The organism is Mycobacteriales bacterium, from assembly GCA_035504215.1.
Classification (GTDB): domain Bacteria; phylum Actinomycetota; class Actinomycetes; order JAFAQI01; family JAFAQI01; genus DATAUK01.
The window spans coordinates 1-51,598 of the sequence record DATJSI010000128.1 but is presented as its reverse complement, the minus strand read 5'-3'; the positions used below and the strand labels follow the sequence as shown (position 1 = coordinate 51,598).

Genomic DNA, 51,598 nt, shown 5'->3' with positions numbered 1-51,598 from the left:
GGGCATGCCGATGAGCCAGAAGGTCGACCCGGACCTGATCACCAGCGGGCCGTATCGCTGGATCCGCAACCCGATCTACTCCGGCATCCTGCTCGCGTTGCTCGGCTCCGCGATAGCCGTGAGCCTCGAGTGGCTCATCGTCGTCGTACCGATCGGTGCCTACTTCGTCTACAGCGCGGTCATGGAGCAGAAGTACATGACCGAGCGGTTCCCGGACACCTACCCGGCCTATCGCGACCGGACGAAGATGCTGATCCCGTACGTGTTCTGAGGCGTCGACGGCGTGGGCGGCGGGTCAGCTGATCGCGCCTAACGTGGTCGGATGGACTCACGAAGGGTTCGGGTCGGCGTGCAGGTCGCGCAGTACGGGATGTCCTGGGAGACGTTGCGCGCGGCGGCGTTGCAAGCCGAGGACATGGGCGCCGACCTCCTCGTGAACTGGGACCACTTCTTCGGTCCGGGCCCGGACTCGGAGGCTGCGCACTTCGAATGCTGGACCACGTTGGCGGCCTGGGCGCAGACCACGTCGCGCATCGAGATCGGTCCGCTGGTTACCAGCGTCGGCTATCGCAACCCTGATCTCGTCGCGGATATGGCGCGCACGATCGATCACATCTCGGGCGGCCGGTTCCTGCTGGGTGTCGGTGCGGGGTTCAAGGCCCGGGACTACGTCGAGTACGGGTTCGAGTTCGGCACCGTCGGCAGCAGGATCTCGATGCTTGCTGACCATCTCGCCCGGATCCGTGCACGCCTCGCCCGGCTCGAGCCTCCGCCGGTACGACGGATCCCGCTGCTGGTCGGCGGGTCCGGCGAGCAGAAGACGCTGCGGATCGTCGCCGAGTACGCGGATATCTGGCACACCTTCGCCGAGGGCGAGGACTTTGCCCGCAAGTCGCGGGTCCTCGACGGCTACTGCGGCGACATCGGCCGCGACCCAGCCGAGATCGAGCGGTCGGTCCTGGTTGCCGGCGATCCTCGAGACCGGGCAGACCAGTTGCGCGAGCTCGGCGCGACGCTGTTCATCGTCAAAGTAGAGGAGCGCCCGCAGCCCGACCTCGGCACCGCGAAGCCGTGGCTCGAGTGGCGAGATCGGGTGAACGCCGGCTAGCCGCGCGGCGGAAGCGGGAAGAAACCGCTGGTACGCCGCATGTATTCGGCGTACCCGGGTTTGGTCCTGGCCATCTGCTTTTCCAGTAGCGGCTTCCCGGTCTTGAACGACAGGAACCACGACATCAGCAGTGGTGAGCCGATGGTCAGCGCGCCGATCCAGTGCTCGGCGGCGACGAGATAGAGGCCGGCCCACACGGTGGCGTCACCGAAGTAGTTCGGATGGCGGGTGTAGCGCCACAGACCTCGGTCCATCACCTCACCGCGCCGGGACGGATCCCGCCGGAACGCGGCCATCTGCGCGTCGCCGACCGCCTCGAAGAACAGCCCGACCAACCAGGCGACGACGCCGACGACGGCAAGCCACGACCAGCCGGTTCGGATGTACATCGCTGCTTGCACGGGCAGAGAGACGAACCACGCGACCACCGCCTGGAGCAGGAAGACGATGCCGAGAGCACGCAGTGCCCGATGCGGACCGGTTCCGAGCATTGCCTCGTAGCGCGGATCCTCGCCCTTGCCATGGCTGCGAACCCCGATGTACGCCGACAGCCGTAACCCCCAGACCGCGACCAGGGCCAGCACCAGCGCGCGTCGCCAGCCCGGCACCGAGTGACCGGCGGACCAACCGAACCCGACGATCGCAACGATGACGAACGCCATGCCCCACACGACGTCGACGATGTTGAACCGGCCGACGACCAGGGCAACCAGCCACGCGCCGACGAACACGACCAGCAGGACCGCGAAGCTGATAGCCAACCCGGTCAGGAACGGGTGGACGGCGAAGGAGCTCACGCTCGAGTGCTGTCCGAGGCGGCGTCGTCGTACGTCCCGCGCACCGAGTGGGGCTCCCAGCCGAGCCTGGTCGCGGGCATCGCAGAGCGGCCGCCGACAGTGGTCTTGACCGAGAGGATCTGGTCGACCCCCATCCGGTTCTCGGCGAAGGTGATCGCGCCGCCGACCAGGTACAACCGCCACACCCTCGCCTGCTCGAGCCCGACCAGCTCGACCACCTCATCCCACCGCCGCTCGAACTCCTCGTGCCAGGCCTCGACGGTGCGGACGTAGTGCTCGCGCAGCGCGTGGACGTCGCGGATCTCGAAGCCGGCCGAGTGAATCAGCGCGAGGAGCTCGGGCAGCGGCCGCATGTACATGTCCGGCGCGATGTATCTCTCGATGAACGGCCCGCCGCCGGGATGGTTCGGCGCGTGCGACATCTGCTGCACGACCAACCGCCCCTCGTCGCGAAGCAGCGCGTGCAGTCGCGCGAGGAAGGCCGGGTAGTTGGCCTGGCCGACGTGCTCGCCCATCTCGATCGTCGTCACTGCGTCGTACGGGCCGTCCGCGATGTCCCGGTAGTCCTGCAACCGCAGGTCGACCAGATGCTCGAGGCCCTCGGCCACGATCCGTGCCTGCCCGAATGCGTGCTGCTCGCGCGAGATCGTCACGCCCGTGACGTGCGCGCCGTACTCCTTGGCGGCGTGGATCGACAGCGCTCCCCAGCCGCACCCAACGTCGAGCAGCCGAACGCCGGGCCGCAGGTCGAGCTTGCGGCAGATCAGGTCGAGCTTGTCCCGCTGCGCGTCGGACACCGTGTACGACGGGTCGTCGCTCGTCCAGTAGCCGCACGAGTAGGCGAGGTGGTCGTCGTCGAGCAGCAGCGAGTACAGCGCGTTCGACAGGTCGTAGTGATGGCTGATCGACGTGGCGTCGCGGCCGCGGCTGTGGAGCCGCCCGCGCGGCCGGGCTTCCGAGGCGGGCGGCGGAAGCGGGCGCCCGATGACGCCGAGCGAAGCCACTGCACGCAGCGCCCGGGCGACCGTCGACGGCCGCAAATCGGCGCGAAGGTTGCGTTCGCGTACAGCGGCCCAGATCCGCCGGTAGGCGTCGGCCAGGTCGCCGTCGACGTCGAGCTCGCCGGTCACGTAGGCGCGGGCCAGCCCGATCTCGCCGGGCGCCCACAACAGCCGGCGCAGCGCCGACGGCGAGTTCAGCACGACGGTCGGAGCCGCGGCGTCCCCGGCGCTGATCATGCTGCCGTCCCAACCGCGCAGGTGCACGGGCAGGCTGCCGCCGAACAGCGGGGTGACCACCGGTTCGAGGGCGGCGGCGACCGTGCTCATGGTCGCTCTCGGGCAAGGGTGAGCTGCGCGACGTTCAGGTAGCCGGCCCGAAAACCCGCCTCGCAGTAGGCGAGGTAGAACGTCCACATCCGGCGGAACGTCGGGTCGAACCCGAGCTGGTCGACGCGGTCGGCCGCCGCAGTGAACCGCTCCCGCCACTGCCGAAGCGTGTCGGCGTACGACGACCGCATGTGCAGCCGGTCGACGACCTGCAGGGAGGTGTGCTGCGCACAGACCTCGTCGATGACTCGCTCCGAGAGCAGCAGGCCGCCCGGGAAGATGTACTTGTGGATCCAGGTCCACGAGGACCGGCTGGCCATCAGCCGCTCGTGCGGCATGAGGATCGCCTGCAGCCCGATCCGGCCGCCCGGTCCCAGCCGGTCGTCGAGAGTGCGGAAGAACGTCGGCCACCAGCGCTCGCCGACCGCCTCGATCATCTCGACGCTCACGATGGCGTCGAAGCGGCCGACCACGTCGCGGTAGTCCTGAATGCGGATGTCGACCCGGTCGGACAGCCCGGCGGCACTCACCCGTTGCCGGGCCAGCGCGGCCTGCTCTTCCGACAGCGTCAACGACGTGACGTGCGCACCGCGCTGCGCGGCACGGAGCGCGAGCTCGCCCCATCCGGTGCCGATCTCGAGCACCGTGCGGTCCGGGCCGACCGCTGCCACGTCGAGGATCCGGTCGATCTTCCGCCGCTGGCCGGTAGCGAGGTCCTCGCCGGGCCGCTCGAGCAGCGCCGACGAGTAGGTCATGGTCTCGTCGAGAAAGGTCGCGAACAGCTCGTTCGACAGGTCGTAGTGGCGAGCAATGTTGCGCCGCGCACCACGACGGTCGTTGTCCTCGTTCGGGGGGAACTGCTTGTCGTACCAGCGGCGCAGCCACTGCAAGGGCGGCGGCACGAGGGTGGCGAGGTTGCGCGCCATGGGGGTCAGCACCGCGACGAGGTCGTCACAATCCCAGTCGGCTGCCATGTAGGACTCACCGAAGCCGATCAGCCCGTCGCGGCCGAGTCGGCTGAAGAAGCGAGCGGAGTCGGCCACCCGAAGCGTCGGTGCGCCCGGACGGCCCCACGCCGTACCGTCCTCGAGCACGACCCGGATGCCGGTCCGGCCGGCGACGCGGTGCAGCAACGCTCGCGCGATCGCGGCGCGCAAGGGCGCCGGCGTCGGCGGCAGCATCGCCGGCCAGCGCCGGTAGTCGATCGCAAGCGGGCCGGCCACCTCTTGTACGGCGGTCATGACGACGCCTCCCGTGCGATCCGAGCCGGGCGCGGCTCGACCCGCAACCCCCGGAGGTACAGGCGGACGCCCTGCCAGCGGATCAGTGCGCTCACCCACAGTGACGTTACTGCGGTGGCCAGTCCGGCCGCGACCAGACCGGTCGACGGCCGTCGACTCCCGCGCAGGCTGGCAACGAACGGTGGCATGCCGTCGCGCTCCAGCGTCACGCTCACCGACACGCGTGCGCCCGGATCGGAGACGACGATCCGATAGTGACCGTCGACCCGGTTGAACGGTGACACGTACATCTGCTTCTCGATCCGCTCGTCGACTCGTCCGTCCGGTCCCGGTCGCAGTACGTACGCGTGCCGGTCGCCGTAGGTGTTGTGTACCTCGGCGACCACGGCCTGAAGCACGCCGGAGCGGTCGTAGCACCAGTGCAGGCTCAGCGGGTTGAACACGTGGCCGAGCGCGCGGGCGTTCGCCAGCATCAGGACCCGGCCACCGTCGAGGCCCAAGCCGTGCGCCGCGAGCAGCTCCCCGATGTTGTCGCGGATCCGCGTGGTCGACGATCCGATGTGATCGCCGGCGTCGAACCGCGCCAGCCAGCGCAGGCCGGACGGCAGGGTCGGCAGCTCGTCGAGGTCGACCAACCAGGTCCGGGTCCGGTAGCGGAACCGGTTGCGAAGGGGCGTCTGCCGCGAGTGGCTGATCACCGCGTCGTACGTCGTCGCCTTCACTGCCGCTCCCACTCGACGCCGAACGAGCGTGCGGCCTCGACACCGGACCGGCAGCCGTCCTCGTGGAAGCCCCAGCCCTGGTAGGCGCCGGCGTACGCGATCCGGCCGTCGTTCAACGCGGCGAGGCCGGACTGCGCCGTGACCGCCTCGACGTCGAAGATCGGGTGCTCGTAGTCCATCTCCCGCACGATCCGCTCCGGCGCGATCAGGCCGGTCGAGTTCAGGCTGACGAGGTACGGCGTCGTGGTGGCCAGCCGCTGCAGCCGGTTCATGTCATAGCTGACCATGACGTCGGCGCTCGCTGTGTCACAAGCCCGCATCAGGTAGTTCCACGATGCTCTGGCTCGAGCGCTGCGCGGTAGCACGTGCTCGTCGGTGTGCAGGGCGGTCCGGTTGCGCGTGTAACGGAAGCTGCCGAGCACTCGCCGCTCATCAGGGGTGGGCGTCGCAAGCAGGTGGAGCGCTGTGTCGGCGTGGGTTGCGACGACGACCCGATCGAACTGCTCGACGCCGCCGTCGCTGTCGCGGACGGACATGCCGTCGGCATTGCGCTGCACGACGCGCACCGGAGTGCCGAGCCGCACTGCGCTCAGCTCCTTTGCTGCCTTCTCGACATAGCTGCGCGAGCCACCGACCACGGTGCGCCACTGGGGCGAGCCGCTGATGCTGAGCATCCCGTGGTTGGCAAGGAAGGAGAACAGATAGCGCGCTGGATACCCGAGCGCCTGTTGCTGCGACGTCGACCACACGCAGGCGACCAGCGGGACGATGAAGTGCCGGCCGAAGTACGCCGTGAACTGCCCGCGGGAGAGAAACTCGCCGAGCGTCACGTCGTCGCGGCCGGAGTCGAGCAACCGTCGTGCCGAGCGGTGGAAGCGCTTCACCGCGGTCAGCATCCGCAGATACTCGACCCGGGTCAGCGAGCGCCCCTGGGCGAACAGCCCGGAGAGCCCTTTTGCACCGGCGTACTCGAGGCCGCAGCCGTCGCAACGCACGGACATGCTCATCTCGGTCGGCCGGGTCTCGACGCCGAGCTCGCCGAACAGCCGGAGCAGGTGTGGGTAGGTCCGCGCGTTGTGCACGATGAAGCCGGTGTCGACGGCCGCGATCCCGGCGTCCGGCGTGAGGATGTCGTGAGTGTGGGCGTGGCCGCCGAGCCGGTCGTCGGCCTCGTAGAGCGAGACGTCGTAGTGGCGTTGGAGCAGGTAGGCCGAGGTCAGGCCGGCCACACCGCTGCCGATGACGGCCACCCGGTCTCTGCCCGGCCGGGAGGAGCCACCCTGGGACGTGCGGAGCCGTCCGGACGTCACGACACGAATCCTTCCTCGAAGCGGGCCCTCGAGGATTGTTCGTTCAGCTCGCCGGGATCGGATCAGGTGCGCTGATGTGGAACCGGCGCAGGAACAGCAGCGAGAGCAGCACGGGAATGCCGATAGTCGGCCACATTGCCGCATAACCGTGCGTGGCCGACAGGAACGACGCATTTGCGACGGCAGCGCCGACGAGGACCGGACCGAGCACGACGCCGACCCCACGAGAGAAGTCGACCAGGCCGGCGGCCGCGCCCTGACCGGCTTCCGGCGCGAGGGTGAAGGCCAGCGCCTGCGGGAGGGTCATGAGCATCGCCCCGGCCAGCGCGCCGATCGGTAGGAGGATCGTCAGCGGCGTCGCCGTGGTGGGGAGCACTGCCAAGCACAGGGTGGTGCCGTAGACCGCCGCGGAACCCATCATTACCGGCACCATGCCGAACCGGTCGGCCAGGCGGCTGGCGATCGGCGCTCCGACCACGTAGGCGACCGCCACCAGCGCGATGAACGCGGATGCCACTGACGTCGACTTCCCGAGCCCGTGCACGATGTAGAGGACGATGAACGTCTTCAGGCCGGCAAAGCTGAACTCCCACAACATGTTTGCCACCGCGAACGCCTGCATCGTGCGGTTGTGCATGAACAGGTCCCGCGCCGAGCCGAGGAGCTCGGCCTCGTCCTCGTCCTCATCCTCATCCTCCAGGTCGCCTTCATCGAGGCCGGTCTCGCGCTGCAGGCGGATCACCGGCTTCAGCGCAAGCGTCGCGAGCGCGAGCGCGATCGCGCCGAGCACGAAGGGAAGCGGCTTCCACACGGTCAGCAGCAGGCCACCGGAGATCAATGCGACTCCCAGGCCGGCGCCTCGCTGCACCGCCTGCGCGGACTGTGCCCGCGCGAAGAGCCGGCGCGGCAGCACGTCGGCGTAGATCGCACGGTAGGGCGGGTAATAGAGGTAGTAGCCGACGAAGAACAGCAGGATCGCGACACCCGCGAGCTGGTACGTCGGCACGAACGGCAGTAGCACGAGACCGGCCGCCGCGAGCGGCGCTCCGATGATCACGAACGGCAACCGGCGGCCGATTCTGGTCGGGGAGTTGATCCGGTCGGACAGTGCTCCGGAGACCAGCGGAACCCACAGGGCGAACGCGCCTTCACCGCCGATCAGAGCACCGACCTTCGCCCGTGAATGGGTGAGCGCGAGCAGTGGCAGCGGACCGTAGGTCGTGAGGATCGTGATGCCGAACGCGAGACCGAAGGTCGGCAGGCCCAGGACGAGCAACAACGGTCGCGCCTCGGTGGCTGTTGTGTACCGGCCGGGCAGCTCGAGGCGGAACCTGCGGAGGCGTTCGAATCGTCCGGGTGGGGAGACGAACTGCATCGCGGTGGGGGAGGCCGGTTGGCAGTCGGCCGGCTCCGGCGCGGGCTCGGACGCCGACGGTCCCGGTGTCAGCTTGCGGATGCGGTCCCTCGCGACACGATCAGACTGTGCGACTCGCAGACCAGCTCGCCGTCGGTGGTCGAGATGTCGGTGCGGGTCTTCATCAGCTCGTTGGTGCCAGCGTCTCGGATCGACTCGATCGTCGTCGTGGTCGTGAGGACGTCGCCGGGGTGCACCGGCCGGTGGTGGACGAAGCGCTGCTCGCCATGGACCACGAGTGAGTAGTCGAGCCCGAGCTCGGAATCATTGATCGGGCCGCCGCCCGGGATGCTCGCGCCGACGGTGATGAGGAAGGTCGGCGGGGCGATCACGTCGCGGTAGCCGAGCGCCTGTGCGGCCTCCGGATCCGTGTACACCGGCTGCGGGTCCCCGATCGCCGCCGCAAAGCGGCGAATGTGCTCGCGTGAGACCTCGAACGTGCCGCCGCCGTCGTACGAGCGACCGACCAGATCGCGGTTCAAGGGCACGACATCCTCCGCAGCTGTGCCGGTATCAGTCGACGCTAGCAGCGGTGAGCAGACGAACCCGATCATGACCGGCGCGTTGCCACAACCGCAGTCGCATCGAGATCCGCCGACCGGACGACCGACGATGTGAGGCCCGCGCCCGCCATGATCGCCGCCGCTGCCGCGACCTGAACCTCCGCGACTTCGATCAGCAGTCGCCCGGCCGGCGTCAGCCATTCCGCGGCTTCGCCAACGACCCGCCGGTGCAGATCGAGCCCGTCCGCCCCGCCGTCGAGTGCGATGCGCGCCTCGTGCTCGCGCGCCTCGCTCGGCATCAGCCCGATCTCGGCCGAGGGTACGTACGGTGCGTTGACGGCAAGGATGTCGATCCGCCCTCGCAGGGTTGCCGGCAAAGCAGCGAACAGGTCGCCCGCGAGCACAGTGCCGAGCGGGCCGACATTGCGGCGCGCGCAGCGCACCGCTGCAGGGTCGATGTCCACCGCGTAGAGCTCCGGTCGGTCGAGCCGCGCGGCGATCGTGATGCCCACCGCGCCGGTGCCGCAACACAGGTCGACCACAACCGCGTTCGGTGGGGCGTTCAGGACGGCGAGGTGGACCAGCAGCTCGGTACGCCGTCGGGGCACGAACACGCTGGGGTCGACCGCGATCCGGCGGCCGGCGAACTGCGCCCAGCCGAGGACGTGTTCGAGCGGAGCGCCGGCGACCCGGGCCGCCACCATCCGTTCGACCTCGGCCGGCGCCGAGGTCTCGGCAAGGATCAGCGCGGCCTCGTCCTCCGCGTACACACAACCGGCGCGGCGCAGGCGGGCGACGATCTCGGCGCGGTCAGCCATCGGTCGCGATCCGTGGTGCGCTAGCCGGGCCGGCGGTGCACGCTGACGGCATAGCCGCCGCTCTCGTACGGCGTGCGGTCCCAGGTCGCGAACCTCTCGACGAGCTCCAGACCGGCCGCCGCGCACCAGCGGTCGTAGTCGGGCAGCCCGAACGGCGCCTCCGCAAGCGGCAGGTGAGCCGGGTCCAGGCCGAATCCCGCCACCAGGAGGCCGCCGGGCGCCAGCCGGTCGGCAAGCAAGCCCACGACTTCGGCCTCGGTGCCGGGTGCGAGCAGCGGCATCACGTTTCCTGCCGTCACCACCAGGTCGAAGTGCTCCGCGAGCTGATCGACGTCGAGCAGGTCGGCGAGCACCCAGCGGACGTCGGTCGACGTCTCGCGCGCCTGCGCCAGCATCGCCGGGTCACTATCGATGCCGACACACCGGAAGCCGAGCTCGGCGAGCTTGAGCGCAACCCGACCGGTGCCGCATCCAGCGTCGAGAACCAACCCGCCCGCGCGAGCCAGCGATGCCACGAACCGCGCCTCGCCGTGCAGATCGGCACCGGCCGCGGCGAGTGCGGCGAACCGCGCGTTGAAGGCCTCGACGCCCTGCCCTCCGGTCGCCGTTGCCCATCGGCTCTCGTTCATCCGCCCTGACCCATCGCGGCTAGCCTCCCGCGTGCGCATCGAACGCTTCGAGCCGGGGCTGCGCCCAGTCGTGTTGTTGTGGCGGCCACGACCGGCCGGCGCTGGACCGCCGCTCCGAAAGGTGATAGTAATTAGATATCACTTTTGAGAGGACACGACGATGAGCAACCAAGAGCCCGTGCCGCCGGTGGATGCCAGCCCGGTCGGGCACGGCGGAGCAAGGGTCACCATCTCCGAGCATCCGGCGCTGGCGATCAACGGTTGGTGGGGCGTGCTGTTCCTGGCGGTATGCGTCGTCCTCGCGATCCTGCTGGCGCAGACCGGCGCGCCAGGAACGGCAGCGATCCCGGTGGTGCTCGCCGGGCTCGTGATCGGCTCGCTGGTCATCGTGCCACCGGGCCACACGTCGGTGATCCAGTTCTTCGGCACCTACATCGGGACGGTCCGCAAGCCCGGCTTCCGGTGGGTTCTGCCCCTGACCAACCGCAAGGGAATCAGCGTCCGGGTACGCAACTTCGAGACCAACCACCTGAAAGTCAACGACGCCGACGGCAACCCGGTCGAGATCGCCGCGATCGTCGTCTGGCAGGTCGCAGACACGGCCAAGGCGAACTACGCCGTCGACAACTACCTCGACTTCATCCGGGTGCAGGCCGAGTCGGCGCTGCGGCACGTCGCGACCAGCCATCCCTACGACAACTCGAACGAGGGCGGCACCTCGCTTCGGGGATCGACCGACGTGGTGGCAGGGGAGCTGGCACAAGAGGTGGCGCAACGGGTGGCGCTGGCCGGGCTCGAGATCGTCGAGGTTCGCATCAGCCACCTCGCCTACTCCGCCGAGATCGCGCAGGCGATGTTGCGCCGGCAGCAGGCCAATGCCGTGGTGGCAGCGCGCTCGCGGATCGTCGAAGGCGCCGTGGGCATGGTCCGGATGGCGCTCGAGGAGCTCGACGACCAGGGCATCGTGGACCTGGATGAGGAGCGCAAAGCCGCGATGGTCAGCAACCTGATGGTCGTGTTGTGCGGCGACCAGCCGGCATCGCCCATCGTCAACACCGGCACGCTCTATTCGTGACCAGCCCGTCGTGACTCGCGAGCGCAAGCAAGTACTCCTGCGGATCGATCCGCAGGTGCACGACGCGCTGGCCCGATGGGCGGATGACGAGCTGCGCAGCGTCAACGCGCAGATCGAGATCCTGCTCCGCAATGCGCTGGCCGACGCCGGTCGGATGCCGAAGAAGGCGGCGCCGCTTCCCCGGCGTGGCCGGCCCCCCGGCAGCTGAGCGGGACGGTCCCTCAGGCCTCGGCCGGAAGCACGTCGACGTGCGCGAGTTCGCGATCGGCGTACTCGGCGCGGATCCGCAGGTCGAAGTAGAGGTACGTCGTCGTGATCGCGACGAGTGGCGACAGGGCCGCATCGACGATGGCGGAGACGATGTAGACGACCGCGAACGATGCACTCGTCGCGAACAGCAGCAGCACTCCGACCAGTCGACGTCTTCCGGTTGGTAGGGCTCGCCGCGCACGCATGGCCCGCTCGCGTCGACCAGCCGGACTACCGGTGCGTAGCGACGGACTTCGACGTGCCACCGAGACTTCCTGGTGACGACGTGCAGGGTGTACTTCGTGTGCCTGGCCGGTTGCGCACAGCCCGCCGACGGGCGGCGATACGGTCAGAGCATGACCAGGCCGCCGGTAGCAGGCTGATCGCGTCGCGGTGAGGGCGCGGATGGCCGAGATGATGCTCAAGGGCAAGCTGCTGGTCGCCGCGCCCACGATGCTCGAGCCGACGTTCGCGCGCACCGTGATCAGCGTCCTCGAACATGGCGACGACGGTGCGCTCGGAGTGGTCATCAACCGTCCGGGCGCTGCGTCGTTGACCGAGGTGGTTCCACCGGTGGCGGAGATCGCCAGCCGGCCCGCCGTGCTGTTCGCGGGCGGGCCGGTCGAGCCGCAGGCTGCGATTGCGCTCGGGTTCGTGACCGATCACACCTCAGCGCAGTGGTGGCGGCCCGTGGTGCCGCCGATCGTCACCGTGGACCTCGACGTCGATCCGGAGATCCTGGCCGGCTCGTTGCGCGAGCTGCGGGTCTTCGCGGGTTATGCCGGTTGGTCGTCGGGGCAGCTAGAGGGAGAGATCGCCGCCGGCGCGTGGTACGTCGTCGACGGGCTCCCGCTCGACGCGTTCGATGCCGCCCCGGGCCGGCTGTGGTCGGCCGTGTTACGACGGCAGCCGTGGCCGCTGTCCGCGGTGGCAAGCTGCCCGCTCGACCCGACGATGAACTGAAAGCCACCACCGACCACAGCCAGAGGAGGCCGATCGTGCCGGTTGCACCGAGCGGGGAACAGATCGAGATCCGCTTCGGCGAGCAACGCGCCGTTGTCGTCACTGTCGGCGGCGGCCTGCGGGAGTACACCGTCGGAGGTGCCGCCGTGCTCGACGGGTACGCCGTCGACGCGATGGCTGACGGGGCGCGCTGCCAGACCCTGGTCCCGTGGCCGAATCGCGTACAGGACGGGAAGTGGACCTGGCACGGGGACGACCGGCAGCTCGCGCTGACCGAGCCCGAGCAGCACAACGCGATCCACGGCTTGGTCCGGTGGTCGGTCTGGCGGGTCGACCGGCACGACGAGGCGAGCGCCACCGTGGTGTGTACGTCGTACCCCCAGCCCGGCTACGCCTGGCCGATCGAGGTGCGCAACACCTGGACGCTCGGACCCGATGGGCTCGAGGCCGAGACGACGATCGTCAACCTCGGCGACTCACCGGCGCCCGTGGCCTGCGGGTTCCACCCCTACCTGACCGTCGGCACCGCGACCGTCGACGACGCGATCCTCACCATCCCCGGCAAGACCCGGATCCTCACCGGCGCCCAGCAGATACCGACCGGGCGAGAGTCCGTCGAGGGGACCGACTACGACTTCCGCTCGCCGCGCCGGATCGGCGACCTCGAGATCGACCACACCTATACGGACCTGCAGCGCGACGCCGACGGACGAGCCCGGCTGCGGCTGGCCGCTCCTGATGGTTCCCGGCAGGTCACGGCGTGGATCGACGAGGCGTTTGGCTACCTCGAGATCTACACCGGGCACACGCTGCCCGACCCGGCCCGCCGTCGCCAGGGGCTCGGTGTCGAACCCATGTCGGTGCCGCCCAGTGCCCTGGTCACCGGCGAGTCGCTCGTCGAATTGGGTCCGGAGGAGTCGTGGCAGGGACATTGGGGAATCAACCCGACCTAAACCCGCGAGAGCCTCTAACGGAGTGGGACCGGAAGCGACGGGATGAATCGCCGTACGATACCGGCCGTGCCGCACGAGGTTCGCCTGCCGCCACATCCGGCGAGCGTTGGCCGGGCCCGCCGTTTCGTGCTCGACGAGCTGAGGACGATGGGCATCGCCGACCCGAATGCCGCGGCCGAGCTCGTGGTGAGCGAGCTGGTCACGAACGCGGTGATGCACGCGGGTACGCCGATCACGGTCCGGGTCGAGCGGTGGGGTGCCGGCGCGCGGGTCGAGGTCGCCGACGGCAGCCACTCGATGCCTGGGTTGCGAGCGGTGTCGGTTGCGTCCAGCTCCGGTCGGGGGCTGACGCTGGTGGAGCATTTTGCCACGGCCTGGGGAGCGGACCGTACCGACGACGGCAAGGTCGTCTGGTTCCTCGTCGGCGACCCGGCGAAGGCGGCCGGCTGAACCCTGCCTCGAGGCAGGCAGACTGAACCCGTGGTGCTGAGCCGGGTCGGTGCGCTCGTGTCGGAAGCGGCCGGCGCCGCGCTCGCAACCGGACGGGTCGCGGTGCGCGTGGGGATCGGGCAGCCCCTGGTCCGCCCGGATCGGCTGCTGGGGATGGCCGGCGCACTGCGGCACTGGGGGATGAGTCCCGGTGCGGTCTGCGCGGTCAATGCGGCACGCGACCCGGGGCGCGTCGCGGTGATCGACGACCGGGAGCGGGTTACCTGGGCCGACCTCGACCGGCGCAGCACGGCGGTGGCGACTGCGCTGGCCGATCGCGGTGTCGTCGCCGGCGACGCGGTGGCGTTGCTGGCCAGGAACTCCGCCGCTTTCGTGGTCGCGCAGGCCGCGATCAGCAAGCTCGGCGCCGACATCCTCTACGCGAACACCGGGTTCGCGGCGCCGCAGCTCGGCGAGGTGCTGCAGCGCGAAGGCACGGTTGCCGTCGTCGCCGACGACGAGTTCGACCCGCTCCTCGACGAAGCGGTGCCCGACCTGCCCAGGTTGACGGCATGGGTCGAGGACGGCTCCGCACCCGACCTGAGCTTCGCCGCGGTCGACGCGACAACCGATCCGCCCGCGCTGCCCTCGCCCGGACGTGACAGCCGGCACGTCATCCTGACCAGTGGCACGACCGGCGCGCCACGCGGCGCGGCGCGCTCGGTGCCGGCGCCGCTCGCGGCCGTGGCCGCCGCGGTCTCGTTGCTCGATGCGATCCCGTATCGCCCCCGTCGCACCACCCTGCTGGCTGCGCCCGCCTTTCACGCCTGGGGACTGGGCAACCTGGTGGTCGCCTCGTTGCTGTCGTCGACGATCGTGATGAGCCGCCGTTTCGACCCCGCGCACACGCTCGACCTGGTGGCCGAGCACGGCGTCGACACTCTCGTCGGCGTACCGGTGATGTGCGAGCGGCTCCTCGACGTCGACCCAGCTCCCGCGACGCCCTCGCTGCGGGTCGCGGCGGTCTCCGGCTCCGCGCTTGCACCGACTTTGCCGGCGCGCTTCATGGATCGGTTCGGCGACGTCCTCTACAACCTGTACGGCTCGACGGAGGTGGCGTTCGTCAGCGTTGCCGGCCCGCACGACCTGCGGGTCGCGCCGACCAGTGCCGGCCGGGTGCTGCGCGGCGTCCGCGTCGCGCTGGTCGACGATGACGAGCAGCCGGTTGCTCCTGGGGAAGTCGGTCGCATCTTCGCCGGAAGCGGCCTGTCCTTCGAGGGCTACACCAGCGGCGAGGACAAGGTGCGGATCGGGTCGCTGGCGTCGATCGGCGACCTCGGCCATTTCGGATCGGACGGCCGGCTGTACGTCGAAGGCCGCGACGACGACATGGTGATCTCGGGTGGCGAGAACGTCTATCCGGCGGAGGTGGAGGAGCTGCTCCATCACCATCCGGCGGTCGCGGACGTCGCGGTCGTCGGGGTGACGGACGAGCGGTTCGGCCAGGCCCTGGTCGCCCACGTCGTTCGCCGTCGTGATGCCGACGTGCGGGCCGAGGAGCTCCGCCGGTACGTCCGCACGCACCTCGCGAACTACAAGGTTCCGCGCGAGGTTGTCTTTCACGACCGGCTGCCGAGAAACGAGACCGGAAAGGTCATCAAGCGCGAGCTGGCGCGCGGCTAAGCGGCGTGGTGGACCTCGCCGACCAGGGTGATCCCGGCATCGCGTAGCTGCGCCAGCGCGGCCTCGACCGTCCGTTCGGCCACGCCGGCGGTGTAGTCGAGCAGCACGGTGGTGGCGAAGCCTTCCCGGACTGCGTCGAGCGCGGTTGCCCGAACGCAGTGGTCGGTGGCGATGCCGACGATGTCGACCCGATCGACGTCACGCGCGCGCAACCAGTCCGCCAGCGACTCGCCGGCCCCATCGACGCCTTCGAAGCCGCTGTAGGCCGCTGCCCACTCGCCCTTGTCGAAGACCGCGTCGACCCGTTGGGGATCGAGGTTGGGGTGGAACTCCGCGCCCGGCGTGCCGATCTCGCAGTGCCGTGGCCAGGAGTCGACGAAGTCCGGAGTGCCCGAGAAGTGCCCGTCGGGATCACGGTGCGCGTCCCGGGTGGCGGCGACGACGGGGTAGTCGGTCTGCGCGAGCAGCGCGCTGATGCTGGCTGCGACCGCCGCTCCGCCCGCCACCGGGAGCGAGCCGCCTTCGCAGAAGTCGTTCTGTACGTCGACCACGATCAACGCCGTGACCACTGCCGCGCCTCCTCCATGAGGGTGTCGATCGCTGGCTCGCCGGGTGAGAGCTTCATCGCGTGTTCGGGTAGCTCGGCGATCGATGCCGCGCACCGCTCGCGCGCCGCGCTGAGGCGCACGTCCGCGACCGCCTCGCCGTCCCTGACCGCCGCGCACTGCAGCGGTCGACCGTGGCGCCCGCCCGCCATCGGGAGCGTTTTGACGAGCTCGGCGACTGCGATGCCGTTGTCGAGCTGCCGGGCCGCGTACTTGCGACCGCCATGGGTGGCCTTGCCGAGCGAGCGTTTCTCGACCGGGGTCCACTCACCGTCGTCGCGCCGGCGTGCGACCAGCTTGTAGACGAAGCCGGCGGTCGGGTTGCCGCTGCCCGTCACCAGCGAGGTGCCTACGCCGTACCCGTCGATCGGCGCCGAGGCCAGACCGGCGATCGCGTACTCGTCGAGGTCGCCGGTCACCACGATCCGCGTCTGGCCGGCTCCGAGCTCGTCGAGCAGTGTCCTCGCCATCCGGGCCTGGGTCGGCAGGTCGCCCGAGTCGAGCCGGATCGCTCCGAGGGTCGGCCCGGCGACCTCGATCGCGGTCCGGATCCCTTGAATCACGTCGTAGGTGTCGACCAGCAGGGTCGTGCCGCGCCCGAGCGCGTCGACCTGCGCCTGGAACGCCGTCCGCTCGTCGTCGTGCACCATCGTGAAGGCGTGCGCGGCGGTGCCGGCGGTCGGGATTCCCCAGCGCTGACCGGCCGCGAGGTTGGATGTCGTGGCAAAACCGGCGATGTAGGCCGCCCGGGCCGCCGCGACCGCCGCGATCTCATGAGTCCGCCGCGAGCCCATCTCGATACATGGCCGGCCACAGGCGGCGCCGATCATGCGGGCTGCCGCCGTGGCGACCGCGCTGTCGTGGTTGAGGATCGACAGCACGATCGTCTCGAGCACGACGCACTCGGCGAAGCCGCCTTCGACGGTGAGGACCGGCGAGCCGGGAAAGTAGACCTCGCCCTCGGCGTACGCGTCGATCGAGCCACCGAACCGGAACTCCGCCAGCCAGTCCCGGGTGCGGTCGTCGATGACCCGGCTTTCGGCCAGGTAGGCAAGCGAGTCCTGGTCGAAGCGGAACCGGGACAGGTCGTCGAGAAGACGGCCGAGCCCGGCGACCACCGCATAGCGGCGGCGTCCCGGAAGCGAGCGCGCAAAGACCTCGAACACGCAGCGCCGGTCGGCCTGGCCGCTGCGCAGCGCAGCGTCGACCATCGTCAGCTCGTACCGGTCGGTGAGCAGCGCGGAGGTGTTCACACGTGCACCTCATCAGGTGCCCGATCGCCGGCGTGCGGGAGGGGCTTCTGGATGCCGCGGGTGAGGGTCAGGATCACCCCGACGACGACCGCGCAGGTCGCGATGCCGGTGCGGATCGTGAACGGCTCGTCAAGGATCAGCGAGCCGAGAATGACGGCGACGACCGGGTTCACGAACGCGTACGTCGTGACGAGCGAGAGCTGGGCATTGCGGAGCAGCCAGACGTAGGCGCTGTAGGCGACCAGCGACCCGATGACCGTGAGGTAGGCGAACGCGAGCCACGCGTGGGCGGTGAGCTCGTCGGTGTGGAACTGCGCGAACTCGCCGAGCGCGGCGGCCGTGATGAGGCAGGCGATCCCGCCGCACAGCATCTCCATGCCGGTCGTGACCAGCGGACGGCGTGGCGTGGGGGCGTTGGTGGACCACACCGTTCCTGCCGCCCAGGAGAGGGCGGCGATGACGAGGATCAGGATGCCCGCTCCACTCGCGCGCCCGCTTCCGGTGCCGATGACCATCGCGCCGACGCCGGTGAAACCGAGGACGAGGCCGACGAAGTGCCGCCCGGTCATGCGCTCCCGGCCGATTGCTGCCGCGATCAACGCCGCCCAGATCGGGATGGTCGAGATCATGACTGCAGTGATGCCCGAGGGAACCTTGCGCTCGGCCAGCGTGACCAGGCCGTTGCCGCCGAACGGCAGCGCGATCCCGATGACGGCCGCGGCGTACCACTGCCGCCAACCCAATGGGTCGGGGGCGCCGTCTGCGGCCGGTCGCCGGGCCGTTGCCGCGATCATGACCACCCCGGCGAGCGTGAACCGGACACCGGCGAGCAGCAGGGGCGGCACGCCCTCGCCGTGGGTCGGATGGACGGCGACGCGGATCGCGAGGTAGGTCGAGCCCCAGATCAGGTAGATCGCGACGAGCGCAGCCCAGACCTTGCCCTGGTTGGAACTGCGCCCCATTTCTCGTGCAACTCCCTGCTTCGACGTAGATGTTCCCCTACCGCCGATCCGAGCGCGGTGCCACCATTGAGCCATGACTGCGCCCGCGATCGAGCGCACCCACAGCCCTGTCCCCGAGGATGACGTCGACGTCGAGCGTCCCTGGGTCGCGATCGTCTGGAACGATCCGATCAACCTGATGACCTACGTGACCTGGGTGTTCCAGAAGCTGTTCGGCTACAGCAAGGAGAAGGCGACCAAGCTCATGCTGGACGTCCACACCAAGGGCCGTGCGGTCGTCAGCTCCGGCAGCCGCGAGCAGGTCGAGCACGACGTCGAACGGCTGCACGCCGCGGGGCTGTGGGCCACCGTGGCGCAGGACTGACGGGTGAGCTCGGTCCGGCGTCGCGGCCGGCGGGTACGAATCAGCCTGACCCTCGACGAGATCGCCATCCTGCTCGACCTGTTCGGCCAGATCATCGTGCTGCTCGGCCACGGGGATCACCCCGGTGAGCACGCCGACGGCACGATGCCGGAGCCGGGAGAACGCGACGACGCGGACATCGATACCGAGCTGCTCGAGCGGCTGCTCGACACGCCGGCCGAAATCGAGCCACCGACCGACCCGGTGCTGCGCCGGCTGCTGCCGGACGGCTACCGCAACGACGACAACGCCGCCGGTGAGTTCCGCCGGCTCACCGAGGGCAGCCTGCGGGCGACCAAGCGCTCCGCCGTGCAGCGGGTGGTCGACGACCTCACGGCGGCCGTCGCCGGTAGCGACCACGACGGCGAGGTCCAGCTCGAGCTCAAGGCGACCGACGCGGAGGAGTGGCTGCCGGCGTTCACCGATCTGCGACTCGCCCTCGGCACCCGAATCGGAGTGACCGAGGACGTTGCCGACGAGCTGGCCACGGTGCCGCCGGGCACGGCCCGGCACGCAGAGCTCGAGACGTATGACTGGATCACGTGGCTGCAGAACGCGATCGTGCTCGCCGTACTGCGCTGAGCGGGTTGGGACGTCGTAGCCTCGCCACGTGCTTCGGATCAGCCGGGACCTGCACGACCAGATCGTCGAGCACGCCCGCCGCGACCATCCCGACGAGGCGTGCGGGGTGCTCGCCGGCCCGGCCGGGAGCGACCGGCCGGCGCGATTCGTCCCGATGATGAACGCCGAGCGCTCGCCGACCTTCTACCGCTTCGACTCCATGGAGCAGCTGCGGGTGTGGCGTGGCATGGACGAGCGCGACGAGGAGCCGGTGGTGATCTACCACTCCCACACCGCGACCGAGGCCCGGCCGTCGCGCACGGACATCAGCCTGGCGAGCGAGCCGACCGCGCACTACGTGCTGGTGTCCACGCGGGCGCCGGACGAGACCGAGTTCCGCAGCTTCCGGATCATCGACGGCGAGGTCACCGAGGAGCCGGTCGAGATCGTCGGCTGAGACCGTGCAGGGGCGGAATCGCCAGCCGGCGGACGGCGTTTGCGAAAATATGACTATGGCGATCGAAGTAGGCATCCCGACGATCCTGCGCACCTACACCGGCGGCGAGAAAGCCGTGGAGGGGTCCGGGCAGACGCTGGCTGACCTCTTCGTCGACCTCGACTCGCGCTACACCGGGCTGCGCGACCGCCTGGTGGGCACGGACGGCACACTCAACCGCTTCGTCAACGTGTACCTGAACGACGAGGACGTCCGCTTCCTCGGCGGTCCCGAGACGCCGCTGGCCGACGGCGACGTCGTCACGATCCTGCCTGCGGTCGCCGGCGGCTGATGTTGTCCTGATGGCTCGGTTCGACTCGCTCCTCGACTCCCTCGGCGGCACCCCGCTGGTCGGGCTGCCGCAACTCTCGCCGTCGCGCGAGGTCAGGCTGTGGGGCAAGCTCGAGGACCGCAACCCGACCGGCTCCGTGAAGGACCGTCCGGCGATTGCCATGGTCGAGCTGGCGGAGACCGCTGGTCGGCTCACGCCCGGCTGCACCGTGCTCGAGCCGACCAGCGGCAACACCGGAATCTCGCTCGCGATGGTCTGCAAGCTCAAGGGGTACCGGCTGATCTGCGTGATGCCCGAGAACACCTCGGTCGAGCGCCGGCAGCTGCTCGAGATGTACGGCGCGCAGATCATCACGTCGCCGGCCGCAGGCGGCTCAAACGAGGCGGTCGCGGTCGCGAAGAAGCTCGCCGCCGAGCATCCGGACTGGGTGATGCTCTACCAGTACGGCAACCCGGCCAACTCGCAGGCGCACTACGACACGACCGGCCCGGAGATCCTCGCCGACTGCCCGGAGATCACGCACTTCGTGGCGGGGCTTGGAACGACCGGCACCTTGATGGGGTGCGGCCGGTTCCTGCGCGAGCACGTGCCGGGCATCCGCATCGTCGCCGCCGAGCCGCGGTACGGCGAGCTCGTCTACGGCCTGCGCAACATCGACGAGGGCTTCGTGCCGGAGCTTTACGACCCCGACGTGCTCGACTCGCGTTTCTCGGTCGGCCCGGCAGACGCGTTGCGGCGCACCCGCCAGCTGATCGAGGAAGAAGGCATCTTCGCGGGGATCTCGACCGGCGCGATCCTGCACGCGGCGCTCGCCCAGGCCGACCGCGCCGTGAAGGCCGGCGAACGCGCGGACATCGTCTTCATCGTCGCCGACGGCGGCTGGAAGTACCTCAGCACCGGCGCCTACGACGGCACCATTGAGCAGGCCACCGAGAAGATCGAGGGCCAGCTCTGGGCCTGAGCCGGCAAATTGTCTTATTTCAGGTTTGCGGACTATTTGGCTAATTCGCTCCGCGCGCTCTACCGATACGCCTATTGCCAAAAGTATTGCCAGCTCTTGACCATTCCTGTTCGGCCGTGCTGGAATCCGTGTCGATTATTCCCAGACGGGCCAGGAGGTGGGTCGTGCGGCAATCATTTGGTTTGCGGGTCAGGCGGGCGTTAGGAAAATCCCTTGCGGCGGGAATATGCGTGGCTGCGGTGCTGGGTAGCGGCGCGGTTGCCGCTGCCTCGACGATCGGGCCGGGTGGGGGTGGTTGCAGCTGGACTGTTGCATCGGGCGGCTCGAACGACACCCAGGGTTGGGTCAAGATCAGCGAAAATACGTGTGGATATAAGTTCCGAGTTGCGATCAACTGCTACCAGTTCATCGAGGGGTCTAATGCGGAGCAAGGCAACTTCTTTGGCCCCGCAGTAAGCACCGGCACGAGCAAGGAGACCTGCGGCTGGGGCAATTTCTATGCACTGAGCTGGCAGATCAACCGTGAGTCGGGCGCCGGCTGGAAACCGGACCCGGTCAGCGCCGTGATGCTAACCGAAATGCCGATACCTGATTCGGGTTCGTAGCGGCTGCGTCGCGGTAAAGATTCGCTCGACGGAGCGGCTGGGCATCGCCGGGCACGGTCATGGGCTCGGCGATGCCCGGATGCAAGGATGGGTGTGTGGACGCGCCGATCGGGATCTTCGACAGCGGGGTCGGCGGGCTCACCGTCGCCCGGGCGGTCATCGACCAGCTGCCCGCCGAGTCGATCGTCTATGTCGGTGACACAGCCAACGGCCCGTACGGCCCGCGGCGGATCGCCGACGTGCGCGCGCTCGCGCTCGCCGTCCTCGACGACCTGGTCGACAACCACGGCGTGAAGCTGCTCGTGATCGCCTGCAACACGGCCAGCTCCGCGTGCCTGCGCGATGCGCGCGAGCGCTACTCGATTCCCGTGGTCGAGGTCATCCAGCCCGCCGTGCGCCGGGCGGTGGCCGTGACCAGAAACCAGCGGATCGGCGTCATCGGCACCGCGGCGACGATCACGAGCAAGGCTTACGACGACGCGTTCGCGGCGGCGACCCACGTGTCGCTGACCACTGCGGCGTGCCCGCAGTTCGTGGAGTACGTCGAACGCGGTGACACGCACAGCCCGGCCCTTTTGTCGGTCGCGGAGGACTACCTCGAACCGGTCGTTGCCGCCGGGGTCGACACGCTCGTGCTGGGCTGCACGCACTATCCGCTGCTCACCGGGGTGATCTCCTATGTCGTCGGGGATGCGGTAACCCTCGTGTCGAGCGCGGAGGAGACGGCCAAGGACGTCTACCGGGAGCTGGCCGGGTCGGTCGGCTTCCGCGACGAGTCGCTCCCGCCGCCGGAGCACCGTTTCCTCGCGACCGGAGACCCGGAACCGTTCGCCCGCCTCGGCCGGCGGTTTCTCGGTCCTGAAATCGGCGAGGTCGCCGCAGCGCTGCCGGCATGAGGCTCACCATCGTCGGGTGCTCGGGCACCTACCCGGGACCGGGCTCGCCGTGCTCGTCGTACCTCGTCGAGGAGGACGGCTTCCGGCTGGTGCTGGACATGGGCAACGGCTCGCTCGGCCCGCTGGACGAAGCGTGCGGGCTGCTCGAGCCGGACGCGGTCGTGATCAGCCATCTGCACGGCGACCACTACTTCGACCTGCTGACCTACACCTACGTGCGGCACTACCACCCGGCCGGATCGGCACCGGTGCTTCCGGTCTATGGGCCGAGCGGCCTGCCCGGCGTGATCGAGGATCCCGAGGACCCGGTCGAAGGGGTGTACGACGTACGCCCGATCGACTCGGAGCGGACGATTGACGTCGGACCGTTCGAGATCACGCTGCGGCGGATGAACCACAGTGTCGAGACCTACGGGATGCGGATCAGCGCCGGCGGACGGACCATCGCCTACAGCGCGGACACGGCGCCGTGTGATGCGCTGACCGACCTCGCCCGCGACGCGGATCTGATGCTGTGTGAGGCGTCGTTTCTCGACGGCGAGCACAACCCGCCCGGACTGCACATGACCGGCGGCGACGCCGGCGCGCACGCGACCCGGGCCGGCGCCGGTCGGCTCGTGCTCACCCATCTGGTGCCGTGGGGGGACGTCGACCGTACCCTCGCCGGGGCGACCGCGAGCTACAGCGGCGACATCGCGATCGCGCACTCGCTGGACCGATTCGAGATCTGACCGAGAGGCATCGCACCTGTGAGCGAACCCACTGCCACCCGTCCCGATGGCCGCGCGCCGGACGCTCTGCGCGAGGTCCGGATCACCCGGCGCTGGCTGGATCATGCGGAGGGCTCGGTGCTCGTCGAGTTCGGTCGGACCCGCGTGCTGTGCGCCGCGTCGGTGACCGAAGGCGTGCCGCGGTGGCGCAAGGGCAGCGGGCTCGGCTGGGTCACGGCGGAGTACGCGATGCTTCCACGCTCCACGCACACGCGCAGCGACCGCGAGTCGGTCAAGGGCCGGATCGGTGGCCGCACGCACGAGATCTCACGTTTGGTGGGCCGTTCGCTGCGCGCGGCGATCGACTACAAGGCTCTCGGCGAGAACACGATCGTCATCGACTGTGACGTCCTGCAAGCCGACGGTGGCACGCGTACGGCGGCGATCACGGGCGCCTATGTCGCGCTCGCCGACGCCGTGTCGTGGCTGCGCGCGCGCAACGCGCTGGCGGCCGGCGAGCCGCTCGTCTCGTCCGTCGCCGCAGTCAGTGTCGGCATCGTCGACGGGGTTCCCTGTCTCGACCTCTGCTACGACGAGGACGTCAAGGCAGAGACGGACATGAACGTCGTCTGCACCGGTGACGGCCGGTTCGTCGAGGTGCAGGGAACGGCCGAGGGGGCGCCGTTCGATCGGGACGAGCTCAACCGGTTGCTCGACCTCGCGGTCAAGGGCTGCGCCGAGCTGACCGCGCTGCAGGAGGCGGCGTTGCGGGAGTGACCGCCACGGTCGTCCTCGCGACGCGCAACAAGGGCAAGATCGAAGAGCTGCGCCGCATCCTCGACCCGTACGACGTCGAACTGCTCGGCCTCGACGCCTACCCGGACCTCGCCGACGTGGTCGAGACCGGCGCAACCTTCGCGGACAACGCACTGCTCAAGGCGCACGCCGCCTGCCGGGGCACCGGGCTGCCGTCGATCGCCGACGACAGCGGGCTCGCGGTCGATGCGCTGAACCAGATGCCCGGCGTACTGTCCGCGCGCTGGGCCGGCCGGCACGGCGACGACGTCGCGAACCTCGAGCTGGTCCTCGCCCAGATCTCCGACCTGCCCGACAGCCGCAGGGGAGCAGCATTCGTCTGCGCTGCTGCCGCCGCGATGCCGGACGGTCGCGACGTCGTCGTGGAAGGCCGGCTGGCCGGCCACCTCGCTCGCTCCCCGCGCGGGTCGAACGGGTTCGGCTACGACCCGATCTTCGTGCCGCTCGACGACGATCGGACGACCGCGGAGATGCCGCCCGAGGAGAAGGACGCGATCAGCCACCGGGGAAAGGCGTTCCGCGCGCTTGCCCCGCTGCTCGCCGGCCTGCTGGGAAGCGGAGAGTCGCGCGCGGCCCGAGCCTGACACCATGGACGGCGGGGTCGTAGCCCAATGGCAGAGGCACGTGCCTTAGGAGCACGCCAGTGCGGGTTCGAATCCCGCCGACCCCACGAGATGACCAGCGCGGACAGGAGTGAGACGCGAATGGCAGCGCAGCCGGTGCCGGAGGTCGACGTCGCCGTTGTCGGCGGCGGCCCGGCCGGGCTGGCGGCAGCGGCCGAGGCGGCGAAAGGCGGGCTGCGCGTCGTCGTCCTCGAGCGGGGGCACGCGATCGGTGAACCGGTCCGCACCAGCGGCGGCAGCTTCATCAAGCCGCTTCGTGCCTTGGGGGTGCCCGAGCGTTGCTACCACCCGATCCACCGGATCCGGGTGATCGGTCCGACGACCGAGGCGTTGAAGACCTACCGCAAGGCGGTCGGGTGCGTACTCGACGTCCGGGCGACCTATCAGTGGCTGGCCCAGCAGGCGATCGAGGCCGGCGCCGAGATCAGGTTGCGCGCGCACGTCGAGGGCCCGCTGCGCAACGGTAGGGTGCGCGGCGTCTCGGCTCGCGACCCGTTTCGCGGCCGCTACGACCTGACCTCGCACGTCGTCGTCGACGCGAGCGGGCACACCGGCTTCCTGGCTCGCGACACGGGGCTGCGCGCCGGGAACGAGCGCAGCGCGGTCGGCATGGAGCTCGAGCTGCACAGTCCGGCGTACGACCAGGACGAAGTTGTCTTCTGGCTCGGCGACGCCGTCGCGCCCGGTGGCTACGGCTGGGCGTTCCCCTGCGGTGACGGGCGGGTCCGCCTCGGCGTCGGGGTGGTGCGACCGGACAGCGACGCCGAGCCCAGAGTCCTGCTGGCCGGCCTCCGCGAGGAGTTCACCCGGCTGGTCGGTCCGACGGCCGGGTCCGGCCCGCTGGAGATGCACAGCGGGCTCATGCCGGTGCTCAAGCCGAACGCGACCCAGCTGGTCGCAGACGGCATCGTCGTCACCGGAGACGCCGCCGGACAGGGCTCGACGTTGCTCGGTGAAGGGATCCGCTACGCGATCCACGCCGGTCGAGGCGCGGGCCGGGCGATCGTGGGTGCCGGCGGCGACTACACCGCGCGCGGGATGGCGTCGTACCCGCGCGAGTGGCGGCGGATGAGCGGTCGCGACCTGCGAATTTCCTACGCCGTCAACGAGCGGATCTGCCGGTTCGGCGACGCGGACTGGGACCGGGTGATCCGCCGGATGGACAAGCTCACCTCGCGGCAGGCGGCGGCGGTGTTCGCCAGCTCGTTCAGCCCGATCTGGGCCCTGTCCGTGCTGTGGACCGACCCGTCACTCGTCCGCTCGGTCTGGCGGGCGCTCAGAACTCGCTCTGTCGCACCGCGGTGACGTTGAACGCCGCGACCGGTTGCTTGAAGCCCTTGAGCGTGAATGGTCCGACCGGTTCGGCGTCGACAGCGTCCTCCACCTCGGCGTAGAGCCGCTGCGTGATCAGGATCTGGCCACCGGTGGCCTCGTCGGCGAGTCGCGAGGCGAGGTTGGTGACGGTGCCGATCGCCGCGTAGTCCGATCGCCCCTCGAAGCCCACCTCTCCACAGGTTGCGTAGCCGAGCGCGAGCCCGGCGCCGAAGTCGAGGTCGTAGCCTCGCTTGTGCCAGCGCGTGGTCAGCTCGGCCATCGCCTCGCGTAGCGCGCAGCCCAGCGCTACGGCACGCAACGCGGCGTCCGGCATCTCGATCGGATCGTTGAAGAACAGCTGGACGCCGTCGCCTTCCAGGAAGCCGACGGTTGCGTCGAAGCGCTTCACGAGCAGGCCGATCTCGTGATGGAACTCGCGGAGCACCCGGGTCAGCTCCTCCGGTTCGACCGAGTCCACGAAGTGGGTCCACCCGCGGAGGTCGGCGAAGAACATCGCCACCTGCCGGCGGTGGCTTTGCAGGATCGACTCGTCGCCGGACGAAACGATCACCTCGGCCAGCTGTGGCGACAGGAACCTCCGCAGCCGGCGCAGCCGCTCGAGCTCCTCGACCTGTGCCTCGACGCGCTCGGCAAGGGTCTGGTTGAGCGCGGCAAGCTCGACCGCCTGGGCCTTGATCGTGTCGTGGTAGCGCTTGATCCGCAGCAGGGACCGGACGCGGGTCAGCAGCTCGTCGCGCTGGAACGGCTTGGGGATGAAGTCGTCGGCGCCCGCCTCGATGGCGTCGGTCTTCTCCCGCACCTCGCTCGACGTGACCATCACCACGGGCAGTACGGCAGTCCGCTCGGATGCACGAATCCGCCGGCACACTTCGTAGCCGTCAATCCCGGGCATCATCACGTCCAGCAGGACCAGGTCCGGCTGGTCGGACTCGACCAGCTCGAGGGCGCGGTGCCCATCAGCGGCACCGATCACGTCGTAGCCGCTGGGCGTGAGGACCGCCTCGAGCAACCGAACGTTGGCCGGAACGTCGTCGACGACGAGGATCTTGGCTTTCTGGTCACTGGTCACGTTCACAGAACTCCTGCACCGTCCGAAGGAGATCAAGGATGTCAACCGGCTTCGAGATGTAGCCGTCGAAGCCGGCCTCGAGAAAGCGTTCACGGTCGCCGTGCATCGCCTGCGCGGTCAGCGCGAGCACCGGGATCGAGGCGGTCCGGTCGTCGGCGCGCAGCCGGACGAGCGCTTCGACACCGGTGATGCCGGGCAGCTGCACGTCCATCAGCAGCAGCGAGGGGCGCTCGCTGCGTGCAAGGTCGATGGCCTCCTCGCCGGAGGTGGCTTCGATCGGGAGGTAGCCGCGGGCAGTCAGAACGTCGCGGATGAGCTTCATGTTCTTGTCGTTGTCCTCGACCACGAGGATCTGCTCGCCGGTCAAGACGTCACCTCCGCAACCGGCAGGGTGAACGCGAAGCGGCTGCCGTGACCGACCTCGCTTTCCAGCCAGATCCGGCCGCCGTGCAGCTCGACCAGCCGCTTCGACAGGGCCAGCCCGAGCCCGGTTCCCTCGCGTTGCTGAACGCCGACGTCGGTCTGTTGGAACTCCTCGAAGATCCGCTCCTGGTCCTCGGGGGCTACTCCTGGGCCCGTGTCGGTGACGGACACCTCCACCATGCCGTCCACCTGAGCCGACTCGAGGACCACGGATCCGCCGGCGGGAGTGAACTTGACGGCGTTGGAGAGCAGGTTGAACACGATCTGGCGGACCCGGCGTTCGTCGCCGTTCACGAGATCGACGTCGTCGGCGAGCTCGGTCGACAGGCGGATGCTGCTGTTCGTCGCCCGCTCGCGCACCATCGTGACCCCGTGCTGCAACGCCTCGTGCAGCGAGAACGCGGCGATGTCGAGGTGGATCTGGCCAGCTTCGACCTTCGACAGATCGAGTACGTCGTTGATCAGCGAGAGCAGATGGTTGCCCGAGGACAGGATGTCGTCGAGATACTCCTCCTGCTTGTCGTTGATGTCGCCGAACAGGCGTTCGCGAAGCACCTGCGAGAACCCGATGATCGCGTTCAACGGCGTTCGCAGCTCGTGCGACATGTTCGCGAGGAACTCGCTCTTGTGTCTGCTGGCGGACTCGAGCTCGCCGTAGAGCCGGCGAAGCTCGTCGTTCATGCGGTTGACGTTCGCGCTGAGTGAGCCCAGCTCATCGCGGTTCGGTACGTCGAGATGGCCGGTGAAGTCACCGGCCGCAATCTCGGCAAGGCGGGTCTCGGTACGCAGGATGGGTCCGATCAGCGACCACGAGATGATCAGTCCGAGCCCGAGCGCGAGCGCGACACTGACCCCGCCGACCGCGAGGAAGATGTTGCGCGAGGACAGGTACGCCCGGCGGTTGGCCGCGATGAGCGCGGTGGTCTGAGCGCTCGTTCGGTCGGCGAGCTCGCTGGTCAATGCGAACAGCGCGTTGTCGGCCGTGATGGCGTTGCTCAGCTCCGTTCGCACCTGTTGTCCGGACCGGCCGGCAGCGTCGAGTCTCGAGAGACCCGAGAGTGCCTGCGTGAACGCGTGATACTCATCGCGGATCTGCTGAATCGTCTGTTCATCCGCGGGGGACGGTACGAACCCGAACTGCGCCTCGGTGGTCGATGGTTCGAGCAGTGACAGCGCGAAGGCGATCGTGCCGTCGACGCGGTACCAACCGCGACCGCCGATTCCTGACGTCTTCGCGCCGGTCAGCGTGGCGAGGCCACGATCGGCGCTGCCGCGTTTGCCCAGCATCTGGCGAAGTTCGTTGGCCTGGGTCTCGAGGTCCTGGTAACGCTCCGATCGGACCTGCAATGCGCCGAGGCGGTGCACGCGCGCGTTCGACTGGCCGAGGAACCGCAGGCCGAGGACCCCGACGAGGACCAGCAGTGCCGCGATGATCAGGAAGGCGGCAAGGAGCTTGGTTCGCACATTCGCCGGCACGCCAGCGACCGCGCGGACGACCCGGTTGTCCATCGGGGGGTTCGTGCGGTTCTGTGATGGAGCCGGGGGTGAATCAATCGTCTCGATGGCCGTCATCGACCGGACCGGTCAACGACTGAGGGTCGGCGTCGAGGCGACCGACGACACGACCAGCCACTTGCCGTTGATCTTCTGCACGTCGTGGTCCACACCTACGACGTCGGTGACCTTGCCGGTCTTGACGTCGATGTAGTCGCACTCGAAGTACAGCGTTCCCTTGTCACCGTTCACCGTGGTGCGCATCTTGAACGATGGTGTGTCGGCAACCCAGTCGGTGGTCGGCTGGAAGGAGGTGTTGTACTCCTGAAAGAAGTTCCGGATCTGAGATTTGCCGGTGTAGGACTTGCCGCCGATGTTGAGCACTGCGCCCGGCGCGAACACGGTCATCATGAGGTTCACGTTGTGGGTGGATGCCGCCTCGTGCCAGGTTCGCTCGATCTGGTCGATCTGGTAGAGGTTGGCATCCTTCTGGATGAGCGCGTTCTGCGCGGTGCTCGCGCTCGACGTGCCGCATCCGGCGAGACCCGCGGTCACGGCGGCCGCGGCGGCGATACCTGCAAGCGTGCGCTTCATGGCTCCCCCTCTCTCCTGGGTGACTGCACCGGCAGCGTGGCACCGGTGACGAGGCGATTGAAAGGGGGCCAGCACCTGATTTCAGCTGAGGGCTGGCCCCGTGGTGCCCGCGATGTAGCCCCGCACCCGGTCCGGGAGCGCGAGAACGTCGAGGGGTTTCTCGACATATCCGGCGAATCCGGCACCGCGCCACGTGTCGCCGGCGTGGCTGAGCGGAATGGCGCTGACCGCCACCACCGGGATGCCCGCCGTACGCGGATCCTCGAGGAGCTTCTGTCGCGCGGTGAACCCGTCGAGATCGGGCAGTCGCAGGTCCATCAGCACAAGGTCCGGCTGCCGGTCGCGGGCGAGGGCCAGGCCATCCGTCGCCGTCAAGGCCGACATGGTCCGTAACCCGGCGGCTTCGAGCACGTCCCGGACCAGCTTCGAGTTCCGCTCGTTGTCGTCGATGACCAGGACCAGTTCCGCCGTCATGGCGGCATGGTTGTGCACCCGGCGCTTCTCGTCTAGTCGACGGACGTGCGGCCACCTATCGTTGGCGCGTGGCGATCCGGGTGGTGCTGGCCGACGACCACTACCTGGTACGCGAGGGCGTGCGGCGCCTGCTCGAGACGGAGGCCGACCTCGAGGTCGTGGCGGTCTGCGACGACCTCGACTCGTTGCTCGCAGCGGTCGATACCGTGCAACCCGATGTCGTGGTCACCGACATCCGGATGCCGCCGACCGGGCTCGACGAAGGCATCCAGGCGGCCGAACGGATCCGCGAGACGTACCCCTCGGTCGGTGTTGTCGTGCTCAGCCAGTACGCCGAACCCCGCTATGCCCTGGCGCTGCTCGAGAACGGCACCACGCGGCGCGCTTACCTCCTGAAGGAACGCGTCGACGACGTGGCGGAGTTGCTCGGCGCGATCCGCACCGTCGCCGAGGGCGGGTCGGTGATCGACCCGGCGGTCGTCGAGGCGCTCGTGGCCGACAAGGTCAGGGTGGCGGAGTCGCCACTGCACGAGCTGACTCCGCGCGAGCTGGACGTGCTGCGCGAAATGGCCGAAGGGAGCAACAACGCGGGTATTGCGGCCGCCCTGGTGCTCACCGAGCGGTCGGTGGAGAACGCGATCCATTCGATCTTCATGAAGCTCGGCCTCGCATGGGAACCGTCCGTGCACAAGCGGGTTAAGGCGGTTCTCGTCTACCTCACCGACGGCACGTCCTAGATCGGAACCGTCGCCTCGACCCGGGTTCCTTCTCCGGGCTGCGAGCGAATCGTCAGCTGCCCGTCGAGCGCCGCCATTCGGTCGCGCGCCGAGGACAGCCCGCCGGTGGGCGGGCGGTCGGCGGGGTCAAAGCCGTCGCCGTCGTCCGCAATCTCGATGCCGACCGCGCTCCCGGTCCGGTGGAGGCGGATCGTTGCGTGCGCGCTTGCACCAGCGTGGGCGGCAACGTTCTCCAGCGCCGCCCGGCCGCAGAAGTACAGGGCCAGCTCGACCTCCGCAGCCAGGCGGCCGACGCCGGCGTCTTCGACGCCGGCGGGGACGCCAACAGCGGCAGCGACCGCCGCCAGCGCATCGGGCAGCCCGCGCGCATCCAGCATCGCGGGGTAGATCTCCTCACCCAGCTGCTGAACCCGGCGCAGCGCGGCCCGCACCTCGTCGCCCATCTCGTCGAGCAACGTGCTTGCGGCGGCCGGGTCGGAGTCGGCCAGCCGCCGGGCCAGCTGGAGCTGAACCGACAGCGCAATCAGGTCCTGTTGCACGCCGTCGTGAAGAGCACGCTGGACCTGCCGGTTCGAAGCGTCCGCAGCGGCGAGACGCGCTCGCAACGCCGCCCGGCTCGCCGACTCCGCGCCCTCGTCATTCATTGCGACTCATGCGTGCTCGGGTGCGTCCATCCCGAGGTCCCGGAGCAGCTTCGCGACGTGGCCGGTCGCCTTCACGTTGTACCAGGCATGGACGATCCGTCCCTTGCCGTCGACCACGAAGGTCGACCGGATCACCCCGGTCACCTTCTTGCCGTACATCGTCTTCTCGCCCCATGCGCCGTACGCCGAGAGCGCGTCGCGATCCGGGTCGGACAGCAGGGGGAAGGTCAGGTCGTGCGTCTCCCGGAACTTGCGCAGCTTTGCCGGTTTGTCGGGGGAGATGCCGATGACGTCGTAGTCGGAGCCGGCCAGCAGCTTCAGGTTGTCGCGGAAGTCGCAGGCCTGCTTCGTGCAGCCGGGGGTCAGCGCGGCCGGATAGAAGTAGATGACCAGGTTATGGCCGCGGAACTCCTTGAGGGTCCGCTTCTCCTCGTCGGCGTCGAGCAGGCTGAAAGCCGGGGCAGGATCGCCAGGTGACAGTCGCATGGGACGTGACGTTACTTGCTTTGCACGACCGCGGCTTTGGGGCACCTCGGGCTGGCGACACTAGTCTGAACAGGAACGGATCGAGACGTTGGAGGAGCCGTGGCGCCGAGTCGGGACCCAGAGGTCATCGAGCACGACATCGAGCAGACCCGCGCGGAGCTTGCCGACACGATCGACGCGATCGCCGACCGGGTCAGCCCGAAGCGGTTCGCCTCGCGCAGCAGCGAGTTGTTCCGCCGTCAGGTCGACTCGTTGTCCTCGCGGCCGCCGGCCCAGCTCGCGGCCGTCGCCGGGGTCGTGATCGTGGTAGCCGCTTTCTTCCTCCGCCGTCGCAGCCGCTGAGGGTCAGGAACGCGGCGAACGCGATGAAAACCGCGTCCGTGCGGGAGACTGCCTAGGTGCGTATCTCTGCGAAGTCCGACTATGCGATCCGAGCGATGGCGGAGCTCGCCGTCGCCGGAGAGCACGGCTCGGCGGTCAAGGCCGAGCAGATCTCGACCGCGCAGGACATCCCGTTGAACTTCCTGCTCGGCATCTTGCGCGAGCTACGCAACTCGCATCTGGTGCGCAGCCAGCGCGGTCGCGACGGCGGCTATGTGCTCAGCCGGCCGGCCAGCCAGATCGCGCTCGCCGACGTCATCCGTGCGGTCGACGGCCCGCTGGCGAACGTCCGTGACCTCAGCCTCACCGAGCTGAGCTACCCGGGCGCCGCGGAGGCTCTGCGCGAGGTCTGGATGGCGGTCCGCGGCAGCTTGCGCGAAGTGCTGGAGAACGTCACGGTGGCCGACCTCGCGAGCGGCAAGCTGCCCCGAAACGTCAAGTCGCTGGCCGCGCGGCACCAGGCCGAGCGCACCTGACCTCTGCCCTTCGGCGGGCGTCTGACTCGATGCTCAGTGCCGGGACGGCTTGCCCGGTTTCGGCAGCAGCTCGATCCAGGTCCGGCCCGGCGCGAGCTTGATCACGTGGCCCTGGCTGTCGAGCAGCGTGAGCGGTGAGGTGATCTTCGGCCGCTTCCACGTGCCCTTCACCATCTTGCCGTTCCGCGCGACCCACACCGGGTTGCTGCCGACTGTGACGTCGAGCGGGACGGGGTTGCCGAGTACGTCGTGCAGACCGGTGCTGGCGATGTTGACGGACATGATCACGACGTTCGTCGCGCTGACCTGGTGACGGTTGGTCAGGATGTCCGCGGCGCCGTCCTGCGTGCGCAGCCAGGCGCCCTTCGACCAGGTCCAGATCGCGGTCGCGGCCGGCCAGGTGAGGTGGATCTGCCGCGCTCGCTTGGACAGCGGGTCGATCGGGCCGTAGCTGAACAGCGGCTTCGGCGCGGTCAGGTGTGGCCGTCGCTGCAGCCCTGCCTTGATCAACTGCTTGGTCGACGAGAACACGTTGTGCGGTGCAGGCCGCGAGAGGTTTCGCGTGAAGTACTGCGGGTCGTTGTCCTGCGAGATCAGCGCCGCGTCACCGTGCGCCTCGATCGGCGGCAGGTCCTTCGGGTTCGCTCCGGAGAACGCCAGGATGCTGCCGTGGAGCAGAGCCAGCAGGTTGGCATCCGTGATCCGGGCCGAGCGGATCGGGCCGATCAGCGGCGCCGAGTTGCACTGGAAGATCGCCATCAACCGGGTCAGCCCGCCCTCGACGAGCTCCTCGACGACGATGTCGGCGCGGTTGTCCCCGCCCTGCGGCAACGCCTCCGAGACGTTGTCGATCTTGACGGCGACCGCCGGCCCGGTGACCGACTCACCCTTCTTGATCGGCGCGCCGGTCAGTGGGCAGGTCGGCTTGGCGGCCGGCTGGCCCGAGGCACCCGCGGACGGCGAGCTCGAGGGCTGGGTCAGGTTGCCCGCGTTGTTGGAGCCGCTGCCGTTGCATCCGGCGACGGTGAGGAGCGCGACGACTGCGGCGACCGCGGGGAAGGCTCGTTTCAGCTGCATGGGTTCGACGCCCCTGTTCGGACCGACGGGATGTCGGTGGCGCTGGAGATCTTGACGTGCTTCACGCCGGAGAAGTTCGAGCCGACCAGCAGCTCGATCTTGTTGCCCAACGCGTTGTCCTCGCGAGCAATCGACCCGGGAACGGAGGCCACGACCGTCTTCTCGGACTCGGTCCGAGACGGGCCATAGAGCACGACCGTCTGGTCGGGGTTCGAACCCTTCGGTGCGTTGCCGGTCGAGCTGACGAGGAACCCGAGGCCGGACAGCGACTGCGCCGTGGACGCGGCGAGCCCGCTCTGGGCGGTCGCGTTCAGCACCTTCACCGCGATGTCCGACGGCGGGATGGTGAGCCGCATCGGCCTGGTGACGTTGGTGATCGGCTTGTCCTGGGTGAAGTCGTTGAACAGCCGCTTGGACAGCACCGGGTCCCACTTCACTGCCGAGCCGACCGGTGTCGCGAGAGCGGTGTTCGACAGCGGGACCGTCAGCAGGTTGACGTTCTTCGGTGACATCGAGTGCAGCGTCCGTGCCAGCCGGATGATCTGCGAGATGCCGAAACCCTTGTCGGTCGTGATCGAGCTCGCGACGCTCTTGAGGAACCCGTCGAGCTTCGGCAGGTTGAGCAGTACGCCGGCGCTCTCGGCCTTGTTCATCATGGCGGCCATGAACTTCTGCTGACGCTGGATCCGGCCGAGGTCGCCTTGCGCGGGATCGAACTCGCGGGCCCGCACGTACTCCAGCGCAGTCCGTCCGGTCAGATGGCTCGTGCCGGCGGGAAGGTTCAGCCCGCTGCCGACGTACCCGCCGGTTGCCGAGTCGTAGTGCACCGGGTCGTTGATCGGTTTGGCGTTGCAGATGTTCACTCCGCCCAGCGAGTTCACCATGTTGACGAAGCCGAGGAAGTTGATCTCGAGGTAGTGGTCGATCCGGACGTGGGTGTTGTACTCGACCGTCTGGATGGTCAGCTTCGGGCCACCGAGGGAGTACGCCGCGTTCAGCTTGTTCATCTGCGCCGGCACCAGGTGGCCATCCGAGCGGTGCGCCGGAATCGTCACGTAGGAGTCGCGTGGCAGGCTGACCATGTCCGCCTTGCCGCCGCCGGCAGGGATGTGCAGCAGGATCATGGTGTCGGAGCGCTGCCCGGCATCGTGGCCGACGTGCAGGTTCTTCTCCTGCGCCTTGGTCAGCCCGGCCCGGCTGTCGGAACCGACGATGAGGATGTTGAGGTCGCCGACCGCGCCGCCGCTCGGGCGTGGCCCGGACGGGAACGGGTTGATCTTGTGGATCTTGTCCAGGATCGACAACCCCATCAATGCGCCGACGCCGAAGACGAGGACAACCACCACGGCCGTCACGCCGGCGATCGTGGCGAGCAGGCGCTTGCGCGACCAGTCACGGATGCCGCGCAGGCCGCGGCGGCGGCCCGGCGGGCGCGGCGGCTTCGGCGGTCCGCCGGGCCGGCTGCGGGTCGGCGGGCGGCGCGGGTCGAGCTCCGGCGGAAGGGTGCGGGTCTGCGCCCCTGAGCCGTGCTCGGAGTCGCGCCCGGAGTCGTGCCAGGGCCCGTCGTGCGTTCCGCTCACTTGCTGGAACCTCCGACGATGGGGACATATGGGGCCGACCCGGAATCGATGCTAGGTGAGTGCGTCGTGATCGCCCGGGACGCCACGCGGTAGCGTGCCGCGGGATGACCAGCGCCACACCGCAGCCCATGCCGGCCGTGTCCGTCGTTCTCCCGGTGCTCAACGAGGAGCGCCATCTGCGCTCGGCGGTCCGATCGGTGCTGGACCAGGACTACCCGGGCGAACTCGAAGTCGTGCTGGCGCTCGGCCCTTCGCGCGACCGGTCCGACGCGGTCGCGAAGGAGCTCGCGGACGATCCGCGGGTGAGCCTCGTCGCGAACCCGACCGGGCGCACACCGAACGGGCTGAACCTTGCGGTCGCCGCGAGCCGGTTCCCGATCGTGGCGCGTGTCGACGGGCACTCGGTGATTCCGGCGGACTACCTGCGCAACGCCGTGGACACCCTCGAGCGCACCGGCGCCGACAACGTCGGTGGGCTGATGTCCGCTCGGGGCGAGACCGGCCTCGAGCGCGCGATCGCGGCGGCTATGACCAGCAAGCTGGGCGTCGGCAACGCGCCGTTCCACGTCGGGGGAACGGAGGGCCCAGCGGACACGGTCTACCTCGGGGTGTTCCGCCGTACCGCGCTCGAGCGAGTCGGCGGGTACGACGAGACCTTTGCGCGCGCGCAGGACTGGGAGATGAACTACCGGATTCGCTCCACCGGCGGGCTGGTGTGGTTCTCGCCGACCCTGTCGGTCTCCTACCGGCCGCGGCACTCCTTGGCCGCGCTCGCCCAGCAGTATTTCCACTACGGTCGCTGGCGACGAGAGGTGATTCGTACTCATCCTGGTTCGGTCAACCTTCGCTATCTAGCCCCACCCGCGGCGTTGGTCGGGGTGGCTGCGGGTCTCATACTTTCGACGTTTCTGTCGCTGTGGGCGTTGACAGTGCCGGGCGGCTACCTGCTCCTCGTCCTGGTCGGTTCGCTGGTCGTCGGGCGCGGCCTGCCGCTCCGCTCCCGGCTCGCGCTTCCCGGTGTCATCGCCACGATGCACATGTCGTGGGGCGCCGGCTTCCTGTCCTCGTGGCGGTCGGTGGCGAAGTGAGCACTGCCAGACCGGGCAGTGCCACGCCGCCGCCGATGACGCGAGGCGCAGCTAGCTGAGGCACCCTTCGTGGCTCGCTGTGGTCGGAGCGATCGTCGACTGGGAACCGCTGCTGATTTTGACTGCGCGGACCGTCGTGTAGTTACTGCCGACGATGACGGTGACGGTCGCGCCCGGTTGTAGCGCCAGCTTGCTGGTTGCGCCCGGGATCGACTCCGTCACGGTCTGAGACGACTGGATCTTGTCGGTGCCGTACTCCACCAGCGTCGAGGTGTAGTTGCGCTGCGCCGCCTTGCCGGTGCTGACCACGTGAAATCCCTTGGCGGTCAACGCTTCCGCGACCTGGTGGGCGAGGCCGCTCTCGGTCGTGCCGTTCTCCACGACGACATTGATGTCGCTCGGCGGGATCGTGAGCGGCGGGCCGGATGCCCTGCTCGCCTTGGCGCTGTTCGGGATCGGCCGGTCGTGCCGGATCGCGTTGAACAACTCGGTCGACTTCACCGGGTCCCACGCGACGTCCGCGGTCGGCACCCCGGGCGGAAGGACGTTGTCGAGCGGCACGGTCAACAGCTGGATGCCGTTCGCCCCGGCGCCGTGGATCGCCCTCGCGAGCCGGATCATGTCCCGCAGGCCGAAGCCATCGGTCTGGAGGGACTTCGTGCCGGCATCGATCACCTTGGCCAGCTTGAACGGATCGAGCAGCAGCCCGGTGCTGAACGCCTTGCGGATCACCGCGCCGATGAACTCCTGCTGGCGCTTGATCCGCGGCAGGTCACCGCCTCCGTCGAGCGCGTAGCGCGCACGCATCAACGCGAGCGCTTGCGTGCCGTCGATCTCGACGTTCTGGCCGGCCGGCAGCTTCAGCCCGCTGCCGTGATAACCGTCCGCGGTGTGCACGATCGGGTCGTCGAGCGGCGTCGCGACGCACATCCGCACGCCGCCGAGCGCGTCGACCACCTTCTCGAAGCCGATGAAGTTGATGACCGCGTAGTGGTCGATGTGGACGTGGGTGAGCGCCTCGACCGTCGTGATCGCGCAGCTCGGTGCGTACTTCGGGCCGGCTTGTTCGCCGATCGAGAACGCCTCGTTGAACTTCCCCCACGTCGGCTGTGACTTCTGGCCGTTCGGCCCGATGACGCAGGACGGGATGTGCACCCAGGAGTCGCGCGGGATGCTCACCATCGTGGCTTTGCGGCCGCCTGCCGACAGGTGCAGCAGGATCGTCGTGTCGGATCGCGCGCCCTGGATCGAGCTGCCGCCGGTACCCCTGCCGCTCGCGCCCTGCCGGCTGTCCGATCCCATGAGCAGGAAGTTCTCGGCGTTCTGGACCAGCTTCGGGGCCGCGCTCTGAACGGACGGTGGAACGACCACCGGGTCGGTCGTGATCTGGCCGGTGAAGTGCCGGTAGAGCAGGTAGCCGCCGCCCGCGGCGAGGACGACGACGACGGCGACGGTGATCGACGTCCACTTCAGCACCCGCCTCCAGCGTTCCGGAGGGCGTGGCGGCGGCGCGGACGACAGCGGGGTCGTCACGAAAAAGTTGCTCCTCGTTAGACGGCTGGTAACCCGGCCGATGCAATTCTCAGGATAGGTCGCGGTTGCTGAGGAGACGCTGAAGGTCGATTCAGGGTTGGCGGACGCCGCGTTCGAGACCGGCGAAGAACCGGCAGATCGGGTCAAGACGCCCTAGGGTTGGGACGATTGTGACAGGTGTGACGCATTCTTCCGCTGCCCATCGGCGCACGCGGCCCGCGGTTCTGGGGTTGGCGGCGACGCTGTCCGTGCCGGTCCTGCTCGCCCTGACGACCGGTTTGCCTACCCCGGCGAACGCGGCCGGGACCGCCCGCCACGAGGTCTATCCGGTGCCGCCGGGCGGCGTCTACACGATTCATGGCCGGGGCAACGGCCACGGTCACGGCATGTCGCAATGGGGTGCCTATGGCGCGGTGAAGGTCGACCACCTGTCGATGAACCAGGTCCTGCACTTCTACTACCCCCACACGACCCTGGCGACGAAGTCGACGCAGCGCACCATTCGCGTGCTTTTGTCCGCGACCGACGCGTCGGGACGCGGTTATGTCCAGGTCAAGCCCGCGCTCGGGCTGTCGGTGACGCCGAGCGGCGGCAAGACTCTGGTGCTCGCCAGGAAGACCGCGAAGAAGAAGGCGATCGCCGGCTGGCGACTGCAGAAGCAGGGCTCCTCGGTGCTGTTGCGTGAGAGCGTTTCGGGCACGTGGCACACCGTCAAGACGTTCGGGTCCGGCGCGACCATCAGTGACACGGCAGAGCAGATCCCCGTCGTGACGCCGAGCGGTCCGATCAGCTACCGCGGTTCGGTAGTAGCCGAGATCGAGTCGGGAGCGATGGAAGCGGTCAACGACGTCAACGTCGAGCAGTACCTCTACTCCGTGGTGCCGGCGGAGATGTCGTCGTCATGGCCGACCGCGGCGTTGCAGGCCCAGGCGGTCGCCTCGCGTTCCTACGCGCGGCACGGGCTGAACAACCCGAAGGCCAGCTGGTACGACGTCGACGGCGACACCCGCGACCAGGCCTACGGCGGCGTCGGGATCGAAACTGCGCGCACCACGAACGCGGTCAACGCAACGGCCGGCGAAACGATCGTGGACGGGCACAACCGAGCGATCATGGCGCAGTACGCATCCGCGGACGGCGGCTGGACGGTGTCCGGCGGCGTGTCCTACCTGCCCAGCGAGGCCGACCCGTACGACGGCGCGATCCCCAACACCGATCACGCCTGGACCCGCAGCGTGGCGGCCAGCACGCTCGAGGCGGCGTACCCGAAGCTCGGAAAGCTCGAGGACATCGACATCACCGGCCGCGACGGCGACGGCTTGTGGGGCGGCCGCGTCACCGAGCTGACGCTGGTCGGTTCGCACTCGTCGGTGCAGCTGTCCGGCAGTGCCCTACAGGCCACGCTCGGCTTCGGCAGCACCTGGTTCCGTCCCACCCCGCTGCCGGCGGCACCCGCGCAGCTGTCGGCGAAGGCGAAGGGATCGACCGTCACGATCACGTGGCAGGCGCCGCACTCGGTCTCGGGGGCGTCCCCGGTGAGCGGATACCTGGTCACGCTCGCGCCGGGGAAGCACTCCGCGAAGGTGAGCGCGAAAGTCCTGACCGAGTCGGTCGCCAAGCTGGCGGCGGGCACCTACACGGTGCGGGTGGCTGCGCTGAGCAAGGCCGGCACCGGGCCGACCGCCAGCACAACGGTGACGGTCGGGAAGTAGCCGGCTCGCTCGCACCCGGCACCCGGCGTCGGCCGGCTACGGTCCGTAACCTGTGCGGATGCGCATCGTGCTGCATGCCGGCCTGCACAAGTCCGGGACGACATCGGTGCAGCACATGTGGCGGCAGGCCTTCGCTCGCGGTGGCGAAGGCGTTTGGTATCCGGGCCAGAAGGGCGCCCGCCACCCGGGCCATCACGCTTTCGTCTGGCCGCTGCTGGTCGCGTTCACCGAGCGCCGGGCCAACGACCTGATCTGGTCGGCGACCCGTAGCGCGCACAAGGGCGACCTCGCCGACGTGCTCAAGGCGGCCGAGCGGCGCGGTGTTCAGACGCTTCTGATCTCGACCGAGGAGCTCGACCGGGTCGAGCCGGAGGACGTCGACCGGCTCGGCACCCTGCTCTCGGGTCACGATGTCACCGCGGTGTTCACGGCCACTCGCCCGGTGCACCGGTGGTGCTCAGGGTGGCAGGAGCTGGTCAAGCACGGCTCCAGCCAGTACCCACGTGACGCGGCCGAGGACATCATGGCGTTCGCATCGCTCGCCGAGGGTCGGCTGCAGCAGCTGACCGAGCTGATCCCCGCCGCGCGCCACATCATTCGCGTGGTCCGCACCAACCCGCCGGAGGACGACCTTGCCCAGGACCTGAGCGAGCTTGCCGGGCTGACCTGGCCGGCCGGGCTCAGGCCGGCCCGGACGCACAACGTGTCGATGGGTGTCGACGTCGAGGTGCTGCGCCGGATCAACCGGCTCGACCTCTCGCTCGGGACGGTTGACGGGGGTGGCCGGCCGCTCATCGCGGCGCTGAAGCCGGCCGAACCCCGGTACGCCGAGCGGCCCGAGCTCGCCGACGCCTACGAGCTACCGCCCGCGTTCTGGGCGGCCACGAAGGCCGAAAGCGAGTTCCTCGCCGATCCGGGCGCCGGGGTGGACGTGGTCGACCCGCATGGGGAGCTCGAGCACTGGCGAAGCGGCGAGGTCCCCGACTGGTACGCCGAGGTACGCACCCGCGAGCTCGTCGTGCCGCAGCTCGACGTACCGGTCGACCCGGACGAGATGCTGTGGCGGGTTCGCCAGGAGCGCTCAGCGCTTCGCAACCTGCTCGACCGAGCTGTGCTGCGGATGGCGGAGCTGGAGGCCGAGGTGGCCACTGCCGAGACCAGCGGGTCGGCGTCCACGCCGGCACCGCCACCCAGAGCCGGGGTCGTGGCACGAGTGCGCCGGCGGATCCGCCGCCGGGTCGGCGGGAGATGAGCGGTCAGCCGGTGACGAGGTCAGTCGGTGCGCCGTGCACGGCGGGAATCGAGCCGAGCCGCCCGGCCTGGTAGTCCTCGAACGCCTGCAGCACCTCGGCCTTGGTGTTCATCACGAACGGGCCCATCCACGCGACCGGCTCCCGGATCGGCTGACCGCCGAGCAGCAGGATGTCGAGGCCGGCGGCATGCCGGGCGTCCTGGCCCGCGGCGGCCGACACGGTGATGCTGCCGCCGGACCCGAAGACCACGAGCCGGCCGGTGCTGATCTCGACCTGCTCCGGGCCGGCGGTGCCACGGCCGGCGAGCACGTAACCCAAGGCGTTGAAGTCGGTGCGCCACGGCAACGTCAGAGACGCGCCGGGTGCGACCGTCGCGTGCACCATCGTCATCGGGGTGTAGGTCGAACCGGGACCGGCGTGGCCGTCGATCTCGCCGGCGATGACCCGGATCAGGGCGCCGGCATCGGGCGAGGTCAGCAACCCGACCTGACCGCCACGCAGGTCCTGGTAGCGCGGCGCAACCAGCTTCTGGGCTCGCGGCAGGTTGACCCAGAGCTGGATCCCGTGGAACACGCCGCCGCTGGCGACCAGCGCCTCGGGCGGCCGCTCGATGTGCAGGATCCCTCCGCCGGCGGTCATCCACTGGGTGTCCCCGTTGGTGATGACGCCGCCGCCTCCGTTCGAGTCCTGGTGCTCGAAGGTGCCGTCGATGATGTAGGTCACGGTCTCGAACCCGCGGTGCGGGTGCCAGGCCGTGCCCTTCGCCTCGCCCGGCGCGTACTCGACCTCGCCCATCTGGTCCATGTGCACGAACGGGTCGAGGTCCGCGAGGTCGACGCCGGCGAACGCGCGACGTACCGGGAAGCCCTCGCCCTCGAAGCCGCGCGGCGCGTCGGTCACACCCTTCACCGGACGCGGGGCAGCGCTCGCCACCTCGAGGACGGGTACGCGGGCGAGTGTGCTCAGGTCGTCAACGGTTACCGCGGGCATCTCATGCCTCCTGTCGAAGTCGACGCCTGCAACGTAGTTGCGAGAGCAAGTATTCCGCCACGCGGCCGGTCAGTCGACCCGTGGCCCGGGAATCCCGCGGAAGCGGAAGACCTCGCCGGGGCGGCCCGGTTGGATGTACCAGCACTCGCCGGAGCGCCCGCTGGTCGCCGCGGCGAGGAACGCGTCGACCACCATGTCCACCGGGATCAGCGCGAGACCTTCGGTCGCGAGCAGCTCGCGGAGCGGGTCGACGATCGCGGTGTCGGAAAAGCCCGGGCAGATCGCGTTGACCCGGATCCCGTGTTGCGGCCAGTCCTCGCCGATCGCGCGCACGAGGCCCACGACACCGTGCTTGTTCGCGCCGTAGATCGGGTCGAAGCCGGTTCCGGTCAGCCCGGCGAGGCTCGCGGTCGCCACGATCGAGCCGCCGCCGGCGGCCTTCATCGGGCCGAAGCAGGCGTGCGCTCCGAACGCCACGCCGTCGAGGTTGACCCCCATCGCGCGCCGGTAGGCGGCCAGGTCGAAGTCCTCGCCGAGCCCGCAGCCGGTCGCGATCCCCGCATTGAGGAACGCGAGGTCGAGCCGCTCGAACCGCTCGAGCACCGCGTCGACGGCTGCCCGGCAGTCGTCGAGGTCCGAGACGTCACAGGGCACGAACACCCCGCCGATCTCGGCGGCCACCCGCTCCCCGGACTCACGGTTGATGTCCGAGACGGCGACCTGTGCGCCGAGGCCGGCCAGCCGGCGGGCTGCGCCGGCGCCGAAGCCCTGAGCCCCGCCGGTGACCCAGGCCACCTGCCCGGTGAAGTCCGGTTCGGTCACGGCGTACCTCCGAACAACGACTGGGCGATCGCCCGCGACCATGGCCGGGCCAGCTCGCGAAGCCGCTGCGTTCGCTCGACGCCGAGATGCAGGTACGGCGCTGCATCCGCCGCGTCGGTCTGGGCTTCGATCGTGGCCCGCAGCGCGGCGCCCGCCTCTGTCGGCGTGCCGTCGGCGGCCAGCAGGCCGCGGTCGCGCAGGCGGTCGGCGGCGGCTTCCCATGCCTCATCGGGCCAGCCCCGGGTCTCGCGCTGCATCAACGTGGCAAGCCCGTCTGCAACCGGTTCGTAGTTGATCATCGCCTCGACCGGGCCGAGGCCGGCGAGCACGAGGGCGGCGATGTGGGCGTCACCGCGGTGTTCCCGCAGGAGGGTCTGCGCGTGGAACAGCTGCAGGTGTGGCGGCTCCGGCCAGGGCAGTGCGGCGTGAGCGGCGTACAGGGGATGGCCCTCGGCTCCGAGCACCGTGGTCGCCTCCCGGGCCAGCGCCGCTGCCTCGGCGATCGCATCCGAGCCGAGCAGCTCGGCCCCGAGGATCCGCCGATAGGCGCGGTCGGCCCCGGCGAGCCTGGCCTCGAGCACCGCTTCCGGGGTCGTGACGTCCCAGACCGCGGGGATCGCCCGGCGGACCCGATCGGGCGAGAAGTTGAAGAACGTGGCGATCACGACCTCCGCCGGGACCCGGCCGAGGGCCGCCGACCGGGAGGCGAAGTAGCCGCGCATGCTCCCCTTGATGCCGAGCTCGGCATAGGCCTCGGACGGCTCGGGCGAGAAGTACACGATGATGTGCAGCGGTTCGAGCGTCCGGTGCGCCTTGCGGGCCAGCTCAGCGCCGTCGATCACGGGTGCGGTCATGGCCGAACCCTATTCGGGATGCCAAAAAACCGGCATTCCCGGGCGCGTGTAACAGCAGTAACAGGCTGTCCCCAATCGGGGGCATACGGCTCTTTTCAAGATCCACTTCGGTCGCTAACGTCCGTCGCAGTCGCCCCTTCGGGCGACCGACAGCGTGGACGCCTAATCCCGCCACCACCGCTGCCCGGCAGGACCAGACGTGGGCGGGAGCGGAGGACCCAAATCCTCGGACGTCGCCTCGGCGATGTCCTCGGGGTGAAGCCGCATCAGCGGCCGGGCGAGACTCGCGCCCGAACCCGACAGCTAACTTCGCCGGCGTCCGAGGAAGAGCAGCCGTGCAGCTGTGGAATCCGCGCAGCGGGGTGGTCGCGCTGACCGCCGGCCTGCTCGCGACCGGCATCGTCGCCGCAACCCCGGTCTCCGCCTCCGACTCTCTTGCCACCAAGCTGCATCGGTTGCGGGTCTGCGAGTCGGGTGACAACTACCGCGCCGACACCGGTAATGGCTACTACGGCGCCTACCAGTTCTCGCTGCGGACCTGGCACGGCCTCGGCTACAAGGGCCGGCCGGATCACGCCAAGCCGTTGATGCAGAACCACGCGGCCCGCAAGCTTCACGCCCAGGACGGCTGGCGCGCCTGGCCCGGCTGCGCCCGGGCCGAGAAGCTCTAGCCGGTCGCTGGCCTACTTGACGTCTCTGGTGCGCAGCAGGTACCAGCCGACGCCGATGAACAGCGCGACCCAGAGCAGGAAGACGCCGAACCCCGCCCAGGGGGCCAGGTTCGTGTAATGGTCGTAGATCACCTGAGTGATGGAGCCGCCCGCGTTGGCGGGCAGGAAGCGCACCAGGTTGTGGTGCCAGCTGCGAGGTAGCGCGCCCAGTACGACCGGGAGCAGGAACACGATCCCGACCAGCACGGTGATGGCGCCGGCAGTGTGGCGGACGATCAGGGCAAGGCCGATCGCCAGGAGCGCGAGCCCCGCCATGTACAGCCCGACGCCGAGGACCGCGCGCAGGACGCCCGGCTGGCTGAGCGTGACGTTGAGGTTGTGGCCGGTGAAGATCGCCTGCCCGATGAAGAAGGCGATGAACCCGATCGCAGTCGCGACCACGAAGCTGAGGACGGCGAGGACGAACGCCTTCGCGGCGACGACGTACCCGCGCTGCGGGGTCGCGGCGACCGTTGTGCGGATGGTGCCGGTGCTGTACTCGGACGACACCGCGAGGACGGCCAGGACGCCGAGCGCGAGCTGGGCGAAGAACAGTCCGGCGGTGCTCGTCGAGGTGGGGTCGAACGTCGCCCGGTCGGAGGCCGACATCTGCGGGTAGGCGTGCTCAGTGGCGCCCGCGATTGCCGCCGAGAGCCCGACGCCGAGGACGATCGCGATCAGGATCGACCAGTACGTCGAACGCACCGACCGCAGCTTGGTCCACTCGGAGGCGAGCGAGTCGCGGAAGAGGGCGAGGTCGATCATGCCGGGCTCCCTTCGCCGGTGGTGCTCGCTGCCGTGGCGGAGGTGCCGGGGGCGCGGTAGTCGACGGCGTCCTCGGTCAGCTCCATGAACGCCGTCTCCAGCGAGGCCTGGGCGAGCACGAGCTCGTGCAGCACGATGCCGTTGGCGGCGGCGAGCTCTCCGACCGCCTCGGTGGTCATCCCGGTGACCTCGAGGGTTGAGTCGTTCGCGGGCTTGGCCTCGCCACCGTGCGAAGAGATCAGCCCGGCGAGCGCGCCGGCCTGCGGTGAGCGCACCCGCACGAACGAGGACGAGCTCATCTGGATGACCTGCTCGGTCGAGGCATCCGCGATCAGCTTGCCCCGGCCGATCACGATCAGGTGGTCGGCGGTCAGCGCCATCTCGCTCATCAGGTGGCTCGACACGAAAACCGTCTTGCCCTGCCCGGCGAAGTGCTTGAGCAGGTTGCGAACCCACAGGATGCCTTCGGGGTCGAGCCCGTTGACCGGCTCGTCGAGGATCAGGATCGAGGGATCGGCGAGGAGCGCGGTCGCGATCCCGAGGCGCTGGCCCATGCCGAGCGAGAAGCCGCTCGCCCGCTTCTTGGCGACCGACGTGAGGCCGACCAGCTCGAGGACCTCGTCGATCCGCTTGCGGTCGATGTGATTCGTCTGCGCGACCGCGAGCAGATGGTTGTAGGCGGAGCGGCCGCCATGGATCGCGCGCGCCTCCAGCAGCGCGCCGACCTCGTACAGCGGGCGGCGATGGGAGCGGTACGGCGAGCCGTTGACGGTGACGCTGCCGTCGGAGGGCCGGTCCAGGCCGAGGATGAGCCGCATCGTGGTCGACTTGCCGGCCCCGTTGGGGCCGAGGAAGCCGGTCACCATTCCGGGCTGGACGGTGAAGCTGAGGTGGTCGACGGCGAGCGTGCTTCCGTAGCGCTTGGTCAGGCCAGTGGCCTCGATCATGACGTGCCGCACCTCCCCGTGATCGTTCCGGACATTAAGCACTTTAACGGCACCACCCGGGCAAGCCCCACAGGTTTAGCCGTGGCTGAACCGGCGTGCCGGATCGGACGTGAGTCTGAGCGGCGGCGAGCTGAGCGCCCCCAACGCTAGCGACGAGGAGGGGAGATCGGGTGCAGGTACGGGTTCGGATCGCGGGAGTGACCATGAGCGCTCTCGCGCTCGTCGCAGGTGCCGGTCTGGCCGCGACTGCGGCCGCGGCCGGCCCCACGGCCGTTCATGCTGCGCCGGCCGCGAAGCACGTCGGGTCGAGGCACGTCGGGTCGATGATCAGCCTGCGGCAGACCTCGCGCGGCACGGTGCTGGTCGGGGCCAACGGCCATTCGCTCTACCTGTTCACCTCGGACACCACGAACCACTCGCATTGTGGGCCGGGCTGTCGCAAGAAGTGGCCACCGGTCACCGCGACGCATCTGCCGAAGGCCGGGGCGGGCGTCAGCCGCCGCCACCTCAAGCTGATCAAGGGCCACCAGGTCAGCTATTACGGACGCCCGCTCTACACCTACTACAAGGACACCAAGGCCGGGCAGACCAAGGGTGAAGGCCTGCTGAGATTCGGCGGTTACTGGTATCTGGTCGGCGCGAAGGGCGGCATCGTCTAGCTCGCGCTACCCGTCGTTGGCGGCGGCGCCGGTCGGCTCGGCCAGGCAGCGGGCCCGCGCTTCGATCTGGAACCTGGGCTCACCGAGGCTCCAGCGCAACGCCGCGAGCAACGTCTGCGCTGCCCGTCGGGTGGCCTGCTGCTCGGCCACCCGTGGCAGCGCGGTGAAGACGCTCGCGCGCTCGCCGTACAGCCGTCGTGCCCAGTCCGGCAGCACGTCGAAGGCGGCCCTCGTGATCACCAGGCTGGCAGCTTTCGACGCCGGATCGGCCCCGAAGGGCCGGCGGAAGAAGTCCGCGAGATTGGCGGTCTCCTCGGAGCAGCAGAGCTGCGGGCGCATCCGCTCGAAGTACGCCGTCACCTCGTCGCGGGTGGACGGCACCGGACCGGGCGCCCCGAGCCGCAGCGCGAACTGCGAGTACTCGGCGTAGTACTCATCGATCCGCGCCCCGGTGACGGGGTGCGGGTGGTAACGCTGGTGGGCGAGCATGATGCAGTGCGCTTGGGTCACCGCGGTCCAGACCAGCTGCTCGGGGTCGTCTGCGGAGTAGGCCCGGCCGTCGGGCATGGTGCCCCGGACCTGGCGGTGCAGGGTGCGGACGATGCCGCAGGTCCGTTCCACCACCGGCATCGATCCCCAGGTCATCGCGTTGACGAACGACGCCGTCCGGCCGAGCCGGGCGAGCGGGTCGTCGCTGTAGGAGGAGTGCTGGTTCGTGCCGTAGATGGTGGGCTGGTGCAGCCCGCCGAGTAGCAGCCCGGCCAGCCCGCCGACCAGGCCGGCAACGTCGCCGTGCACGTACCAGATCGCGCTGTCCGGTCCGTACAGGCCCGGGTCGCCGGGCGGGTCGGTGAACTGCACGCCGGGCAACCCGTCGGCGCCGACCGTACGCAGCCAGCCGTGCCGGATCAGCGCCTTCGGCGCCGCGAAGACCTCGGCCACGTCCATGGGACGACGGTACGGCGCCGGCACTCACAACCGCAGCCGCGGGTCGAGCGTCTAGAGGTACGGCGGGTGGTGCGGGACGAGCTCAGCAAGGTAGGCACGGTGAACGACGGGGTGCGCTCTGCGTCGCACTGGAGCGGGCTCGACGGCCTGCGGGCGATCGCCGTCATCGCGGTGGTCGTCTACCACTTCGCGCCGTTCGCTCTGCCCGGCGGCTTCCTCGGCGTCGACATCTTCTTCGTCATCAGCGGCTATCTGATCACGCGACTTCTGGCCCAGGAGTTCCTCGCCGTCGGCAGCATCGACGTGGCGCGGTTCTACCGGCGCCGCGCCCGCCGACTGTTGCCTGCACTGGCCGTCGTACTCTCCTCGGTCAGCGTCGCGGCCCTGGTCTGGCGGGACCAGCTCGCAACCGTCCGCGGCGGGGTGCTCGCCGCCTCGGTGTTCGGCGCCAACTGGTGGCTCGCCTTCGATCACCAGTCCTACTTCGTCGCGACCGGCCGCCCGAGCATGCTGCAGCACCTGTGGTCGCTCGGCGTCGAGGAGCAGTTCTACCTGTTCTGGCCGGTCATCGCGGCCGCGTTGCTGGCCGGTGGGCGGCGGTCGATCGCCAGGCATGGGTGGTCTCGGCGGCGCGCGGTCGGACGGATCTGTGTTGTGGCCGTGCTGATCGCCTTCGCTTCCACCGGGTTGATGTGGTGGCTGGCCGACCTGCACGACGTGCCGTACGGCAACGACGGCTCGCTGCTGTATTACGGCACGGACACGCACTGCATGGGCTTGCTGCTGGGCGCCGCACTCGGCGCCTGGGCGGCCGCCGGCGGCCGGTTGGGGGCCGATCGAACGCAACGGTGGCGATGGTGGCTCGGACAGGCGGCCGGGGCGCTGGCGCTCGCCGGCGTCGGCGTACTCCTGTGGCGGGTCGCGGAATACTCGCACAGCCTGTATCGCGGCGACTTCTTGCTCGTGTCGGTCCTCGTCGCCATGGTTGTCGCGGTCGCGACGCAGCCGGACAGCGCGCTCGGTAAGGCTCTCGATGCACCGCTGCTGCGCTGGATCGGGGTCCGCTCGTACAGCATCTATCTCTGGCACTGGCCGATCGCGGTCGTGACCCGGCCGGGCATCGATACGACGATGCCGACCTGGCTGGACCAGTTGCTACGGGTCGGGTTGACCATCGCGCTGGCCGACGCGACGTATCGGTGGATCGAGACACCGGTGCGCCGGCTGGGCTTCGTCGCCGTCGCCGCGCGGGCCCGCGAGGCGGTCCGGACCCGCTGGCGCGACGTTCCGCCGCGGCCCGGCGTTGCCGGACCGGTCGCACTGGCGGTCCTGCTCGGCTTCGCGGCACTCGTGATCGTGGTCGGTCCGGCGGCGCCGAACCCGCCGGCTGCCGTGGGGGCCGGCGTGGGCGGTCGCGACCTTTCGCTGTCCGGCAGTGTCGCCGCCAGCCACCACTCGTCGGCTCCGGGTCCGGGGAGTTCCCACCACCCGCGCTCGGACGGCAGGAGCGGCGCGCGGCGCGCCACCGCGCTGCCGAAGCTCAGCGGCTTCGGTGACTCCGTCCTGCTCGGAGCACGCTCGGCGCTGTCGAAGATCTTCCCCGGCGGCTCGATCGACGCCGTCGTCGGCCGCCAGCCCGATCCGATCCTTGCCGACGTGCGCGCCGCGGCGAAAGCAGGCAAGCTCCAGCCGTACGTCGTCCTGCATCTCGGCAACAACGGGTTGATCAAACCCGCCGACCTCGTGCGAACCCTTCAGGACCTGTCCGGTGCCCGGCTGGTGCTGGTGCTCAACGACCATCTCGATCCGTACGACCATGCCTGGCAGAAGCCGAACAACGCGACCATCGCGCGGATCGTGCCGCGGTATGCCAACGCGCGCGTGCTGGACTGGAACGCGATCGCCGGTCGTCACCACGACTGGCTCTACCCGGACGATCTTCATCTCCGACCGGCCGGCGCAACCGCGTATGCGCGACTGCTCGCGCAGGCGTACCGGCACGACGTGCGCCCCGGTTCGTAACCGCTACGGCGCGAGCATCGAGACCACGAGCGCGCGGCCGCCCAGTGCGCCGGTGAGAGTTGCGCGGGCACCCTTGCGCCGCGTGTTCCAGTGCCCGTTCACCGTGCCGTTGACGATCGAGCCGCGCACCGTCTTGCCGGCGCCGTCGACGCGTCGAACGGTCAGCGTGCACGACAGCGTGTGCAGGTAGGGCCGCCAGGTCATCGTCCCGCTGATCGCCAGGTTGCGGTCGAGCCGGAGTCGATGGAACGTGAAGCGCACGGTGTGCAGGCCGCCGGTGTAGCGGAACGTGCCGCCGTACAAGCCGACGCCGTGACCGGAGTAGTTGTTGTACCAGCGGTCCTGCAGGTCGGCCATCGTCTCCGCCGCTGCCGCCGCAGCTCTCCGGCCGAGCTCGCCGACCGCGTTTCCCGCGAGCGCGACGGCCGGTACCTGCTTGGTGAACGACGGGTAGTAGCGACCCAGGGTGCGCACCGGCGCGACCTTCTTCGCGCACGCGAGCTCGGCCTTCGACAAGTGCTTCGGGTGGGTGATGAACGCGCGCACGATCGAGCTGCTGCAGCCGTCGGTGTCGTCCTCCGCTGTCACGTGGAAGCTGTTCGCGATGATGACGTGCCGGGAGTCCGGGAACTCCGCCTTGACGAAGTCGCCTTCCTTCGGCGTCGTGATGGAGTCGAGCTCACCGGTCAGGATCAGGGTCGGGACCGACGGGTAGTGCCCGGACGGCGGTGCCGGCGGCCCGGCCGCGTAGGCCGGAGCGGGTGACGGCCACTTCAGGCACCAGTTCGCCTCCGCCCACACGGAGTGCAGGTACTCCGTGATCGTGAACGGCGCATAGACCTTCGGGTCGACCTTTTCTTCGTGCGCGATCGCGGCCTTGTACTGAGTCAGCCGTTCGCTCGGCGGGTCGGCCATGTCGTAGAGCTGCGGGTAGTCCTCGCAGCTGACCGCGGCGTCAAGGCCTTCGCTGTAGCCGGTGGGCGCGCCGTCGTACGACGAAGGATCGACGTTCTCCGCGACCAGCCGTAACAACGGTGCCCGGTCGCCGTGCAATGCGGAGCGCAGGGCGGCGGTGAACTCCCGGTAGTACTCCGGTCCGTACGTCGCACCGAAGGCGACCGCGACGAGTGCCGCTCCGTTGACGACGGCGTGGTGACGCACACCATCAGCGTCGTAGGCAATCCCGCGGTAGGGCTTCTTGCGCACCTGCTTCAGCACCCTCTCGAGCAGCTGCATGGGTTTCCCGTGCGCGGTGCGGCAGGCCGTCGAGCGGCGACACGCGGTCGCGAACGACGTGCGCATCGCGTGCGTCTGGGTCGGATACCACTGCGTCTCGCCGGTCGGGGGGTAGGCACTGTCGAGCACGATGCTGCGGATCTGGTGCGGATGGCGACCGGCGAAGACCTGGGTGAAGAAGGTGCCGTAGGAGTCGCCGTACAGGTCGACCTTGCCGAGCTTCAGCGCGCGGATCACTGCGGACTGGTCGTCGGCGGACAGCTTCGTGCCGTAGAGGTCGGCGTGGTCGCCGAGCTTCTTCGCGCACTTCGCGGCGGCGGTGTCGTAGGCACCGGCGTAGAGGTTCTGCAGGGCCGGGCAGTTGATCGCGGCGCTGCGGCCGGTGCCGCGCTGGTCGATCAGCAGCAGGTTGCGACGGCGCAGCAGCGCGCCGTACATCGCCGAGTAGTCGCGCGCACTGCCGGTCGTGCTGTAGCCCGGGCCGCCTTCGTGCGGCACGACCGTCCCAAGCACGGGATCCTCCTGGTCGGTCGCGGGGACGAAGGCGAACCCGATCCCGATGTCGCCCTTGACCGCGCCGGTCGGGTCCCAGGGCCGCTCGAGCGTGCCGCAGAAGGCATGCGGCAGCACCTTGCAGGCCGTGAGGGTGAGCGTGCCGACCGTGAGGTGAGCGCCGGCGTGCGGTCGGCGTCCGGTTGCCTGAGCGCCCGGCGCGATCGCCACCAACGAGACGACGACGGCGGCCGCGGCGCATGCGGCAGCAGTGGCACGGATGGTGGGCTGGCGAGGGCGGTGGCGAGTTCCTGGCACGCGCTGACCCTAGCCAGCGCGAGGGGTACTGGCGAGGCCGGAAGACTGGCGCAGATTCACTATTCACTCAGCGT

58 protein-coding genes, 1 tRNA gene and 1 riboswitch are annotated in these 51,598 nt (G+C 69.4%); of the genes, 29 read left to right on the top strand and 30 right to left on the bottom strand.

What is annotated here, in order from left to right; translation table 11 throughout:
• Both VME70_15200 and VME70_15195 read left to right on the top strand, forming a co-directional pair.
• The coding region (locus VME70_15200) for an isoprenylcysteine carboxylmethyltransferase family protein (GenBank protein HTW21544.1) at positions 1–271 on the top strand (271 nt) is incomplete at its 5' end.
• 51 nt (positions 272–322) lie between these two features.
• On the top strand, positions 323–1,108 hold the full coding sequence (locus tag VME70_15195; protein HTW21543.1) for an LLM class F420-dependent oxidoreductase: 786 nt from the start codon (positions 323–325) through the stop codon (positions 1,106–1,108).
• Here the strand turns inward: VME70_15195 and VME70_15190 are convergent.
• The 9 genes from VME70_15190 to VME70_15150 form a co-directional block, all read right to left on the bottom strand.
• Entirely contained in the window at positions 1,105–1,905 is an 801-nt protein-coding gene (locus VME70_15190) for a DUF1295 domain-containing protein (GenBank protein HTW21542.1), read from the bottom strand. The two genes, VME70_15195 and VME70_15190, sit on opposite strands and share 4 nt — an antisense overlap.
• Entirely contained in the window at positions 1,902–3,233 is a 1,332-nt protein-coding gene (locus VME70_15185) for a cyclopropane-fatty-acyl-phospholipid synthase family protein (protein ID HTW21541.1), read from the bottom strand. Before VME70_15185 ends, VME70_15190 begins: the two co-directional genes overlap by 4 nt.
• A complete protein-coding gene (locus VME70_15180) occupies positions 3,230–4,474 on the bottom strand; it encodes a cyclopropane-fatty-acyl-phospholipid synthase family protein (GenBank protein ID HTW21540.1) in 1,245 nt (414 codons plus the stop codon). Before VME70_15180 ends, VME70_15185 begins: the two co-directional genes overlap by 4 nt.
• On the bottom strand, positions 4,471–5,196 hold the full coding sequence (locus tag VME70_15175; GenBank protein HTW21539.1) for a DUF1365 domain-containing protein: 726 nt from the start codon (positions 5,194–5,196) through the stop codon (positions 4,471–4,473). Before VME70_15175 ends, VME70_15180 begins: the two co-directional genes overlap by 4 nt.
• Complete coding sequence (locus tag VME70_15170) at positions 5,193–6,506, bottom strand: FAD-dependent oxidoreductase (GenBank protein ID HTW21538.1); 1,314 nt, start codon at positions 6,504–6,506, stop codon at positions 5,193–5,195. Before VME70_15170 ends, VME70_15175 begins: the two co-directional genes overlap by 4 nt.
• A gap of 43 nt (positions 6,507–6,549) precedes the next feature.
• Positions 6,550–7,785 (bottom strand): MFS transporter, encoded by a 1,236-nt coding sequence (locus tag VME70_15165; protein HTW21537.1) that lies wholly within the window; start codon positions 7,783–7,785, stop codon positions 6,550–6,552.
• Positions 7,786–7,949: 164 nt separating this feature from the next.
• On the bottom strand, positions 7,950–8,408 hold the full coding sequence (locus VME70_15160; protein HTW21536.1) for a MaoC family dehydratase N-terminal domain-containing protein: 459 nt from the start codon (positions 8,406–8,408) through the stop codon (positions 7,950–7,952).
• A gap of 62 nt (positions 8,409–8,470) precedes the next feature.
• Entirely contained in the window at positions 8,471–9,241 is a 771-nt protein-coding gene (locus VME70_15155; protein ID HTW21535.1) for a putative protein N(5)-glutamine methyltransferase, read from the bottom strand.
• A gap of 20 nt (positions 9,242–9,261) precedes the next feature.
• A complete protein-coding gene (locus VME70_15150; protein ID HTW21534.1) occupies positions 9,262–9,870 on the bottom strand; it encodes a class I SAM-dependent methyltransferase in 609 nt (202 codons plus the stop codon).
• Positions 9,871–10,030: 160 nt separating this feature from the next.
• Here VME70_15150 and VME70_15145 point away from each other — a divergent pair, with 160 nt between their 5' ends.
• Together VME70_15145 and VME70_15140 are read left to right on the top strand one after the other, a co-directional pair.
• Entirely contained in the window at positions 10,031–10,945 is a 915-nt protein-coding gene (locus tag VME70_15145) for an SPFH domain-containing protein (protein HTW21533.1), read from the top strand.
• Between the two features lie 10 nt (positions 10,946–10,955).
• Positions 10,956–11,153 carry a hypothetical protein gene (locus tag VME70_15140; GenBank protein ID HTW21532.1) on the top strand — a complete coding sequence of 66 codons (198 nt, stop codon included), beginning with the start codon at positions 10,956–10,958 and terminating at the stop codon, positions 11,151–11,153.
• 13 nt (positions 11,154–11,166) lie between these two features.
• On the opposite strand, the gene VME70_15135 is transcribed toward VME70_15140, so the two are convergent.
• The gene (locus tag VME70_15135; protein HTW21531.1) at positions 11,167–11,352 is read right to left on the bottom strand and encodes a hypothetical protein; all 186 of its coding nucleotides are present in this window, start codon (positions 11,350–11,352) and stop codon (positions 11,167–11,169) included.
• A gap of 247 nt (positions 11,353–11,599) precedes the next feature.
• Here VME70_15135 and VME70_15130 point away from each other — a divergent pair, with 247 nt between their 5' ends.
• The 4 genes from VME70_15130 to VME70_15115 all read left to right on the top strand — a co-directional run bounded on the left by VME70_15130 (position 11,600) and on the right by VME70_15115 (position 15,222).
• Entirely contained in the window at positions 11,600–12,157 is a 558-nt protein-coding gene (locus VME70_15130) for a YqgE/AlgH family protein (GenBank protein HTW21530.1), read from the top strand.
• Positions 12,158–12,192: 35 nt separating this feature from the next.
• Positions 12,193–13,110, top strand: a complete 918-nt coding sequence (locus tag VME70_15125; protein ID HTW21529.1) for an aldose 1-epimerase family protein — start codon at positions 12,193–12,195, stop codon at positions 13,108–13,110.
• Positions 13,111–13,176: 66 nt separating this feature from the next.
• Positions 13,177–13,560 carry an ATP-binding protein gene (locus VME70_15120; GenBank protein ID HTW21528.1) on the top strand — a complete coding sequence of 128 codons (384 nt, stop codon included), beginning with the start codon at positions 13,177–13,179 and terminating at the stop codon, positions 13,558–13,560.
• 30 nt (positions 13,561–13,590) lie between these two features.
• Positions 13,591–15,222: an AMP-binding protein gene (locus VME70_15115; protein ID HTW21527.1), complete on the top strand. Its 1,632-nt coding sequence runs from the start codon at positions 13,591–13,593 to the stop codon at positions 15,220–15,222.
• On the opposite strand, the gene VME70_15110 is transcribed toward VME70_15115, so the two are convergent.
• The 3 genes from VME70_15110 to VME70_15100 are packed head-to-tail and all read right to left on the bottom strand — an operon-like array spanning position 15,219 to position 18,042.
• Positions 15,219–15,791, bottom strand: a complete 573-nt coding sequence (locus VME70_15110) for an isochorismatase family protein (GenBank protein ID HTW21526.1) — start codon at positions 15,789–15,791, stop codon at positions 15,219–15,221. The two genes, VME70_15115 and VME70_15110, sit on opposite strands and share 4 nt — an antisense overlap.
• Complete coding sequence (locus tag VME70_15105) at positions 15,776–17,080, bottom strand: nicotinate phosphoribosyltransferase (GenBank protein ID HTW21525.1); 1,305 nt, start codon at positions 17,078–17,080, stop codon at positions 15,776–15,778. Before VME70_15105 ends, VME70_15110 begins: the two co-directional genes overlap by 16 nt.
• A complete protein-coding gene (locus VME70_15100) occupies positions 17,077–18,042 on the bottom strand; it encodes an EamA family transporter (protein ID HTW21524.1) in 966 nt (321 codons plus the stop codon). The genes VME70_15105 and VME70_15100 overlap by 4 nt, the downstream gene beginning before the upstream one ends.
• Positions 18,043–18,115: 73 nt before the next feature.
• Here VME70_15100 and clpS point away from each other — a divergent pair, with 73 nt between their 5' ends.
• The 12 genes from clpS to VME70_15040 all read left to right on the top strand — a co-directional run bounded on the left by clpS (position 18,116) and on the right by VME70_15040 (position 25,710).
• Entirely contained in the window at positions 18,116–18,406 is a 291-nt protein-coding gene (gene clpS, locus VME70_15095; protein ID HTW21523.1) for an ATP-dependent Clp protease adapter ClpS, read from the top strand.
• Between the two features lie 3 nt (positions 18,407–18,409).
• Positions 18,410–19,027 (top strand): DUF2017 domain-containing protein, encoded by a 618-nt coding sequence (locus VME70_15090; protein HTW21522.1) that lies wholly within the window; start codon positions 18,410–18,412, stop codon positions 19,025–19,027.
• Positions 19,028–19,055: 28 nt separating this feature from the next.
• The gene (locus tag VME70_15085) at positions 19,056–19,463 is read left to right on the top strand and encodes a M67 family metallopeptidase (GenBank protein ID HTW21521.1); all 408 of its coding nucleotides are present in this window, start codon (positions 19,056–19,058) and stop codon (positions 19,461–19,463) included.
• A 55-nt stretch (positions 19,464–19,518) separates the two neighbouring features.
• Positions 19,519–19,794, top strand: coding sequence for a MoaD/ThiS family protein (locus VME70_15080; protein HTW21520.1), 276 nt, complete (start codon positions 19,519–19,521; stop codon positions 19,792–19,794).
• A 10-nt stretch (positions 19,795–19,804) separates the two neighbouring features.
• Positions 19,805–20,755, top strand: coding sequence for a cysteine synthase (locus tag VME70_15075; GenBank protein HTW21519.1), 951 nt, complete (start codon positions 19,805–19,807; stop codon positions 20,753–20,755).
• 230 nt (positions 20,756–20,985) lie between these two features.
• Positions 20,986–21,360: a hypothetical protein gene (locus VME70_15070; protein HTW21518.1), complete on the top strand. Its 375-nt coding sequence runs from the start codon at positions 20,986–20,988 to the stop codon at positions 21,358–21,360.
• A gap of 71 nt (positions 21,361–21,431) precedes the next feature.
• Complete coding sequence (gene murI / locus VME70_15065; protein ID HTW21517.1) at positions 21,432–22,256, top strand: glutamate racemase; 825 nt, start codon at positions 21,432–21,434, stop codon at positions 22,254–22,256.
• On the top strand, positions 22,253–22,987 hold the full coding sequence (locus tag VME70_15060) for an MBL fold metallo-hydrolase (protein ID HTW21516.1): 735 nt from the start codon (positions 22,253–22,255) through the stop codon (positions 22,985–22,987). The genes murI and VME70_15060 overlap by 4 nt, the downstream gene beginning before the upstream one ends.
• Positions 22,988–23,005: 18 nt before the next feature.
• Positions 23,006–23,743, top strand: coding sequence for a ribonuclease PH (gene rph, locus VME70_15055; GenBank protein HTW21515.1), 738 nt, complete (start codon positions 23,006–23,008; stop codon positions 23,741–23,743).
• Positions 23,740–24,366: an RdgB/HAM1 family non-canonical purine NTP pyrophosphatase gene (rdgB, locus tag VME70_15050; protein ID HTW21514.1), complete on the top strand. Its 627-nt coding sequence runs from the start codon at positions 23,740–23,742 to the stop codon at positions 24,364–24,366. The genes rph and rdgB overlap by 4 nt, the downstream gene beginning before the upstream one ends.
• Before the next feature lie 13 nt (positions 24,367–24,379).
• Positions 24,380–24,452 (top strand) — tRNA-Leu (locus VME70_15045).
• Between the two features lie 34 nt (positions 24,453–24,486).
• On the top strand, positions 24,487–25,710 hold the full coding sequence (locus tag VME70_15040; protein ID HTW21513.1) for an NAD(P)/FAD-dependent oxidoreductase: 1,224 nt from the start codon (positions 24,487–24,489) through the stop codon (positions 25,708–25,710).
• On the opposite strand, the gene VME70_15035 is transcribed toward VME70_15040, so the two are convergent.
• The 5 genes from VME70_15035 to VME70_15015 all read right to left on the bottom strand — a co-directional run bounded on the left by VME70_15035 (position 25,682) and on the right by VME70_15015 (position 29,794).
• Positions 25,682–26,815 (bottom strand): response regulator, encoded by a 1,134-nt coding sequence (locus tag VME70_15035; GenBank protein ID HTW21512.1) that lies wholly within the window; start codon positions 26,813–26,815, stop codon positions 25,682–25,684. The genes VME70_15040 and VME70_15035 overlap by 29 nt on opposite strands.
• Positions 26,799–27,176 (bottom strand): response regulator, encoded by a 378-nt coding sequence (locus tag VME70_15030; protein HTW21511.1) that lies wholly within the window; start codon positions 27,174–27,176, stop codon positions 26,799–26,801. The genes VME70_15035 and VME70_15030 overlap by 17 nt, the downstream gene beginning before the upstream one ends.
• Positions 27,173–28,741: a HAMP domain-containing sensor histidine kinase gene (locus tag VME70_15025; GenBank protein ID HTW21510.1), complete on the bottom strand. Its 1,569-nt coding sequence runs from the start codon at positions 28,739–28,741 to the stop codon at positions 27,173–27,175. The genes VME70_15030 and VME70_15025 overlap by 4 nt, the downstream gene beginning before the upstream one ends.
• A 75-nt stretch (positions 28,742–28,816) precedes the next feature.
• Complete coding sequence (locus VME70_15020; GenBank protein HTW21509.1) at positions 28,817–29,320, bottom strand: nuclear transport factor 2 family protein; 504 nt, start codon at positions 29,318–29,320, stop codon at positions 28,817–28,819.
• An 81-nt stretch (positions 29,321–29,401) separates the two neighbouring features.
• Positions 29,402–29,794 carry a response regulator gene (locus tag VME70_15015; GenBank protein ID HTW21508.1) on the bottom strand — a complete coding sequence of 131 codons (393 nt, stop codon included), beginning with the start codon at positions 29,792–29,794 and terminating at the stop codon, positions 29,402–29,404.
• Between the two features lie 68 nt (positions 29,795–29,862).
• Here VME70_15015 and VME70_15010 point away from each other — a divergent pair, with 68 nt between their 5' ends.
• On the top strand, positions 29,863–30,531 hold the full coding sequence (locus VME70_15010) for a response regulator transcription factor (protein ID HTW21507.1): 669 nt from the start codon (positions 29,863–29,865) through the stop codon (positions 30,529–30,531).
• Here the strand turns inward: VME70_15010 and VME70_15005 are convergent.
• Together VME70_15005 and bcp are read right to left on the bottom strand one after the other, a co-directional pair.
• Positions 30,528–31,175 (bottom strand): ATP-binding protein, encoded by a 648-nt coding sequence (locus tag VME70_15005; protein ID HTW21506.1) that lies wholly within the window; start codon positions 31,173–31,175, stop codon positions 30,528–30,530. The genes VME70_15010 and VME70_15005 overlap by 4 nt on opposite strands.
• A 6-nt stretch (positions 31,176–31,181) precedes the next feature.
• The gene (gene bcp, locus VME70_15000) at positions 31,182–31,661 is read right to left on the bottom strand and encodes a thioredoxin-dependent thiol peroxidase (protein ID HTW21505.1); all 480 of its coding nucleotides are present in this window, start codon (positions 31,659–31,661) and stop codon (positions 31,182–31,184) included.
• Between the two features lie 99 nt (positions 31,662–31,760).
• Between bcp and VME70_14995 the strand changes: the two genes are divergently transcribed.
• Positions 31,761–32,003: a DUF3618 domain-containing protein gene (locus VME70_14995; GenBank protein ID HTW21504.1), complete on the top strand. Its 243-nt coding sequence runs from the start codon at positions 31,761–31,763 to the stop codon at positions 32,001–32,003.
• A 56-nt stretch (positions 32,004–32,059) separates the two neighbouring features.
• A complete protein-coding gene (locus VME70_14990) occupies positions 32,060–32,518 on the top strand; it encodes an Rrf2 family transcriptional regulator (GenBank protein ID HTW21503.1) in 459 nt (152 codons plus the stop codon).
• A 33-nt stretch (positions 32,519–32,551) separates the two neighbouring features.
• Here the strand turns inward: VME70_14990 and VME70_14985 are convergent, their stop codons facing one another.
• Together VME70_14985 and VME70_14980 are read right to left on the bottom strand one after the other, a co-directional pair.
• Positions 32,552–33,595 (bottom strand): DUF3048 domain-containing protein, encoded by a 1,044-nt coding sequence (locus VME70_14985; GenBank protein HTW21502.1) that lies wholly within the window; start codon positions 33,593–33,595, stop codon positions 32,552–32,554.
• Positions 33,586–35,175, bottom strand: coding sequence for an LCP family protein (locus tag VME70_14980; GenBank protein HTW21501.1), 1,590 nt, complete (start codon positions 35,173–35,175; stop codon positions 33,586–33,588). The genes VME70_14985 and VME70_14980 overlap by 10 nt, the downstream gene beginning before the upstream one ends.
• A 104-nt stretch (positions 35,176–35,279) precedes the next feature.
• Here VME70_14980 and VME70_14975 point away from each other — a divergent pair, with 104 nt between their 5' ends.
• Positions 35,280–36,263: a glycosyltransferase family 2 protein gene (locus tag VME70_14975; GenBank protein HTW21500.1), complete on the top strand. Its 984-nt coding sequence runs from the start codon at positions 35,280–35,282 to the stop codon at positions 36,261–36,263.
• Between the two features lie 51 nt (positions 36,264–36,314).
• Here VME70_14975 and VME70_14970 read toward each other — a convergent pair whose 3' ends face one another.
• A complete protein-coding gene (locus VME70_14970) occupies positions 36,315–37,796 on the bottom strand; it encodes an LCP family protein (GenBank protein HTW21499.1) in 1,482 nt (493 codons plus the stop codon).
• A gap of 179 nt (positions 37,797–37,975) precedes the next feature.
• On the opposite strand from VME70_14970, the gene VME70_14965 reads away from it, so the two are divergent.
• Positions 37,976–39,508 (top strand): SpoIID/LytB domain-containing protein, encoded by a 1,533-nt coding sequence (locus VME70_14965; GenBank protein ID HTW21498.1) that lies wholly within the window; start codon positions 37,976–37,978, stop codon positions 39,506–39,508.
• Positions 39,509–39,566: 58 nt separating this feature from the next.
• On the top strand, positions 39,567–40,760 hold the full coding sequence (locus tag VME70_14960) for a hypothetical protein (GenBank protein HTW21497.1): 1,194 nt from the start codon (positions 39,567–39,569) through the stop codon (positions 40,758–40,760).
• A 4-nt stretch (positions 40,761–40,764) separates the two neighbouring features.
• On the opposite strand, the gene VME70_14955 is transcribed toward VME70_14960, so the two are convergent.
• From VME70_14955 to VME70_14945, 3 genes are all read right to left on the bottom strand, one after another.
• Entirely contained in the window at positions 40,765–41,751 is a 987-nt protein-coding gene (locus tag VME70_14955) for a pirin family protein (protein ID HTW21496.1), read from the bottom strand.
• 69 nt (positions 41,752–41,820) lie between these two features.
• Positions 41,821–42,573, bottom strand: coding sequence for an SDR family NAD(P)-dependent oxidoreductase (locus VME70_14950; protein HTW21495.1), 753 nt, complete (start codon positions 42,571–42,573; stop codon positions 41,821–41,823).
• Positions 42,570–43,427, bottom strand: a complete 858-nt coding sequence (locus VME70_14945) for a hypothetical protein (GenBank protein ID HTW21494.1) — start codon at positions 43,425–43,427, stop codon at positions 42,570–42,572. The genes VME70_14950 and VME70_14945 overlap by 4 nt, the downstream gene beginning before the upstream one ends.
• 149 nt (positions 43,428–43,576) lie before the next feature.
• Positions 43,577–43,760: riboswitch (cyclic di-AMP (ydaO/yuaA leader) on the top strand.
• Between the two features lie 2 nt (positions 43,761–43,762).
• Here VME70_14945 and VME70_14940 point away from each other — a divergent pair.
• Entirely contained in the window at positions 43,763–44,098 is a 336-nt protein-coding gene (locus VME70_14940) for a transglycosylase family protein (protein ID HTW21493.1), read from the top strand.
• 12 nt (positions 44,099–44,110) lie between these two features.
• On the opposite strand, the gene VME70_14935 is transcribed toward VME70_14940, so the two are convergent.
• Together VME70_14935 and VME70_14930 are read right to left on the bottom strand one after the other, a co-directional pair.
• A complete protein-coding gene (locus tag VME70_14935; protein HTW21492.1) occupies positions 44,111–44,902 on the bottom strand; it encodes an ABC transporter permease in 792 nt (263 codons plus the stop codon).
• Complete coding sequence (locus tag VME70_14930; GenBank protein ID HTW21491.1) at positions 44,899–45,849, bottom strand: ATP-binding cassette domain-containing protein; 951 nt, start codon at positions 45,847–45,849, stop codon at positions 44,899–44,901. The genes VME70_14935 and VME70_14930 overlap by 4 nt, the downstream gene beginning before the upstream one ends.
• Before the next feature lie 203 nt (positions 45,850–46,052).
• Between VME70_14930 and VME70_14925 the strand changes: the two genes are divergently transcribed.
• The gene (locus VME70_14925) at positions 46,053–46,508 is read left to right on the top strand and encodes a hypothetical protein (GenBank protein ID HTW21490.1); all 456 of its coding nucleotides are present in this window, start codon (positions 46,053–46,055) and stop codon (positions 46,506–46,508) included.
• A 6-nt stretch (positions 46,509–46,514) separates the two neighbouring features.
• On the opposite strand, the gene VME70_14920 is transcribed toward VME70_14925, so the two are convergent.
• Complete coding sequence (locus VME70_14920; GenBank protein ID HTW21489.1) at positions 46,515–47,456, bottom strand: oxygenase MpaB family protein; 942 nt, start codon at positions 47,454–47,456, stop codon at positions 46,515–46,517.
• A 66-nt stretch (positions 47,457–47,522) separates the two neighbouring features.
• On the opposite strand from VME70_14920, the gene VME70_14915 reads away from it, so the two are divergent.
• Complete coding sequence (locus VME70_14915; GenBank protein HTW21488.1) at positions 47,523–49,478, top strand: acyltransferase family protein; 1,956 nt, start codon at positions 47,523–47,525, stop codon at positions 49,476–49,478.
• Positions 49,479–49,481: 3 nt separating this feature from the next.
• On the opposite strand, the gene VME70_14910 is transcribed toward VME70_14915, so the two are convergent.
• Positions 49,482–51,524: an alpha/beta hydrolase gene (locus VME70_14910; protein HTW21487.1), complete on the bottom strand. Its 2,043-nt coding sequence runs from the start codon at positions 51,522–51,524 to the stop codon at positions 49,482–49,484.
• Between the last annotated feature and the right edge of the window lie 74 nt (positions 51,525–51,598).

Excerpts from the sequence above, each read along its gene's own strand:
- VME70_15195 (HTW21543.1), top strand. The coding sequence starts at position 323 with ATGGACTCACGAAGGGTTCGGGTCGGCGTGCAGGTCGCGCAGTACGGG.
- VME70_15185 (HTW21541.1), bottom strand. The coding sequence starts at position 3,233 with ATGAGCACGGTCGCCGCCGCCCTCGAACCGGTGGTCACCCCGCTGTTC.
- VME70_15180 (HTW21540.1), bottom strand. The coding sequence starts at position 4,474 with ATGACCGCCGTACAAGAGGTGGCCGGCCCGCTTGCGATCGACTACCGG.
- VME70_15155 (HTW21535.1), bottom strand. The coding sequence starts at position 9,241 with ATGGCTGACCGCGCCGAGATCGTCGCCCGCCTGCGCCGCGCCGGTTGT.
- VME70_15150 (HTW21534.1), bottom strand. The coding sequence starts at position 9,870 with ATGAACGAGAGCCGATGGGCAACGGCGACCGGAGGGCAGGGCGTCGAG.
- VME70_15145 (HTW21533.1), top strand. The coding sequence starts at position 10,031 with ATGAGCAACCAAGAGCCCGTGCCGCCGGTGGATGCCAGCCCGGTCGGG.
- VME70_15130 (HTW21530.1), top strand. The coding sequence starts at position 11,600 with ATGGCCGAGATGATGCTCAAGGGCAAGCTGCTGGTCGCCGCGCCCACG.
- VME70_15100 (HTW21524.1), bottom strand. The coding sequence starts at position 18,042 with ATGGGGCGCAGTTCCAACCAGGGCAAGGTCTGGGCTGCGCTCGTCGCG.
- clpS (HTW21523.1), top strand. The coding sequence starts at position 18,116 with ATGACTGCGCCCGCGATCGAGCGCACCCACAGCCCTGTCCCCGAGGAT.
- VME70_15080 (HTW21520.1), top strand. The coding sequence starts at position 19,519 with ATGGCGATCGAAGTAGGCATCCCGACGATCCTGCGCACCTACACCGGC.
- VME70_15075 (HTW21519.1), top strand. The coding sequence starts at position 19,805 with ATGGCTCGGTTCGACTCGCTCCTCGACTCCCTCGGCGGCACCCCGCTG.
- murI (HTW21517.1), top strand. The coding sequence starts at position 21,432 with ATGCCCGGATGCAAGGATGGGTGTGTGGACGCGCCGATCGGGATCTTC.
- VME70_15060 (HTW21516.1), top strand. The coding sequence starts at position 22,253 with ATGAGGCTCACCATCGTCGGGTGCTCGGGCACCTACCCGGGACCGGGC.
- VME70_15040 (HTW21513.1), top strand. The coding sequence starts at position 24,487 with ATGGCAGCGCAGCCGGTGCCGGAGGTCGACGTCGCCGTTGTCGGCGGC.
- VME70_15025 (HTW21510.1), bottom strand. The coding sequence starts at position 28,741 with ATGGACAACCGGGTCGTCCGCGCGGTCGCTGGCGTGCCGGCGAATGTG.
- VME70_15020 (HTW21509.1), bottom strand. The coding sequence starts at position 29,320 with ATGAAGCGCACGCTTGCAGGTATCGCCGCCGCGGCCGCCGTGACCGCG.
- VME70_15015 (HTW21508.1), bottom strand. The coding sequence starts at position 29,794 with ATGACGGCGGAACTGGTCCTGGTCATCGACGACAACGAGCGGAACTCG.
- VME70_15005 (HTW21506.1), bottom strand. The coding sequence starts at position 31,175 with ATGAATGACGAGGGCGCGGAGTCGGCGAGCCGGGCGGCGTTGCGAGCG.
- bcp (HTW21505.1), bottom strand. The coding sequence starts at position 31,661 with ATGCGACTGTCACCTGGCGATCCTGCCCCGGCTTTCAGCCTGCTCGAC.
- VME70_14985 (HTW21502.1), bottom strand. The coding sequence starts at position 33,595 with ATGCAGCTGAAACGAGCCTTCCCCGCGGTCGCCGCAGTCGTCGCGCTC.
- VME70_14975 (HTW21500.1), top strand. The coding sequence starts at position 35,280 with ATGACCAGCGCCACACCGCAGCCCATGCCGGCCGTGTCCGTCGTTCTC.
- VME70_14960 (HTW21497.1), top strand. The coding sequence starts at position 39,567 with ATGCGCATCGTGCTGCATGCCGGCCTGCACAAGTCCGGGACGACATCG.
- VME70_14955 (HTW21496.1), bottom strand. The coding sequence starts at position 41,751 with ATGCCCGCGGTAACCGTTGACGACCTGAGCACACTCGCCCGCGTACCC.
- VME70_14945 (HTW21494.1), bottom strand. The coding sequence starts at position 43,427 with ATGACCGCACCCGTGATCGACGGCGCTGAGCTGGCCCGCAAGGCGCAC.
- VME70_14935 (HTW21492.1), bottom strand. The coding sequence starts at position 44,902 with ATGATCGACCTCGCCCTCTTCCGCGACTCGCTCGCCTCCGAGTGGACC.
- VME70_14930 (HTW21491.1), bottom strand. The coding sequence starts at position 45,849 with ATGATCGAGGCCACTGGCCTGACCAAGCGCTACGGAAGCACGCTCGCC.
- VME70_14925 (HTW21490.1), top strand. The coding sequence starts at position 46,053 with ATGAGCGCTCTCGCGCTCGTCGCAGGTGCCGGTCTGGCCGCGACTGCG.
- VME70_14920 (HTW21489.1), bottom strand. The coding sequence starts at position 47,456 with ATGGACGTGGCCGAGGTCTTCGCGGCGCCGAAGGCGCTGATCCGGCAC.